This is a genomic window from Streptomyces sp. NPDC008092, from assembly GCF_042957285.1.
Lineage (GTDB): Bacteria > Actinomycetota > Actinomycetes > Streptomycetales > Streptomycetaceae > Streptomyces.
Window position 1 is genome coordinate 435,010 of sequence record NZ_JBIBHY010000005.1, and the last position, 56,623, is coordinate 491,632.

49 protein-coding genes and 1 pseudogene (1 of these 50 cut by a window edge) are annotated in these 56,623 nt (G+C 71.9%); 17 read left to right on the plus strand and 33 right to left on the minus strand.

Annotated features, from left to right (window positions below; all coding sequences use genetic code 11):
* On the plus strand, positions 1-449 hold the end of the coding sequence (locus ACFZB3_RS18385; RefSeq protein ID WP_391376670.1) for a helix-turn-helix domain-containing protein. Its footprint begins 556 nt before the window's first position; 449 of the gene's 1,005 nt are visible here — the last part of the coding sequence; its start codon lies off the left edge, out of view; the stop codon is at positions 447-449.
* Here the strand turns inward: ACFZB3_RS18385 and ACFZB3_RS18390 are convergent.
* The 3 genes from ACFZB3_RS18390 to ACFZB3_RS18400 all read right to left on the minus strand — a co-directional run bounded on the left by ACFZB3_RS18390 (position 439) and on the right by ACFZB3_RS18400 (position 3,807).
* Positions 439-1,488, minus strand: coding sequence for an alcohol dehydrogenase catalytic domain-containing protein (locus ACFZB3_RS18390; RefSeq protein ID WP_391376671.1), 1,050 nt, complete (start codon positions 1,486-1,488; stop codon positions 439-441). The genes ACFZB3_RS18385 and ACFZB3_RS18390 overlap by 11 nt on opposite strands.
* Entirely contained in the window at positions 1,488-2,642 is a 1,155-nt protein-coding gene (locus ACFZB3_RS18395) for an acyl-CoA dehydrogenase family protein (protein ID WP_391376672.1), read from the minus strand. The genes ACFZB3_RS18390 and ACFZB3_RS18395 overlap by 1 nt, the downstream gene beginning before the upstream one ends.
* A 250-nt stretch (positions 2,643-2,892) precedes the next feature.
* Positions 2,893-3,807: an SDR family NAD(P)-dependent oxidoreductase gene (locus ACFZB3_RS18400; protein WP_391376673.1), complete on the minus strand. Its 915-nt coding sequence runs from the start codon at positions 3,805-3,807 to the stop codon at positions 2,893-2,895.
* Positions 3,808-3,893: 86 nt separating this feature from the next.
* On the opposite strand from ACFZB3_RS18400, the gene ACFZB3_RS18405 reads away from it, so the two are divergent.
* Positions 3,894-4,829: a cyclase family protein gene (locus tag ACFZB3_RS18405; RefSeq protein ID WP_391376674.1), complete on the plus strand. Its 936-nt coding sequence runs from the start codon at positions 3,894-3,896 to the stop codon at positions 4,827-4,829.
* A 325-nt stretch (positions 4,830-5,154) separates the two neighbouring features.
* Here the strand turns inward: ACFZB3_RS18405 and ACFZB3_RS18410 are convergent, their stop codons facing one another.
* From ACFZB3_RS18410 to ACFZB3_RS18420, 3 genes are all read right to left on the minus strand, one after another.
* The gene (locus tag ACFZB3_RS18410) at positions 5,155-5,631 is read right to left on the minus strand and encodes an ATP-binding protein (protein ID WP_391376945.1); all 477 of its coding nucleotides are present in this window, start codon (positions 5,629-5,631) and stop codon (positions 5,155-5,157) included.
* Positions 5,632-6,183: 552 nt separating this feature from the next.
* Positions 6,184-7,056, minus strand: coding sequence for an acyl-CoA dehydrogenase family protein (locus tag ACFZB3_RS18415; RefSeq protein ID WP_391376675.1), 873 nt, complete (start codon positions 7,054-7,056; stop codon positions 6,184-6,186).
* A 6-nt stretch (positions 7,057-7,062) separates the two neighbouring features.
* On the minus strand, positions 7,063-8,193 hold the full coding sequence (locus tag ACFZB3_RS18420) for an acyl-CoA dehydrogenase family protein (protein ID WP_391376676.1): 1,131 nt from the start codon (positions 8,191-8,193) through the stop codon (positions 7,063-7,065).
* A 157-nt stretch (positions 8,194-8,350) separates the two neighbouring features.
* Here ACFZB3_RS18420 and ACFZB3_RS18425 point away from each other — a divergent pair, with 157 nt between their 5' ends.
* On the plus strand, positions 8,351-9,937 hold the full coding sequence (locus ACFZB3_RS18425) for an AMP-binding protein (protein WP_391376677.1): 1,587 nt from the start codon (positions 8,351-8,353) through the stop codon (positions 9,935-9,937).
* Here ACFZB3_RS18425 and ACFZB3_RS18430 read toward each other — a convergent pair.
* Both ACFZB3_RS18430 and ACFZB3_RS18435 read right to left on the minus strand, forming a co-directional pair.
* Positions 9,921-10,433: an EF-hand domain-containing protein gene (locus ACFZB3_RS18430; RefSeq protein WP_391376678.1), complete on the minus strand. Its 513-nt coding sequence runs from the start codon at positions 10,431-10,433 to the stop codon at positions 9,921-9,923. The genes ACFZB3_RS18425 and ACFZB3_RS18430 overlap by 17 nt on opposite strands.
* A 166-nt stretch (positions 10,434-10,599) precedes the next feature.
* On the minus strand, positions 10,600-10,974 hold the full coding sequence (locus ACFZB3_RS18435; RefSeq protein WP_089101928.1) for an STAS domain-containing protein: 375 nt from the start codon (positions 10,972-10,974) through the stop codon (positions 10,600-10,602).
* 383 nt (positions 10,975-11,357) lie between these two features.
* Here ACFZB3_RS18435 and ACFZB3_RS18440 point away from each other — a divergent pair, with 383 nt between their 5' ends.
* Positions 11,358-11,939, plus strand: coding sequence for a sigma-70 family RNA polymerase sigma factor (locus ACFZB3_RS18440; protein WP_391376679.1), 582 nt, complete (start codon positions 11,358-11,360; stop codon positions 11,937-11,939).
* On the plus strand, positions 11,936-13,219 hold the full coding sequence (locus tag ACFZB3_RS18445; protein WP_391376680.1) for a maleylpyruvate isomerase N-terminal domain-containing protein: 1,284 nt from the start codon (positions 11,936-11,938) through the stop codon (positions 13,217-13,219). Before ACFZB3_RS18440 ends, ACFZB3_RS18445 begins: the two co-directional genes overlap by 4 nt.
* A 228-nt stretch (positions 13,220-13,447) precedes the next feature.
* Here ACFZB3_RS18445 and purU read toward each other — a convergent pair whose 3' ends face one another.
* Complete coding sequence (gene purU / locus ACFZB3_RS18450; protein ID WP_391376681.1) at positions 13,448-14,332, minus strand: formyltetrahydrofolate deformylase; 885 nt, start codon at positions 14,330-14,332, stop codon at positions 13,448-13,450.
* A 56-nt stretch (positions 14,333-14,388) separates the two neighbouring features.
* Positions 14,389-14,835: a hypothetical protein gene (locus ACFZB3_RS18455; protein ID WP_391376682.1), complete on the minus strand. Its 447-nt coding sequence runs from the start codon at positions 14,833-14,835 to the stop codon at positions 14,389-14,391.
* A gap of 172 nt (positions 14,836-15,007) precedes the next feature.
* Between ACFZB3_RS18455 and ACFZB3_RS18460 the strand changes: the two genes are divergently transcribed.
* Positions 15,008-16,324, plus strand: coding sequence for an ABC transporter substrate-binding protein (locus tag ACFZB3_RS18460; RefSeq protein WP_391376683.1), 1,317 nt, complete (start codon positions 15,008-15,010; stop codon positions 16,322-16,324).
* A gap of 31 nt (positions 16,325-16,355) precedes the next feature.
* Here ACFZB3_RS18460 and ACFZB3_RS18465 read toward each other — a convergent pair whose 3' ends face one another.
* The gene (locus ACFZB3_RS18465; RefSeq protein ID WP_391376684.1) at positions 16,356-17,981 is read right to left on the minus strand and encodes a hypothetical protein; all 1,626 of its coding nucleotides are present in this window, start codon (positions 17,979-17,981) and stop codon (positions 16,356-16,358) included.
* 199 nt (positions 17,982-18,180) lie between these two features.
* Positions 18,181-19,566 (minus strand): transcriptional regulator, encoded by a 1,386-nt coding sequence (locus tag ACFZB3_RS18470; protein WP_391376685.1) that lies wholly within the window; start codon positions 19,564-19,566, stop codon positions 18,181-18,183.
* Positions 19,567-19,840: 274 nt separating this feature from the next.
* Here ACFZB3_RS18470 and ACFZB3_RS18475 point away from each other — a divergent pair, with 274 nt between their 5' ends.
* The 5 genes from ACFZB3_RS18475 to ACFZB3_RS18495 all read left to right on the plus strand — a co-directional run bounded on the left by ACFZB3_RS18475 (position 19,841) and on the right by ACFZB3_RS18495 (position 24,861).
* Entirely contained in the window at positions 19,841-20,503 is a 663-nt protein-coding gene (locus ACFZB3_RS18475; RefSeq protein WP_391376686.1) for a bifunctional DNA primase/polymerase, read from the plus strand.
* A 186-nt stretch (positions 20,504-20,689) separates the two neighbouring features.
* Positions 20,690-21,463, plus strand: a complete 774-nt coding sequence (locus ACFZB3_RS18480) for an ATP-binding cassette domain-containing protein (protein WP_391376687.1) — start codon at positions 20,690-20,692, stop codon at positions 21,461-21,463.
* Positions 21,460-23,052 (plus strand): transporter, encoded by a 1,593-nt coding sequence (locus ACFZB3_RS18485; RefSeq protein ID WP_391376688.1) that lies wholly within the window; start codon positions 21,460-21,462, stop codon positions 23,050-23,052. Before ACFZB3_RS18480 ends, ACFZB3_RS18485 begins: the two co-directional genes overlap by 4 nt.
* A gap of 289 nt (positions 23,053-23,341) precedes the next feature.
* Positions 23,342-24,268 carry an oxidoreductase gene (locus ACFZB3_RS18490; RefSeq protein WP_391376689.1) on the plus strand — a complete coding sequence of 309 codons (927 nt, stop codon included), beginning with the start codon at positions 23,342-23,344 and terminating at the stop codon, positions 24,266-24,268.
* Positions 24,269-24,282: 14 nt separating this feature from the next.
* On the plus strand, positions 24,283-24,861 hold the full coding sequence (locus ACFZB3_RS18495; protein ID WP_391376690.1) for an NAD(P)H-dependent oxidoreductase: 579 nt from the start codon (positions 24,283-24,285) through the stop codon (positions 24,859-24,861).
* 109 nt (positions 24,862-24,970) lie between these two features.
* Here the strand turns inward: ACFZB3_RS18495 and ACFZB3_RS18500 are convergent, their stop codons facing one another.
* Together ACFZB3_RS18500 and ACFZB3_RS18505 are read right to left on the minus strand one after the other, a co-directional pair.
* Positions 24,971-25,831, minus strand: a complete 861-nt coding sequence (locus tag ACFZB3_RS18500) for an alpha/beta fold hydrolase (protein WP_391376691.1) — start codon at positions 25,829-25,831, stop codon at positions 24,971-24,973.
* Between the two features lie 570 nt (positions 25,832-26,401).
* Positions 26,402-27,094: a metal-dependent transcriptional regulator gene (locus tag ACFZB3_RS18505; RefSeq protein WP_351702825.1), complete on the minus strand. Its 693-nt coding sequence runs from the start codon at positions 27,092-27,094 to the stop codon at positions 26,402-26,404.
* Between the two features lie 238 nt (positions 27,095-27,332).
* Here ACFZB3_RS18505 and ACFZB3_RS18510 point away from each other — a divergent pair, with 238 nt between their 5' ends.
* Complete coding sequence (locus ACFZB3_RS18510) at positions 27,333-28,088, plus strand: sugar isomerase domain-containing protein (RefSeq protein ID WP_391376692.1); 756 nt, start codon at positions 27,333-27,335, stop codon at positions 28,086-28,088.
* Positions 28,089-28,095: 7 nt separating this feature from the next.
* On the opposite strand, the gene ACFZB3_RS18515 is transcribed toward ACFZB3_RS18510, so the two are convergent.
* From ACFZB3_RS18515 to ACFZB3_RS18530, 4 genes and pseudogenes are all read right to left on the minus strand, one after another.
* A complete protein-coding gene (locus ACFZB3_RS18515) occupies positions 28,096-29,529 on the minus strand; it encodes a PAS domain-containing protein (RefSeq protein WP_391376946.1) in 1,434 nt (477 codons plus the stop codon).
* Positions 29,530-29,631: 102 nt separating this feature from the next.
* Complete coding sequence (locus ACFZB3_RS18520; RefSeq protein ID WP_391376947.1) at positions 29,632-30,087, minus strand: GNAT family N-acetyltransferase; 456 nt, start codon at positions 30,085-30,087, stop codon at positions 29,632-29,634.
* A 141-nt stretch (positions 30,088-30,228) separates the two neighbouring features.
* Positions 30,229-30,351 (minus strand): annotated as a pseudogene (locus ACFZB3_RS18525) (IS630 family transposase); the annotation flags it as partial.
* 36 nt (positions 30,352-30,387) lie between these two features.
* Positions 30,388-30,930: a nucleotidyltransferase domain-containing protein gene (locus ACFZB3_RS18530; protein ID WP_391376693.1), complete on the minus strand. Its 543-nt coding sequence runs from the start codon at positions 30,928-30,930 to the stop codon at positions 30,388-30,390.
* A 228-nt stretch (positions 30,931-31,158) separates the two neighbouring features.
* Between ACFZB3_RS18530 and iscB the strand changes: the two genes are divergently transcribed.
* Positions 31,159-32,817 carry an RNA-guided endonuclease IscB gene (iscB, locus tag ACFZB3_RS18535; RefSeq protein ID WP_391376694.1) on the plus strand — a complete coding sequence of 553 codons (1,659 nt, stop codon included), beginning with the start codon at positions 31,159-31,161 and terminating at the stop codon, positions 32,815-32,817.
* Between the two features lie 284 nt (positions 32,818-33,101).
* Here iscB and pdxH read toward each other — a convergent pair whose 3' ends face one another.
* Positions 33,102-33,794: a pyridoxamine 5'-phosphate oxidase gene (gene pdxH, locus ACFZB3_RS18540; protein ID WP_391376695.1), complete on the minus strand. Its 693-nt coding sequence runs from the start codon at positions 33,792-33,794 to the stop codon at positions 33,102-33,104.
* A gap of 140 nt (positions 33,795-33,934) precedes the next feature.
* Here pdxH and ACFZB3_RS18545 point away from each other — a divergent pair, with 140 nt between their 5' ends.
* Positions 33,935-35,035, plus strand: coding sequence for a citrate synthase (locus ACFZB3_RS18545; RefSeq protein WP_391376696.1), 1,101 nt, complete (start codon positions 33,935-33,937; stop codon positions 35,033-35,035).
* A 61-nt stretch (positions 35,036-35,096) separates the two neighbouring features.
* Here ACFZB3_RS18545 and ACFZB3_RS18550 read toward each other — a convergent pair whose 3' ends face one another.
* The 8 genes from ACFZB3_RS18550 to ACFZB3_RS18585 all read right to left on the minus strand — a co-directional run bounded on the left by ACFZB3_RS18550 (position 35,097) and on the right by ACFZB3_RS18585 (position 45,281).
* Complete coding sequence (locus ACFZB3_RS18550; RefSeq protein WP_391376697.1) at positions 35,097-35,714, minus strand: TetR family transcriptional regulator; 618 nt, start codon at positions 35,712-35,714, stop codon at positions 35,097-35,099.
* Positions 35,715-35,734: 20 nt separating this feature from the next.
* The gene (locus ACFZB3_RS18555) at positions 35,735-36,481 is read right to left on the minus strand and encodes an enoyl-CoA hydratase family protein (protein WP_391376698.1); all 747 of its coding nucleotides are present in this window, start codon (positions 36,479-36,481) and stop codon (positions 35,735-35,737) included.
* Complete coding sequence (locus ACFZB3_RS18560) at positions 36,478-38,073, minus strand: AMP-binding protein (protein ID WP_391376699.1); 1,596 nt, start codon at positions 38,071-38,073, stop codon at positions 36,478-36,480. Before ACFZB3_RS18560 ends, ACFZB3_RS18555 begins: the two co-directional genes overlap by 4 nt.
* A 25-nt stretch (positions 38,074-38,098) precedes the next feature.
* The gene (locus ACFZB3_RS18565) at positions 38,099-39,265 is read right to left on the minus strand and encodes an acyl-CoA dehydrogenase family protein (protein ID WP_391376700.1); all 1,167 of its coding nucleotides are present in this window, start codon (positions 39,263-39,265) and stop codon (positions 38,099-38,101) included.
* 82 nt (positions 39,266-39,347) lie between these two features.
* Positions 39,348-41,189: a biotin carboxylase N-terminal domain-containing protein gene (locus ACFZB3_RS18570; protein WP_391376701.1), complete on the minus strand. Its 1,842-nt coding sequence runs from the start codon at positions 41,187-41,189 to the stop codon at positions 39,348-39,350.
* A gap of 8 nt (positions 41,190-41,197) precedes the next feature.
* Complete coding sequence (locus ACFZB3_RS18575; RefSeq protein WP_391376702.1) at positions 41,198-42,796, minus strand: carboxyl transferase domain-containing protein; 1,599 nt, start codon at positions 42,794-42,796, stop codon at positions 41,198-41,200.
* A complete protein-coding gene (locus tag ACFZB3_RS18580) occupies positions 42,793-44,490 on the minus strand; it encodes an acyclic terpene utilization AtuA family protein (protein WP_391376703.1) in 1,698 nt (565 codons plus the stop codon). Before ACFZB3_RS18580 ends, ACFZB3_RS18575 begins: the two co-directional genes overlap by 4 nt.
* On the minus strand, positions 44,487-45,281 hold the full coding sequence (locus ACFZB3_RS18585) for a TIGR03084 family metal-binding protein (protein WP_391376704.1): 795 nt from the start codon (positions 45,279-45,281) through the stop codon (positions 44,487-44,489). Before ACFZB3_RS18585 ends, ACFZB3_RS18580 begins: the two co-directional genes overlap by 4 nt.
* 245 nt (positions 45,282-45,526) lie before the next feature.
* On the opposite strand from ACFZB3_RS18585, the gene ACFZB3_RS18590 reads away from it, so the two are divergent.
* On the plus strand, positions 45,527-46,537 hold the full coding sequence (locus tag ACFZB3_RS18590) for a permease (protein WP_391376948.1): 1,011 nt from the start codon (positions 45,527-45,529) through the stop codon (positions 46,535-46,537).
* Positions 46,534-47,397 carry a TIGR03943 family putative permease subunit gene (locus ACFZB3_RS18595; protein WP_391376705.1) on the plus strand — a complete coding sequence of 288 codons (864 nt, stop codon included), beginning with the start codon at positions 46,534-46,536 and terminating at the stop codon, positions 47,395-47,397. Before ACFZB3_RS18590 ends, ACFZB3_RS18595 begins: the two co-directional genes overlap by 4 nt.
* On the opposite strand, the gene ACFZB3_RS18600 is transcribed toward ACFZB3_RS18595, so the two are convergent.
* From ACFZB3_RS18600 to ACFZB3_RS18615, 4 genes are all read right to left on the minus strand, one after another.
* The gene (locus ACFZB3_RS18600) at positions 47,367-48,419 is read right to left on the minus strand and encodes an EamA family transporter (protein WP_391376706.1); all 1,053 of its coding nucleotides are present in this window, start codon (positions 48,417-48,419) and stop codon (positions 47,367-47,369) included. The two genes, ACFZB3_RS18595 and ACFZB3_RS18600, sit on opposite strands and share 31 nt — an antisense overlap.
* Positions 48,420-48,606: 187 nt before the next feature.
* Positions 48,607-49,458, minus strand: a complete 852-nt coding sequence (locus tag ACFZB3_RS18605; protein ID WP_391376707.1) for a hypothetical protein — start codon at positions 49,456-49,458, stop codon at positions 48,607-48,609.
* Between the two features lie 350 nt (positions 49,459-49,808).
* Entirely contained in the window at positions 49,809-49,967 is a 159-nt protein-coding gene (locus ACFZB3_RS18610) for a hypothetical protein (protein ID WP_391376708.1), read from the minus strand.
* A 41-nt stretch (positions 49,968-50,008) separates the two neighbouring features.
* Positions 50,009-50,245, minus strand: coding sequence for a hypothetical protein (locus ACFZB3_RS18615; protein WP_391376709.1), 237 nt, complete (start codon positions 50,243-50,245; stop codon positions 50,009-50,011).
* A 153-nt stretch (positions 50,246-50,398) separates the two neighbouring features.
* On the opposite strand from ACFZB3_RS18615, the gene ACFZB3_RS18620 reads away from it, so the two are divergent.
* Positions 50,399-51,568: a helix-turn-helix domain-containing protein gene (locus tag ACFZB3_RS18620; RefSeq protein ID WP_391376710.1), complete on the plus strand. Its 1,170-nt coding sequence runs from the start codon at positions 50,399-50,401 to the stop codon at positions 51,566-51,568.
* A 130-nt stretch (positions 51,569-51,698) separates the two neighbouring features.
* Here ACFZB3_RS18620 and ACFZB3_RS18625 read toward each other — a convergent pair whose 3' ends face one another.
* Together ACFZB3_RS18625 and ACFZB3_RS18630 are read right to left on the minus strand one after the other, a co-directional pair.
* The gene (locus ACFZB3_RS18625; protein WP_391376711.1) at positions 51,699-52,145 is read right to left on the minus strand and encodes a hypothetical protein; all 447 of its coding nucleotides are present in this window, start codon (positions 52,143-52,145) and stop codon (positions 51,699-51,701) included.
* A gap of 24 nt (positions 52,146-52,169) precedes the next feature.
* The gene (locus ACFZB3_RS18630) at positions 52,170-56,588 is read right to left on the minus strand and encodes a nucleic acid/nucleotide deaminase domain-containing protein (RefSeq protein WP_391376712.1); all 4,419 of its coding nucleotides are present in this window, start codon (positions 56,586-56,588) and stop codon (positions 52,170-52,172) included.
* Positions 56,589-56,623: the final 35 nt, after the last annotated feature.

Here is a 56,623-nt window from a genome sequence, read left to right on the forward strand (position 1 = left end):
ACCACGGCACGGCCGTCGCCAACGAGGTGGCCCGCCGTACGGTCATCCCGCCGCACCGGGACGGCGGCCAGGCCCAGTACATCCACCGCCCGGTCCCCGACCCCCAGGTCGCCACCACCACCGCGGCCCGTACCTGGGCCCTGGGCCGCCTGCACGAGCCCATCCAGCTGCGCGACATGGCCGAGCAGGAGGCCATGTCGGTACGGACCTTCACGCGCCGTTTCCGCGAGGAGACCGGTGTCAGCCCGGGCCAGTGGCTCACCCAGCAGCGCGTCGAACGCGCCCGCCACCTCCTGGAGTCCACCGGCCTCTCCGTCGACCAGGTGGCCCGCGACGCCGGCTTCGGCACCGCCCAGTCGATGCGCCAGCACCTGCAGGCGGCGCTCGGCGTCACCCCGACCGCCTACCGCCGTACCTTCCGCACCTCACCGGAGCACGTCAGAACGTGAGCACCCCCCGGGCCACCCGACCCGCCTCCGCGTCGGCCCGCGCCTTCTCGAAGTCCTCCACGGGGTACGTCTCGGTCACCAGCTCGTCCAGCAGCAGGCTCCCCCGGCGGTACAGCTCGGCGTAGAGCGCGATGTCGTGCTGCGGGCGCGAGGAGCCGTACCGGCACCCCAGGATGGACTTGTCGAGGAACATGGCGGCGACGACGAAGGACGCCTCGGCCGTGGCGGCGGGCATGCCGAGGAGGACGGCCTGGCCGTGCCGGTCGAGGAGGTCGACGGCCTGCCGGACCAGTTCGACCCGGCCGACGCACTCGAAGGCGTGGTCCACCCCGGTCGGCAGCAGGTCCTTCACGCCCTCCGCCGAGGTCAGGAAGTCCGTCGCGCCGAACTGCCGGGCGACCTCCTCCTTGGCCGGGTTGGCGTCCACGGCCACGATCCGCAGCGCGCCCGCGATCCGCGCGCCCTGGATGACGTTGAGGCCGATCCCGCCGGTGCCGATGACCAGCACGGTGTCACCGCGGTCGACACGGGCCCGGTTCAGCACGGCGCCCACACCCGTCAGCACCCCGCACCCGATCAGCGCGGCGGACGTCAGCGGGATGTCCTTCGGGATCCGCACCGCCTGCACGGCCCTGACCACCGTCCGTTCCGCGAAGGCCGAGTTGCACGCGAACTGGTACACGGCCTGCCCGCCGCGCGTGAACGGCTTCTGCGGGCGCCCTATGGCCTTGCGGCACATGGTGGGCCGCCCCCGGTCGCAGTCCGCGCAGGCACCGCAGTTGGCGAGTGTGGAGAGCGCGACATGGTCTCCCGGCGCCACATGGCTGACGCCCACACCGACCGCTTCCACCACCCCCGCCCCCTCATGCCCGAGCACCACGGGAACGGGGAAGGGTATGGTCCCGTCCACCACCGACAGATCGCTGTGACACAGCCCCGCCGCCGACACCGCGACCAGCACCTCCCCCGGCCCCGGCTCCCGCACATCGAGATCATCGACGACCTGCACCTGTTTCCCGTCGAACACGACTCCGCGCATCACGACTCGACCCCCTTCGGTTCCCTCGGCAGACCGAGCACCCGCTCGGCGATGATGGTGCGCTGGACCTGGTCCGAGCCGCCGTAGACGGTGTCGGCCCGGGAGAAGAGGAACAGGTGCTGGGCGGCGTCCAGTTCGTACGGCGCGGCCGCCGACCAGCCGGCCGGGCCGACGCTCGCGGCCGCGCCCCGCACCAGCACGGCGAGTTCACCGAGCCGCTGGTGCCAGCCGCCCCACAGCAGCTTGGCCACACTGGGCGCACCGGGCTCCGCGGCCGAGTTCCCCAGCGTCCGCAGCGCGTTCCACCGCATCACCCGCAACTCGGCCCACAGCCGCTCCAGCCGCTCCCGTACGACGGGATCGTCGACCGCGCCGCTCTCCACGGCGTCCCGCACCACCCGCCCCAGCTCCTCCGCGAACCCGATCTGCTGGGCGAGCGTGGACACCCCGCGCTCGAAGCCGAGCAGGCTCATGGCCACCCGCCAGCCGTTGCCCTCGCCGCCGACGACGTGGTCCACGCGCGCGTGCGCCCCGTCGAAGAAGACCTCGTTGAAGTCGCTGGTGCCGGTCATCTGCCGGATGGGCCGGACCTCGATGCGGCCCGGCTGGTCCATGGGCACGAGCAGGAAGCTCAGCCCGTGATGCCGCCGCGAGCCCGCCTCGGTCCGCGCCAGCACGAAACACCAGTCGGCCTCGTGGGCGAGCGAGGTCCAGATCTTCTGCCCGGAGACGCGGTAGCCGTCCGCCTCCCGCACGGCCGCGGTCCGCACCCCGGCCAGATCGGACCCGGCGCCGGGCTCGCTGTACCCCTGGCACCAGAGCTCCTCCCCGGCGGCGACGGCCGGCAGGAAGCGCGCCTTCTGCTCGCTGCTGCCGTGCGCGATGAGCGTCGGGGCGAACAGGTTCTCCCCGATGTGCCCGGAGCGGGGCGGCGCGGCCGACCGCGCGTACTCCTCGGCCCAGGCGACCTGCTGGGTGAGCGTGGCGGTCCGGTTCCCGTACCCGCCCTCCGCCCACCCCAGCCCGATCCACCCGTCGGCCCCGAGCACGCGTTCCCAACTGCGCCGGTCCACATCGCCCTTGGCATGCGCACCGAGCCAGCCCCGCACCTCCCGACGAAACTCCTCGTCCTCCGGCGCTACGCCGAAGTCCACGGTGACCTCCAGAGATGCGTCGGGGTTGGGGTCGTACGAAAACCGCCGGTCACCGCCGTCGTGGCCGAGCGCCGTCGCGGCGGAGAGAAGTCAGGGGCCCGGACAGCCGACCCAGGGGCGCGGGGAACTGCGCGAACAACCACGACGGCGCCGCACCCGCGCATGGACCGCACCTCCTCAGGGGCGCGGGGAACTGCGCGAACAACCACGACGGCGCCGCACCCGCGCATGGACCGCACCCCCCTGCCCACTAGGCGTTCGGCCGGCTTCCGTCCCGCGCCGCCGCCTCCATCGCCGCCAGCCGCGCCAGCATCGGCATGGGATCCGTCCCCACACTCCCGGGCAGCGCCTCCGCGATCCGCTCCGGCGTCCACGCACCCCCTTCGGCGTACGCGGCCCGCAGCTCCCTCGGCTGGGCCCAGACCGCGATCTTCGGCCCGGCCACCGTGTAGACCTGCCCGGTGACCCCGGCGTCCCGCGCCGCGTCCGACAGCAGGTAGGCCACGAACGCGGCCACGTCCTCCGGTTCGCCGATCTCCGTCAGCTCCGTCGGCACGCCCGCCGACATCCGGGTCCGGGCCACCGGCGCCACCGCGTTCGCGGTCACCCCGTACTTGTGGAGGCCGAGCGCGGCGCTCCGCACCAGCGAGATGATCCCGCCCTTGGCCGCGCTGTAGTTGGCCTGCGAGACCGAGCCCTGGTGGTTGCCGCTGGTGAAGCCGATCAGCGTGCCGGCGCGCTGCTTGCGCATCACCGCCGACGCCGCCCGGAACACCGTGAACGTGCCCTTGAGGTGGGTGGCGACCACCGGGTCCCACTCCTCCTCGGCCATGTTGAACAGCATCCGCTCACGCAGGATCCCCGCCACGCACACGACCCCGTCGAGCCGGCCGTACGACGACAGCGCGACGTCCACGACCCGCTGCCCGCCCGCCATCGTGGAGATGTCGTCGGCGACCGCGACCGCGTCCCCGCCCGCCGCCTCGATCTCCTTGACGACGGACTCGGCGACCTCGCTGGTGGGCGAGGCGCCGTCGACGGCGACGCCGTAGTCGTTGACGACGACCTTCGCCCCCTCGGCCGCCGCCGCCAGTGCCACCGCCCGTCCGATGCCGCGCCCGGCACCCGTCACGGCGACGACCTTGCCTGCCAAGAAGTTCCCCACGCCCGGCCCCTTCCCGCGGTTTCTGACGGACCGTTAGATTTTATGGCGCGTCTGATGTGCGGACACAAGCCCCGGGGAGGACCGAGATGTCACTGCCGACGCTTCATCCCGCGTTCCACGACATCGCCAAGCGCGTCAACAACTGGGGGCGCTGGGGGGCCGACGACGAGATCGGCACGCTGAACCTGATCACCGACGAAGTGGTGCGGGAGGCGGCGGCGACGGTGCGGAGCGGGCGGCGCGTGCCGCTCGCCCTGCCGCTGCGGGAGGACGGCGTGCAGACCGGGATGATCCCCGGGCGGGTCAACCCGCTGCACGCCATGGTGCAGATCAACCAGGAGCTCTTCGGCCCCGGGACGGTCGCGTGCAGCGACGACGCCGTGACCATGGGCCTGCAGGCCGGCACCCACTGGGACGCGCTCACCCATGTCTCGCACTCGGGCAGGCTCTACAACGGCCGCCCGGCGGGCACGGTGACCGCGCACGGGGGTGCCGAGTTCGCCGGGATCGACAAGGCGCGGCACATCGTCTCGCGCGGGGTGCTGCTGGACGTGGCACGCGCGCGTGGCGTGGACCGGCTGCCGGGCGGCCACGCGGTCACCCCGGAAGACCTGGAGGCCGCCGAGGAGTTCGCCGGGACGGCCGTCCGCGGCGGCGACATCGTCCTCGTGCGGACCGGGCAGGTGCAGGTGTACCTGGCCGGGGACAAGCACGGGTACGGCTACCCGTCGCCGGGCCTGTCGGTGCACACCCCGGAGTGGTTCCACGCGCGCGACGTGGCCGCCGTCGCGAACGACACCCTCACGTTCGAGATCTTCCCGCCCGAGATCGAGGACCTGTGGCTGCCCGTGCACGCCCTGGACCTGGTCGAGATGGGGATGCTGCAGGGGCAGAACTGGAATCTCGAAGAGTTGTCCACAGCCTGTGGAGAAACCGGCCGGTACGCGTTCCTGCTGTCGGCGATGCCCGAGCCGTTCGTCGGGGCGACGGGCACCCCGGTCGCCCCCGTGGCCGTCCTCTGAGCGCCACGGCCGTCCCGCCGGAAGCCGGTGTCACACCCGAGGGGGCATGACACCGGCCCTCCCCCATTCCCCCCTCGCACCCGCACGGCCGCGCGCACCGGCCCGCCCCGAGCCCGGTCCCGCGCGCCGCCGTCCGGCTCGACCCACACTCGACGAGGACGTCCGTCACCCAGACCCTCGCCGTCCCCTCGCGGCGAATCGCAGACCTCAAGCGTGAGCAAACGGTCACAAGGCGTCAACACCCGCACGGAGTTTTACGACTTATGCCCCGGTTCACCATGGGCGCGCACGGATGCAAACCCCGGCGCATGGCCGCACACCGGGATCACACCGCCTCGAAGGCCAGCCCCTCGTACGAGGCCAGCCCGCCTCCGTACGCCACCGCCGCGCCCTGACCGGGCTGCGAACACCGGTCCAGTTCGCACCAGATGCGCTTGCCCCCGCCCTCGGGGCTCCAGCCCCAGCGGTCGGCGAGCCCGTCGACGAGGGCGAGGCCCCGGCCGCCGGTCGCGTCACCGTCGGCGCACCGCGGCACCGGCGCGCGGTCGCTGGCGTCGGCGACCTCCAGCCGTACGGTGACCGAGCCGTCGGCGCCGCCCCGGTCCGTGCCCGGCAGCGAGAGCCGCAGCACGGCCGGACAGCCGGTGTGCACCACCGCGTTGGTGACCAGCTCGGAGACGAGCAGGATGAGCGTCTCGGCCAGCGGCTCGTCCGCCGCTATACCGGACCCGGCGAGGCGCGAGCGGGCCCACCTTCTGGCCCGCCCCACCTCCGCGGGGTCGGGCCGGATCTCCAGCTGCACTTGAAGCACCTGCACCGCTCACACCATCCGAACCGGCGGACACATGAACCCGCGCCGACCGGGCGCCACGGCGAGGGCCGCGACGACAAGGACGACGAGGGCCACGATCGTAGCCATTTTCTGCATGGCCAGAACAACGGCCAGAGCAAGGGTCACGGAACGTGATTCCCTTACGAGACAGCATGGTTGACGTACAGTCACCCCAACAAGCGCTTCGGGCATATTCCAGCGCGAAGGAGTACGCCTACGGCATACTGTGCGACGCTCGCGGCGGGGAGTCGAACAAGCGGGGGCACAAGCCCTTGCCGCCCTGCGAGCGGCGGTGCGCACCATGAGCGGCGGGGCCGCTTCGACGGCTCCGCCGGCATGGCTCGTCCTCGGAACCACTCGCATCCCACAGAAGGTACCCGAGGGACAGCCGACTCCAGGCCGTGACGAGTCACGCGTTGGACACAACCCGGTATCAACGCTCCGTGATTCCGGTATGCCACAATCCGCGACATCCCGACCGCTCGAACCCATGATTCCGCAGGCCAGGGCCGCTTCGAACGCTCAGCCGAGCAGCTCCGCGGCGAGCACTTCCTCACTCTCCGTATTCGCTCCAGCACGCTGCGCCCGCACCCATGTCCGTTTCAGATGCAGATGCACCTCCGACTCCCAGGTGAAGCCCATCCCGCCGTGCACCTGGAGACAGTCCCGGGCGCCGCGCAGAGCGGCCTCGTCGGCGAGCAGCCGGGCCGCCGCGATGTCCACGGGGTCGGCGGTCACGGCGGCGGCGTAGACGGCCACCCGCGCGGTCTCGGCGCGCACCAGCATGTCGGCGCACAGGTGCTTGACCGCCTGGAAGGCCCCGACGGGCCGGCCGAACTGCACGCGCGTGCGGGCGTGTTCCACGGCCAGCTCGCACACGCGCGTGGCCGTGCCGAGCTGCTCGGCGGCGGTGAGGAGCACGGCGACCGGGTCGGGCGCCGCGGAAGCGGGTCCCGGGACCCGGTGCAGGGGTGTCAGCGGGTCCGCGGAACGCACCGGTACGGCCCCCGACGCGTCCCCCGACACCGCGTCCGCCCCGGCCAGCCACTCCACCAGGCCGCCGTCCACGCGGGCCACCACGGCCTCCCCGGTGGCCGCGCCGGGCACGTCGGCCGCCGCGAGGTGGGTGGCCACCAGCGGGCCGGGCAGCAGCGCCCGCCCCGCCTCCTCGAACACCAACACGGCCTCCGGCAGCCCGAGTCCGACCCCGCCGTCGGCCTCCGGCAGCCGCAGCGCGAAGAACCCGGCGGCCCCCAGCTCCCGCCACAGGCCCCGGTCCAGACGCGCCGGCCCACCGGCGGCCGCCCGCAGCGCCGCGCCGTCGAACCGGCGCCCGAGCAGCTCCCGCATGCCCTCCCGCACCGCCTCCTGGTCACGGGTCAGTCGAAAGCGCACGTCCGCTCACCGTCCCTTCGGCAGCCCGAGGATCCGCTCGGCCACGATGTTCCGCTGGATCTGCGAGGTCCCGGCCGCGATCGTGTACGAGAGCGAGGAGAGCCGGTCGAGGACCCAGGGCCGGTCCAGGTCGAGCGCGTCGGGCCCGAGCACGTCGGCCGCCGCGTCGTACAGCTCCTGGCGCGCGTGCGAGTACCGCAGCTTGAAGACCGAGCCCCCGACGCCGGGCACGCCCCGGCCCTCCGCCTCGCTGACGTTCCACTGGGTGAGCCGCCACAGCGCCCGGAACTCGGCGTTCAGGCGGCCGAGGCGGCGGCGCAGCGCCGGGTCGTCCCAGGTGCCGTTCCCGTGCGCCACGCGCGCGAGGTCGCCGAGCACCCGGCGGCAGGCGACGACCTCGCCGACGAAGGCGGTGCCGCGTTCGAAGGAGAGGGTCACCATGGTGACGCGCCAGCCGTCGTTCTCGGCGCCGACCCGGTTGGCCGCCGGCACCCGCACCTCGTCGAGGAACACCTCGGCGAACTCGGCCGACCCGGCGAGCGTGCGCAGCGGCCGTACGGTGATGCCCGGCGCGTCCATCGGCATGGCCAGCCAGGTGATGCCCCGGTGCTTCGGTGCCTCCGGGTCCGTCCGCACCAGCAGCTCGCACCAGTCGGCGACCTCCGCGTGCGAGGTCCAGATCTTGGACCCGGTCACCACGTAGTCGTCGCCGTCACGCCACGCGCGCGTGCGCAGCGCGGCCAGGTCGGAGCCGGCGTCCGGCTCGCTGAAGCCCTGGCACCACACCTCGTCGCCGCGCAGGATCGGCGCCAGCCAGCGGGCCCGCTGCGCCTCGGTGCCCTCGGCCGCGATGGTGGGGCCCGCGTGCAGCAGACCGACGAAGTTGGCGCCCACGTACGGCGCGCCCGCCTTCTCGGTCTCCTCGAGGAAGATCAGCCGCATGGTGGGAGACGCGTCCCAGTGGACGTCGGCGTACCCGGCCTCGTACAGCGTGCGCTGCCAGCCGAGGTCGTAGGCGCGGCGGCCCGGCCAGTCCTCGGGCGCCGGCTTCGGCGGGAGGCCGGGCAGCGCCTTGGCGAGCCACTCCCGCAGCCGCGCCCGGAAGTCCTCCTCCGCGGGCGTGTACGACAGGTCCACCGGCAGACACCCCCACGGAACTGATGGTTCGTCAGACGTCGTCAGCCATCGCAGGCTAGCCCCGCGCCTCTGGACCGACAAGGCGGCAGGACCTACGATCTGACGACTCGTCAGTTCTGTTGCCGATTCCGTGGTTCCGCTGGGCAGGGGGAACGCCATGAACGCCACCGCACACGAGCTGAGTACCTCCCGCACCCTCTGGGACCTGGTCGCCCGGCGCGCCGGACTCACCCCGGACCGGCCGGTGTTCCTCCAGGGCGACCGCGCCCTCACCTTCGGCGGGCTGCGCGCGCGTGCCGAACGCGTCGCGGCCGGGCTGTACGGCATGGGCGTGCGCCCCGGCACGGTGGTCGCCTGGCAGCTCCCCACCCGGATCGAGACGGCCGTGCTGTCCTTCGCGCTGGCCAGGCTCGGCGCCGTCCAGTCCCCGGTCATCCCCTTCTACCGGGACCGCGAGGTCGGCTTCGCGCTGCGCGAGTCCAGGGCCGAGTTCTTCGCCGTGCCGGGCGTGTGGCGCGGCTTCGACCACACGGAGATGGCGCGGCGGCTGGGCGCGAAGGGGATCTTCGAGGCGTACGACGGTGCCGGGCTGCCCGACGGCGATCCGGCCGTGCTGCCCGCCCCGCCCGCCGAGGGCACCTCCGTGCGGTGGATCTACTGGACCTCGGGAACCACCTCCGACCCCAAGGGCGTTCTCCACACGGACCGTTCGCTCATCGCCGGCGGTTCGTGCCTCGCGCACGCGCTGCGGCTCACGGCGGCCGACGTGGGCTCGATGGCGTTCCCGTACGCGCACATCGCCGGCCCCGACTACACGGTGATGCTGCTGCTGTACGGCTTCCCGGCGGTCATGTTCGAGCAGTTCGCGCTGCCGGACGCGCTGCCGGAGTACCGCAGGCACGGGGTGACGGTGGCGGGCGGGTCGACGGCGTTCTACTCGATGTTCCTGGCCGAGCAGCGCAAGCAGCCGGGCGTGCCGGTCATCCCCTCGCTGCGGCTGCTGGCCGGCGGCGGGGCGCCCAAGCCGCCGGAGGTGTACCACGCGGTGGTGCGCGAGATGGGGGTGCAGCTGACGCACGGGTACGGCATGACCGAGGTGCCGATGATCACGATGGGGGCGCCGGACGACACCGCGGAGAACCTGGCGACGACCGAGGGGAAGCCGCCGGCGGGGATGGAGATCCGGATCGCGGAGGGCGGCGAGGTGCGGCTGCGCGGGGAGGCGGTGTGCCAGGGGTACCTGGACCCGGCGCAGTCCGCCGCGGCCTTCGACGAGGAGGGCTTCCTGCGCACCGGCGACCTGGGCCGGGTGACCGGGACCGGCCATCTCGTCCTCACCGGGCGGCTCAAGGACGTGATCATCCGCAAGGGCGAGAACATCTCGGCGAAGGAGATCGAGGACCTGCTCGCCGCGCACCCCGCGGTGGCCGAGGCGGCGGTGGTCGGGCTGCCGGACGCGGAGCGCGGGGAGATGGTCTGCGCGGTGGTCGAACAGCCGCCGGGAGCTGTCGCGTTGACGCTCCCGGAGGTGGTGTCGTACCTGCGCGCGGAAGGGCTGTCGGTGCACAAGCTGCCGGAGCGGCTGGAGGTGGTGGCCGCGCTTCCGCGCAACGAGACGCTGCGCAAGGTGCTCAAGTACAAGCTGCGCGAGCGGTTCTCGGGGGTTCCCGCGTCCGAGAGCCCCGCGCCGGGGACTCCCATGCCGGGGACTCCCGCTTCGGAGAGCCCTACTCGGGGATCGTGAAGTAGCGGGCGAACGCCGGGACGATCTCGGCCTCCGCGACGCTGCCGTCGCCGTCGGTGTCGAGGCCCGACGCGATCGCCCGCGCGAGCTCCGGGGCGACCCCGAGGACGCCCAGCACGCGCGCGGTGTCGGCGACGGTCGCCGTGCCGGTGTCCGCGGTGTCCGCGAGGGCGAGGGCCGCGTGCAGGAAGGGGCGGGCGATCTCGCCGAACCGCTCGGGGTTGTCGTGCAGCCGCTTGACCGCGCCGCTCACGAACTCCTGGCGGGTGATGCGCTGGTCGCCGTCCCGGTCCGCCATGCCGGCCATGCCCTGCCAGAAGGCCTCCGCGCCGGCGTACAGGGCCTGGCCCTTGTCGGAGCGGGCGGGGACCTCGAACTCGGCGAGCAGTGCCTTGGCCGCCGAGTTGAAGTCCTCGCGGTCGATCCAGCCGTTGCCGTCCTGGTCGAAGGTTGCGAACCGGGCGGCGATCCGTCGCTCGTACTCGGTGCTGACCATGTCTGTTCGGGCCGCCTTACGTGACGTGGGGGTTCATCTCGCAGGGAGCGTACGACGCGGCGGCGGCCGGAGAGCGGGAAAACGACGGTTGTGCCAAGACCGGGGGAATTCCGCGACAACAACGTGGCACTGCCGTAATCGTCGGCTATGGGCACGCGCGCCGTGGCTATGCCGAGAGCGGGTCCTCCTCGTCGGCGGTCGCGCTGTCGATGTCGGCGTAGACGTCGAAGAGCCGCCGCACGCCGAGGGCGCCGAGGACCCGGTTGACGTGAGAACCGTCACTGGCGCCCTGGGCGGGCAGTATCAGCCGCAGCCGGCCCCGGCAGGAACGGATCAGGCGGCGGGCGGCGATGAGGACGCCGACCCCGCTGGAGTCGCAGAAGAAGACGTCGGAGAGGTCGAGGACCAGGCTGTGGTGGCCCTCGGCGACCACGTCGTGCACCCGCTGGCGCAGCACCGGCGAGGTCACCAGGTCCAGTTCGCCCGACACCCCGAGTACGGCCCACTCGCCCTGTTCGACGCCGGTCACCTTGAAAGCCACGGCTCAGCCCTCCGCTCGCCGGATCTCCGGAACCGCCCGGAAACGGAGCGTGTTCCTACGCTTCTTGTCGCGCGGCTGCCCAGCGGCCGTTCCCCGAAACCCCGGATGACAAACGAACACCGATCGGGAAGGGTCTTGTTTCGGTCACGGTCAGTCCTGTTCGATCAGAAACAGAAGGTTTGACCGGAGACGAATGTGAGAGCCGACGACTGGTCGAGGAGCAGCCGAGAAGTACCGGAAACACGTACCGGAAGCGCCTACTACCACCTGCGGTCCGTCAAGGGGCGCGCATTGCCATAAAGGGGCGTGCGCTGTCGGGCGTGCCGACTACATTCGAGGTGACGGTGGAGACACGCTGGACACAGGCACGGGGAGGGGGCCGCATGGCGAAGAAGGACGTACCGCCCCGCTGGGACCGCAAGATGCAGCAGCGGCTCGCACGCGGCGAGGCGGCCGCCCTCGGTGAGCTCTACGACCGCTTCGCCTCGCTCGTGCACGGACTCGCGCACCGCGTCCTCGGGGACGAGCGGGCCGCCGACGGCATAACCCGCGAGGTCTTCGCCCAGGTCTGGGAGCACCCCGACGCCTACGACCCCCGGCAGGGGCCGTTGCGCTCCTGGCTCGCCGCGCTGGCCCACCGGCTCGCCGTGCAGCGCCTGCGGGCCACCGAGACCGCCGCGCTCGCGCCGGGCGACGGCGGCTCCCCGGAGGCCGCCGAGGAGCTGGAGCACAAGGTGCGGCGGGCCTCCGTCGCGGCCCGCGCGGACTACATCGTGCACTCCATGCCGGCCCCGCTGCGCGCCGCCCTGGAGCTCGCCTACTTCCAGCGCCGCGACTACCGGCAGACCGCGGTGGACCTCGGCGTCACCGAGGACGAGGCCCGCCGCCGGCTGCGTCTGGGCCTGCAACTGCTGTCCACCGCGCACGACGCCGGGACCCCGCCCGGATACGGGGGTGGGCGGTGACCGGCGCCGAGTTCTCCGGGGCGCACGACGGCACCGGCTCCGGGGACGGTGACGTGCCCCGGGACGGCGGCGGCGACCTCGGCCGGCCGCCGCGCATACCGCTGCCCCGCAGCTCCGTCGAGGACGGCGGGCAGCCGCTGCCCGACTCGGTCGGCGGCCTGCCGCCCGTACCGCTGGAGCTGTCGCACGACGTCCTGAAGTCGCTGCTCGGGGCGTGGGCGCTGGCCGCGTGCTCGACGGCGGAGTCCCTCGCCGTCGAGGTCCACCTCGGCGACTGCGGGGCCTGTGCGGACGAGGCCCGGCGGCTGCGCGAGGCGGTCGGCCTGCTGCACCAGCCCGAGAGCCTGGACCTCGACCCCGGCCTGCGCACCCGGGTCCTGGAAGCCTGCCTGGACCGCCGGCCGGCCAGGATCCCGATCCCCGCCTGGGCGGCGCCGTACGACGCGGAGACCGCGCGCCTGGACGCCCTGCTCCAGGACATCGGCGACGCGGAGTGGCACGCGCCGGTCCGGCTGCGCTGGTTCGACGGCGAGGCGGCGGCGACCCGCCGTACGACGGTGGCCGGCGTGATCGCGCATCTGCTGACCGTCGACGGGCTGGTGGCGACCGCGCTGGGCCTGGAGGACCCGCTCGGAGAGTCCCGCGCCCAGGGCCCGGCCGCCCGCACCGAGGCGTTCTGGCAGGCCTCGCACTTCCCGCCGACGCGCGCGGTGCGGGTGCCCTGGCGGGAGCAGAGCCACCGGCTGGTGCAGACCGTCTCCTTCACCGGCGGCGGCGCCGGGCGCCTCGGGGTGTCCTACGGCGACTTCGAACTGCCGTTGCACGACGCGATGCTGGACCGCGCCTTCGAGTGCTGGGTGCACGCGGAGGACATCGCGGAGGCCGTGGACTATCCCTACGGGCCGCCGGCCCCCAGGCACCTGCACCGGATGATCGACCTCGCGGCCCGGATGCTGCCCGTCGCGCTGGCCGAGCGGCGGCGGGCGGGGCTGGCGTCGCCCGGCCAGACGCCCCACCTGGTCCCCGCGGGACGGCCCGGCCGCAGCCTGCGGCTGGAGATCGAGGGCAACGGGGGCGGCGAGTGGCTGATCCCGCTGGACTCGCCGGGGGCGGTGGGCTCACCGGAGTTCGAGGTGGCGCACGTGGCGCTGGACGACGTGGAGTTCTGCAGGCTGGCCGCGGGCCACGTCCCTCCGGAGGAGGCGGCCGCGGGGCAACTCGGGGACCGGGCGGCGATCAGGGACGTACTCTTCGCCGCCGCGAGCCTGAGCCGGATGTAGGCGGGGTCGCCCACGGGGCGGGGGGTCCTGTCGCACGGCGGCTGCGGGCGGTTCGTGGCTGGCCGCGCAGTTCCCCGCGATCCTGAAAAAGACGGGGCCGCGCCCCGCGTTCAGCTTTCAGGGGCGCGGGGAACTGCGCGAACGGCCCCCCACTCGGCCGCAGTCGCCGTACGACGGAACCACCCGTCCCCTCGGGCGCAGGCTCCACCCCCGCACGGAAAAGTGCCGTCAGGCGAAAACAACCGTCCGTCGGCCGTTGAGCAGGATGCGGCGCTCCGCATGCCACTTCACCGCCCGCGCCAGCGCCTGGCACTCCACGTCGCGGCCGATCGCGACCAGCTGGTCGGGGGTGACGTCGTGGCCGACCCGCTCGACCTCCTGCTCGATGATCGGGCCCTCGTCCAGGTCCGCCGTGACGTAGTGCGCCGTCGCACCGATCAGCTTCACGCCCCGCGCATGCGCCTGGTGGTACGGCTTCGCGCCCTTGAAGCTCGGCAGGAACGAGTGGTGGATGTTGATGATCCGGCCGCTCAACTGCTTGCACAGGTCGTCCGAGAGGACCTGCATGTAGCGGGCGAGGACGACCAGCTCGACGTCCTGCTCGCGGACGAGGTCGAGCAGCCGGGCCTCGGCGTCGGCCTTCGTCTCCTTCGTCACCGGGATGTGGTGGAAGGGGACGTGGTACGAGTCCACCAGTTCCGCGAAGTCGGTGTGGTTGGAGACCACGGCCGCGATGTCCACCGGCAGCGCGCCGATGCGGGCGCGGAAGAGCAGGTCGTTCAGGCAGTGGCCGAACTTGCTGACCATGAGGACGATGCGCATCCGCTCGTCGGCCCGGTTGATCTGCCAGTCCATGTGGAAGGAGTCACCGATCGCCGCGAAGCTCGCCCGCAGCTTGTCGACCGTCACCGGCGCGTCGGCCGAGAAGTGCACGCGCATGAAGAACAGGCCCGTGTCGTGGTCCCCGAACTGCTGGCTGTCCTCGATGTTGCAGCCGGTCATGAACAGGTAGCTCGACACGGCGTGCACGATGCCCTTTTTGTCCGGGCAGGAGAGCGTGAGGACGTACTGGTCGGCCGGGGCGGCCTGGGCTCGGGTGGGCTGATCGGTCATGCACCACAGAATCTCATGCCCCGCCCGCCCCGCCGGTCAGCGTCCGCTGGACGGACTCACGCCGCCCGCGTCATGATCCGCAGCACGTCGAGGCTGCGCGGCGGGATGTCCGGGTCGTCGCCGTCGCTCGCCGCCAGGCGTATGTGCGCGTCCCGGGCGGCCCGGACCGCGTCCGGCCACCCCTGGTGCTCAAGGTAGACGGAGACGTGCGCGTCCGGACCCACCTGGTGCATGATCCGCAGCACCCGCAGCACGGCGGTGTCGACGAGCGCCGCCTCCTGCGAGTCGCGGAATATCGTCCCGACGTATTTCTCCGCCGACCAGTTGTCCAGCCAGGTGTCCTCGACCAGCCGGTAGACCGCGTCGGTCACGTCGCCGTACCCGTCCTGCCCGGCCAGCCAGACGTTCCGCTGGAAGTCCGGGTCGGAGAGCATGTGCAGCGCGGAGCGCACATTGCTGCGCCAGCGCCACCACGGCATGTCGTTGAGTGGCATGCCGCCCATGGTGGAGGAGCGACGGCCGCGACGGGAAGAGTTCTCCGAACCTTGCACGGTGGTCGATCGTACGTTCCTCGTCACACCCCCTTAACGGGGCCCCCGCAATTCACCTGCAAGTCACCTCTCGTTGACCATGGGTCACTTCCGGGTTAGTGATGTGGCGGAATCGTGCGTGTCCATGACCGGCAGGCGCCCCACCCCCAGCACCACCGCGAGCAGCATCCTTCCCGCGGCCCACCGGCGCGTCAGAGCCACCGCTCTGTCCGCGGTGGCCATGACGGCCTGTGCCGCACTCGCGGCGGGCTGCGGCGTCATCCCAGGAATGTCGACCTCGACGGACGACTCGATCAAGGTCATGACCTGGGCGCCGCAGGGAACCAGCGCCACCAACAAGCCCGGTATGCCCGCCATGGCCTCGGCCTACATCAAGTGGGTCAACTCCCAGGGCGGCATCCACGGCCACAAGCTCAAGCTCCTCACCTGCAACGACCACAACTCCAGCGTGGGCGCCGCGACCTGCGCCCAGCGCGCGGTCGACGAGAACGTCGTCGCCGTGGTCGGCTCCTACAGCCAGTTCGGCGACTCCTACTTCGCCCCGCTGGAGGGCGCGGCCATCCCCTACATAGGCGGCTACGGGGCGTCGAACAACGAGTTCACCAGCCCCGTCTCCTACCCGGTCAACGGCGGCTCGCTCACCCTGCTGGCCGGACTCGGGGAGGCGCTGGCCGACTCCTGCGGCCCGGTCACCCTGGTCCGCCCGGACAGCATCGCCGGCGACCAGCTGCCCCAGCTGCTCGACTCCGGCCTGCAGGCGGGCGGCCACGCCAAGGCGGTCGACCAGCTCGCGGCCGAGGACCTCACCGAGTACGACCAGCAGTCGCAGAAGGCGCTGGAGAGCGCCACCTCGGACGCGGCGAAGACCGGCTGCGTGGTGCCCGAGCTGGGCGACCGCACGGCCACCTTCATGGACAACTTCCAGCGGGCGCGCCAGGACTACCCGAAGGTGAAGACGGCCGCCGAGGTCGGCAGCGTCGACCAGACGGTGATCAACTCCACCGGCGGTGCGGCCGGCCCCTACGAGGGGTCGTACATCACCGGCTGGTACCCGGTGGCCTCGGACAAGCGCTGGGACGAGATGAAGAAGGTCATCAGCAAGGAGGCCTTCGGCGACAACCGGATCGACCCGGCCGACGCCGGCGTGCAGACCACCTGGATCGCCTACCAGGTCCTCACCGCCGTGCTGGAGAAGATCGGCGACGGCGAGGTCAGCTCCGACAGTGTGCGGCGCACCCTCAACGACGGCCTGAAGGTCTCCACCGGCGGCCTCACCCCGTCCCTGACCTGGCCCTACCAGGGCAAGCTCGCCGCGGCCGGCTTCGCCCGGCTGGTCAACGCCGACGTGAACGTCCAGACGGTCCGGAGCGGCCTGCTGCAGTCGTCGAACAAGCAGGCCCTGGACATGACCAAGATCCTGGAGAACGCCGACCTCAGCTGACCGGCACGCGCACCCGCGCGCGCCGGCCGGGTCACAGCTGGGTCGGCTGCCGCTGGGTCAGGCCGTACTTGCTCGCGATCGTGTTCCACAGCGCGGCCGCCTTCACCTTCTGGCTGCTGGCGGTGCCGCTCTCCCGGTTGCCGGCGGCGGTCTGGCCGGTGGTGCGGGCCTGGTCCTTGCGGCAGCCGTGCTTGCCCTTGGCCTGGTCGGCCCAGGCCGCGTAGTGGTTGTCGGCGTTCGCGGAGGCCTGCCAGGCCTTGGTGAGCGAGGTGCTCAGCTCGGCGTTGCCCGGCAGCTTGTCGACGGACAGCTTCGCCAGCCGGGTGACCAGGTCGGTGCGCTGCTGGGCGGCGTTGCGCAGGTCGGAGGCGGAGCTGTCGAGGTTCCTGCACTGCTTCACCTGGGCGACGGCGTTGATCACCGAGGCCCGGCTGCTGCCGCTGTCGGCGAGCAGCTTGTCCAGGGCGACGGCCTGCGCCTTCGCGGGGTCGGCCGCGGCCGACGAGGAACCGTCGGAGGCCGGGGCGGACGCGGCCACCGTCTTGCCGGAGTTGTCCGAGTCCCCGCCGCCGCTGAACAGGGCCCCGGCGCCGATGCCGAGCACGGCGATGCCGATCCCGACGGCCGCGATCAGCGGCACCTTCGATCTGCCACCGCGGCCCCGGCCGCCGTCGTCGTCGTGGTGGTCGTGGTGGTCGTACGAGACCGGGGGCGGGGTGTACGCCGGCGGCTGCTGGTAGCCGCCCTGGGGCTGCTGCTGGAAGCGCGGCAGCTGGGCCGTGGACGCGGCCGGGGGCTCGCCGCCGGGCCCGCTGCGGAAGAGGTTGTCGAACTCGGCGGGCGGCTGCCGGTCGCCGCCGTCCTGCGGGCCGCCGGCCGGGTACGGCGCGATGTACTGCGTGGCGTCGGCGTCGGAGTGCGCCGCGGGGGCGGGGCGGCCGCCGAGGTAGGCGGTCTGCTCGTGGGACATCTCGGGCGGCAGCATCCCGGGGCCCACCGGCGGGATGAGCTGGGTGGCCCCCTCGGAGCCCGCGGGTATGGGCGGTATGAACTGCGTGGCGCCCTCGTCCACCGGCGCGGCGGGCACCGGCGGTATGAACTGGGTCGCGCCCTCGTCGGCGGGCGGCAGCGCGGCACCGTAGCCGCCGTGGCCCCCCTGCGGGACGGCGGGCGGCAGCGCGGCGCCCGGAACGCCGTAGGGGTCCTGGCCGGCGGCCGGGGGCAGCGGGGCGCCGTAGGGCTGCTGGGGCTGGGGAGCGCCGTAGCCGTACGACTGCTCGTAGCCGCCGCCGTACGACGGAGCGGGCGCGCTCTCCGGCGGGAGCGGACCGGCGCCGGGGGCCTGGGCCTGGTCGGTGTGGAGCTGGGCGGCGTGCGACTGGGCGTTCCAGGCGGCCGGCAGCTGCTCCGGAGCGGCCCACTCCTGGCCGGCCGCCTGCGGCCAGCCCTGGCCGGGCGGCTCGGGCTGCGAGCCCTGCTGGTGGCCGGGGCCCCACGGCTGGCCCCAGGACCGGCCCTCGGACGGCGCGGCGGCCGGGGCGGGCGGCTGCGCGACGGGGACCGGGCTGCCCGTCATACCCGGCAGCAGCGGCTCGCCACCGTCGGAGGGCAGCACGATGCCTTCGCGCGCGGGCTCGCCCTGTCCACTCTGCGTCACCGGGACTCCTACTAATGGGGGACCTTGTGAATCGGGCTCACGCTACCGGGTCCCCTCAGCAAGGTGCCACGCAGCCGAGGGCGCGATCTTGTTCCCTGTGACGGCAGTAACAGAACCGCCCCGCGGTGCGCTGTATATGCCGCTTCTTCCACGGCAAGGTGTGGTTTCCCACATGTTCACGCAGCCGCGGGGCAGGAATTCATGCGGCCGCCTGCAGGTCCAGGCGTGCCCCGAACTCCCTGACCACCGGTTCGTCCCGGAACGGCTCCAGTCGCTGCTGGAAGTCCTCCAGGTACTCGGCGCCCCGGTTGGAGCGGACCGTCTCCAGCAGCTCGACCGCCTTCGTCCCGGTGGCGCAGGCCTGTTCGATCTCGCGCTGCTGCACCTGCGCTGTGGCGAGGAGCACATAGCCGATCGCCCGGCGCCGGGCCCGGGTCTCCGGGTGTCCGTCCAGCGACTGCTGCGCACACCTGGCGGCCGCCTCGGCCTGGCCCAGGTCGCGGTGGCAGTGCGCCAACTCGTCGGCCAGGTAGGCCTCGTCGAAGTGCCTGATCCACGCCGGGTCGTCCCCGGACGCCGGATCGGCCGCCTCCATCGCCGACGCCGCCCGCCCGGACGCCAGCTGCGCCGACCGCACGTCGCCCAGCAGGGCGTGGCCCCGGGCCTCGGCCGCGAAGAACATCGCCTCCGCGCGCGGGGTCACGCGACCACGCGCCCCCTCCTGCGCCGCCCTCGCCAACTGGGCGATCTCACGCGGGTTTCCGAGCTGGGCGGCGAGGTGGCTCATGGAGGAGGCGAGCACGTAGCCGCCGTAGCCGCGGTCGCCCGCCGCCTGCGCGAGGCGCAGCGACTGGATGTAGTACCGCTGGGCGAGCCCGGGTTGACCGGTGTCCACCGCCATGTACCCGGCCAGCTCGGTGAGCCGGGCGACCGCGGCGAACAACTCCCGCCCCACGGACTCCCGGTAGGAGCCGGCCAGCAGCCCGGAGACGACGCTGTTGAGGTAGTGCACGACGACCGGGCGCACATGCCCGCTGCCGAACTGGTGGTCCAGATCCGTCAGCGCCTGTGTCATCGCCTTCACGGCGGCCACGTCGGACTGGCCCACCCGCGGCCCCGCCTGCCGTGCCACCTGCGCGTCCGGCGCCGAGATCAGCCAGTCCCGGCTGGGCTCGACGAGCGCGGACGCGGCCACGGACGACCCGGACAGGAAGTCCCGGCGCCCCACGTCGCTGCGCCACAGCTCGCAGACCTGCTCGATGGCCCCCAGTACCGTCGGCGAGAACTGGAGACCGACCCCCGACGCGAGGTTCTTGCCGTTGGCCATGCCGATCTCGTCGATCGTGACCGTCCGGCCCAGCTTGCGGCCCAGCGCCTCGGCGATGATCGCGGGCGCCCGGCCCCGCGGCTGCTGGCCGCGCAGCCAGCGCGCCACGGACGTCTTGTCGTACCGGAGGTCGAGACCGTGCTCGGCGCCGCACATGTTGACCCGGCGGGCCAGCCCGGCGTTCGAGCACCCCGCCTCCTGGATGAGCGCCTGCAACCGTTCGTTCGGCTGCCGCGCGACAAGCGGCCTTGCGGCCATGGCGTACCCCCTGCGAACTCCCTGTAGGGAAAAGATCCGGCCTTTGCGATCACTGCCCAGCGGACATACCGAAAATGCGGGACATGCGAGGATTGCCGGGTAAAGGCAGCGGAATTGCGGGGACGACCGCCACCGACCCCCCACGTGTGACTACCCGCTCACGCCCCGGTTCCTCCTGCGCGCCCCCGCACATGCATCCATGCGCCCCAGTTACGGAGAAGATGCTCCTCCCCCGCGCGCGTTACGCCCGTAACTCCAGGTGGGTGCGGGAGTTGTGTTGAGCGTGGAAGAGACGATCGTCGGCGCCGAAGCCGCTCAGATTCCGAAGCAGCGCGGGGAATCGCTGCTGGACACCGCCGTACGCTACGCCGAGGAGCGCCACTGGGACGTCTTCCCCGGCACCTGGCTGGAAGCGGTCGAGGGGGTGCAACGCTGTTCCTGTGGTGAGGTCGCGTGCGTCGCGCCCGGCGCGCACGCAGCGCGCCCGGACTGGGCGACGCAGGCCACCGGTAGTGCGACGGTGGCGCGCCGGATGTGGCAGAAGCAGCCGACGGCGTCGATCCTGCTGCCGACGGGACGTACCTTCGACGCGCTGTCCGTCCCGGAGACGGCGGGGTTTCTCGCGCTGGCGCGCATGGAGCGGATGGAGCTGACGCTGGGGCCGGTGACGCTCACCCCCGACCGCCGGATGCAGTTCTTCGTGCTGCCGGGTGCGGCGGTGAAGGTGCCGGATCTGGTACGGAAGATCGGCTGGTCACCGGCGTCACTGGACCTCACGGCGCTGGGCGAGGGGGCGTACGTTCCCGCGCCGCCGACGCGGTACGGCTCGCGGGGGGCGGTGCAGTGGGCGTGCCGGCCGACGGCCGCGAACCGGTGGCTGCCGGATGCGGAGGAGTTGATCTCGCCGTTGGCTTATGCGTGCGGGAGGGATCGGTAGGGCGCCTGTTGGGCTGTGCCGGGTGCGGTGTCGTGGGCGGCTGCGGGTGCATCGTGGCTGATCGCGCAGTTCCCCGCGCCCCTGACGGGGCGCTGTCCAGCCGTGTCTCACATGCGTCCCCACTCCCCCACCTCAGCCCCCACCCGCCGCACCCTCGGAACCTCGCCGCCCCCTTAGGGTTCACCCATGACCGATGCCGTACGTGTTCGTGGGCTCTGGAAACGGTTTGGGCAACAGGTGGCCGTCGGCGGGATCGACCTGTCGCTGCCCGCGGGGAAGTTCGTCGGGCTCGTGGGGCCGAACGGCGCCGGCAAGACCACCACCCTGTCCATGGTGACCGGGCTGCTCCGCCCGGACCAGGGATCCGTCGAGGTCGTCGGCCACGACGTGTGGCGGGACCCGGTGGCCGTGAAGGCCCGCATCGGCGTCCTCCCCGAAGGTCTCCGCCTCTTCGAGCGGCTCTCCGGCCGCGAACTGCTCGGCTACAGCGGCCGGCTGCGCGGCCTCCCCGGCGCCGAGGTCGACAAGCGGGCCACCCAGCTCCTGGACGTGCTCGACCTCGCCGGCGCCCAGCACAAACTCGTCGTCGACTACTCGACCGGCATGCGCAAGAAGATCGGGCTCGCCGCCGCTCTCCTCCACAACCCCGAAGTCCTCTTCCTGGACGAGCCGTTCGAGGGCGTCGACCCGGTGTCCGCGCAGACCATCCGGGGCGTGCTGGAGCGCTACACCGCCTCCGGCGCGACCGTCGTCTTCTCCTCCCACGTGATGGAACTCGTCGAGTCGCTGTGCGACTGGGTCGCCGTGCTGGCCGCCGGGCGGATCCGCGCGACGGGCACGCTGGAGGAGGTGCGCGGGGCGCATCCCACCCTGCAGGCCGCGTTCCTGGAGCTGGTCGGGGCGAGCGGCCGGGACGCGGCCTCCGACCTGGACTGGCTGGGCGGCGGGGCGGCCCGATGACGGACGTGACCGCCACCGTCGTACGGCTGAAGCTGTCGCTGCTGCGCAACGGGCTGCGGCAGTCCGGCGGCCGACGGGCCGCGTTCGTCGCGTCGGCGGTCCTCGCGCTGCTGTTCGCGGCACTGCAACTGCTGGGCCTGGTCCTGCTGCGCGGGCACGCGCACGCGGACGCGGTGGCCGTACCGGCGGCCGCGGTGCTCGCCCTGGGGTGGGCGTTCATGCCGCTGTTCTTCCCGGGCGGCGACGAGACCCTGGACCCGACCCGGCTGGTGATGCTCCCGCTGCGGCCCCGGCCGCTGGTGCGGGCCCTGCTGGCCGCCTCGCTGATCGGCATCGGCCCCGTGTTCAGCCTGTTGCTGCTGGTGGGCTGCGCGGCGGCGGTGGCGCACGGTCCGGCCGGCTACGGCGTCGCGGTCGTCGCCGTCCCCCTCGCGCTGCTGGTCTGCGTGGCCCTCGCGCGCGCCGTGGCCACCGCGAACGTACGGCTGCTCAGCAGCCGCAAGGGACGGGACCTGGCCGTCCTGAGCGGCCTGGTCATCGCCGTCGGGGCGCAGCTCGTCAACTTCGGTGCCCAGAGCCTCGGTTCGGCCGGACTCGGCAGGCTCGCGCCGGTGGCCGACGTGGTGCGGTGGCTGCCGCCCGCGTCGGCGATCGGCGCGGTGCACGCGGCGAGCGAGGGGTCGTACGGCCCCGCGGTCCTCCAACTCGGCCTGTCCCTGGCCGCGTTGGCGCTGCTGGTCGGCGCCTGGGCGCGGACCCTGACCCGGCTGATGACCGCACCCGACGGTTCCACGCTGCAGGCGCCCGAATCGGCCGCCCGGGGTCGTTCACCGGAAGGCGGGGGGCTGGGGCGGCTGCTGCCCGGCGGGCGCACGGGCACGGTCATGGCGCGCAGCCTGCGCTACGTGTGGCGCGACCCCAAGACCAAGGCCGCCTGGGTGACCTCGCTGGCCATCGGCCTGATCGTGCCCGTCTTCAACGCCCTGCAGGGCACCGGGTCGATCTACTTCGCGTGCTTCGCCGCCGGAATGCTCGGCATCCAGATGTACAACCAGTTCGGGCAGGACACCTCCGCCTTCTGGATGGTGGCGACGACCATCTCGTCCCCGCGGGACGCCTACGCGGAGCTGCGCGGGCGGGCGCTGGCCCTGCTGGTGATCACCCTGCCGTACGCCACGCTGGTGACCGTCCTGACCACCGCCCTGCTGGGCGACTGGCCCCGGCTGCCCGAGGTGCTCGGCCTCTCCTTCGCCCTGCTCGGCGCGATGCTGGCGACCGGCGCGTGGACCTCGGCCCGCTTCCCGTACTCCATCCCGCAGGAGGGCCACAAGAACGTCGCCCCCGGCCAGGCCGGCCTCGCCTGGATCGCGGTCTTCGGCGGCATGGTCTCGGCGGCCCTGCTCTGCTCGCCCGTCATCGCCCTGACGATCGCGCTGAACGTGCGCGCGGGGGGCGAGGAGTGGACCTGGCTGCTGCTGCCGGTGGGGGCGGCATACGGAGCGGCCACCACGTGGGCGGGGCTGCGCCTGGCGGCACCGCGTACGGCGGCCGGCCTGCCGGAGATCCTGACGGCTGTCAGCAAGGGGTGACGGGCCGGGGGCGCGGGGTGCCGGGACGGCGTCTCTCGTCCGTGGCGTGCGGGTGTCCTGGTGCGGGGTCATACACGATGCGCCTGTAGCTCTGGTCCATGGTGGAGATACGGGCAGGCATATCGACGGTCCGTGGAAGTTCGCCCCGGACATCGCCGGTCCGGTTGGTTTCTCTCCGGGTGGATCGGCACTGTGGGGGAGCGGGCGGCGCCTCTCCCGGACGCCCCGGACGCCCCGCCCGCACATCGAACACCGCCCTGCATCACCGCTCTCCCAGGAGCCCCCTTCCGTGAACGCGAAACTTCCCGGCGGCACCCTGCGCCTGTCGGACACCCTCACCGTCACCCGCGTCGGCTTCGGCGCGCTCCAGCTCGCCGGGCCGATGGCCTACGGCCCGCCGCGCGACCGCGACGAGGCACTCGCCGTGCTGCGCGACGTGGCCGACGCCGGGATCACCCATCTGGACACCAGCGACTACTACGGCCCGCACCTCGTCAACGGACTCATCCGTGAAGCCCTGCACCCCTACCGCGACGGACTCCACATCGCCACCAAGGTCGGTGCCCGCCGGACCCCCGACCGCGGCTGGCCCGCCGCGCTCTCCCGTCCGGAACTGGTCCAGGCCGTCCACGACAACCTCGGACACCTCGGCCTGGACGCGATCGACCTGGTCAACCTGCGGATGACCGACACCCTTGAACCGGCGGACATCGTCGAGCCGTTCACCGTGCTGGCCGAACTGCGCGAACAGGGGCTGATCCGCAACCTGGGCGTCAGCAACGTCAGCCAGGGCCAGGTGGAGGCCGCCCAGGAGATCGCGCCCGTGGTCGCCGTCCAGAACCACTACAACATCGCCCACCGGCTTGACGACAGCCTGGTGGACTGGTGCGCCCGGCAGGGCATCGCCTTCGTGCCCTTCTGGCCGCTGGGCGGGTTCCGTCCCCTTCAGCTCCAGGTCCTCGAAGACGTCGCCTCGGCCCTGGGCGCCTCCGCCCGGCAGGTCGCCCTCGCCTGGCTGCTGCACCGTTCCCCCACCATCTGCCTCATCCCCGGCACGTCGACCCGCGAGCACCTCGCCCAGAACATCGCCGCGGCCGCCGTCGAGCTGCCGGCCGCGGCGCTGGAGGCCCTGGAGGACGTCCCGCACCCGGGCCACGCTCACCCCGGCCCCGCGCGCCCCGGCGACGCCCGCCCCGGCCACGGCAGCGCGGGCTGATGGAGGCAGACACCGTGTCCATCCGCCGCCCCGTCCACCGCACGCTGGTCATCTCCGGCAGTCTGCGCGCCGCGTCCGTGACCACCCTGATCGCCCGGACCGCTCTCGCCCAGGCCGGTCCCGGGCACGAGCTGGTCCTCGCCGCCGGCCTGGACGGACTGCCCCTGTTCAACGAGGACCTGGACACCGACCGGCCGCCACCGCAGGTCGCCGCCCTGCGCGCACAGGTCGGCAGCGCCGACAGCCTCTTCGTCCTCACCCCCGTCTACAACGCCGGCATCTCGGCGGCGCTGAAGAACGCCATCGACTGGCTCTCCCGCCCCCGCGACCACTGCGCACTGGCAGGCAAGCCCGTCGCGGGCCTGGTCGTCGGCTACCACTCGCAGGGGGCGGAGCACCAGCTCACCACCGTCCTGCGGGCCGCCGGCGCCACAGCCCTCAACGTCCCCCTCCCGATGCTCGGGCTGCGCACCATCGACCAGCGCGACGTCACGGGGGACCCGCGGGTGCGCCGGACCGTCCAGGAAACCCTCGCCGTCCTGCGCCAGGCACCCGACCCCGTACCCGGACCGCCGCGGAGCCGCTCGTCCTGACCGACCCGACCGAGCCGATCGAGCCCACCGGCCTCACCTGACCTGGCCGGCGTGGCGGGCCTGGCCGGCCGGCGCCGGTCCGCGGACGGGCGTCACGGGGAGCTGGCTCTCACTCCCCCACCCGATCGAGAAACGGCTCGACAGCCGCCCGCCAGGCATCCGGCCGGTCGTACGGCAGCAGATGCCCCGCGTCGGCCACCTCGGCGTACTCCCCCTTGGGCAGCACCCGGACCATCTCCTGTGCCTCCGCCCGGCCCAGCTCGCCGTCCACCCCGCGCACGACCAGCGTGGGGCACGGCACCTGGGCCAGCTCCTCCCAGTGCGCGTCGTACACCCAGGTCTCCCGGGACCTCAGCATCCGGTCGGGGTCGAACACCGGCCGCCAGCCGTCGGCGCACTCGTGCATCACCTCGGCGTAGAACTCGCCGCGCGCGGGGTTCGGCCGCTCCACCCAGGGGTCGTCCTCGCCGAACCACTTGCGTACGTCGGCGAGCGTGGCGAAGGGCACGGGCCAGGCCTTGAACCAGTCGGCCCACTCGCGCTGCGAGGCCGCGCCGAGTGCGGAGGCCCGCATGTCGCAGATGATCAGGCCCCGCACCAGTTCGGGGCGCTTGGCGGCGAGCTGCCAGGCGGTCAGCGCGCCCATGGCGTGGCCGATGAGCACGGCCGGGGCGAGGCCCAGCTGCTCGACGGCGGCCGCGGCGTCCTCGACGTACGCCTCGCGGGTGTAGACGGCCTGCGGGGGCTTGTCGCTCTGGCCGTGGCCGCGCTGGTCGAGGGCGACGGCACGGTGCCGGCCGGCGAGCCAGCGGGCGGTGGACGCCCAGTGCGAGGCACGGCCCATCAGGCCGTGCAGTAACAGCACGCCGGGAAACGAGTGGCCCGGATCCTCCGACTTGGGCGGGTCCGCGAACTCCCAGGCGGCGAGGTGTACGCCGCCGGCTCCTGTCACGTCGATGCGCCGTGCCATGGGCCTGGCACCCCCCTAGCTCCGCGTGCCTAGTGTCGCCTCGTATCGCTTCGTGGTGCTTCGGTACCACTGCAGACTATCGAACCCCTATTCGAAAATCGGGTTCCTGCGGGCAACACCCCTCATTCGAGTGACCCCTCCCCAGGCATGATCGGCGCCGCCGGGGGGATTTGTTCTGCGGGGGGCGGACCGCTCGGGGAAAACGGTCCGAGGGGATGACCCTGGGAGCTCGGGGCTCCGGGTCAGCACCGGGGAGGACAGGCCCCGGTACCGAAAGGTGCCGGGGCCAATCCCACGCCCGTGCGCACGTCGCACACGTCCGTGTTCACGTCTCCGGCACATCCTCCCCGCCCCCTCAGGTCATATGCCTCTCGCGACAGCCTCGCACGCGAAACGTTCCAGCGCTGCGATTCGGCGCACTGAATCTTGGAATCGACGCGTTCGACACACCGGGGAGGGACGTCGACGACGGGCGTCAACTTCCCTGCGAGCAACGGAAGTTGAACGATGATCCGATTACGGCGCCGCTCCGGTTCCGGCGCTCAGCGCTTGGTGCTTGGCGCTCAGCGCTCAGCGCTTGGCGACGAACACGTGGGAGGCGACGTCCGCCTCCAGCTCGGCCGCCTCGCCGCCGCTGCCCACCAGCACCCCGCCGGCCGACTCCGTCACGCTCACCACCGAACCGGGCTGCACACCCGCCCGCCGCAGCGTGTACATCAGCTGGGCGTCGGTCTGGATGGGCTCGCCGATCCGGCGCACGACCACCGTCTTGCCGTCCGCGCCCGGGTCCAGGTCGGCCAGCGAGACCATGCTCTCGTCCAGGAACGGGTCCGCGCCGTCCTTCTCGCCCAGCTCCTCCAGGCCCGGGATCGGGTTGCCGTACGGCGACTCGGTCGGGTGCCGCAGCAGTTCGAGCACCCGCCGCTCCACGGCCTCGCTCATCACGTGCTCCCAGCGACACGCCTCGGCGTGCACCTGCTCCCACTCCAGGCCGATCACGTCGACCAGCAGGCACTCGGCGAGCCGGTGCTTGCGCATCACACGCGTCGCCAGCCTGCGCCCCTCGTCGGTCAGCTCCAGGTGACGGTCGGTCGCGACGGACACCAGGCCGTCCCGCTCCATCCGTGCCACCGTCTGGCTCACCGTCGGCCCGCTCTGGTCGAGCCGCTCCGCGATGCGGGCGCGCATGGGGACGACGCCTTCCTCTTCGAGTTCGAGGATGGTGCGGAGATACATCTCCGTGGTGTCGATCAGTCCGGACATTCGTGCCCCTCGATTACCTCTGCCGGAAGCCCCGGCGGCGTGCGCTGGCCCTGGAACCAATTCTGCCGGATCCCACTGACAAGCGGGGGACACCGGAAAAACGGGGCACTCCCCAGCCGTGTCCCGCGACGGCCCCCGGCCGCGCGAACCACCGGCCGTATTGACACCGCACTGGTCCAGACCTGAGGGTGATCCGCGACACACACACGCTGACGCTGACGCTGCGAAGGGGCACCGCATGAGCGACGGCACGCCCGCCGACCTGTTCTTCGACGCCGCCATCGGCCTCCTGCAACGGGTCCGCGACGAGGAGGCCGAGGCCATCGCCGCCGCCGGCACCCTCCTCGCCGACACCGTCGCCGCCGGCGGCCGCCTCTTCGCCTTCGGCGCCGGGCACTCCTCCCTCGCCGCCCAGGACGTCGTCTACCGCGCCGGCGGCCTCGCCCTCATGAACCTCCTCGCCGCCCCCGGCCTCGTCGGCGTCGACGTGATGCCCGCCACCCTCGGCTCCCGCCTCGAACGCGTCGACGGACTCGCCACCGCCGTCCTCGACACCTCGCCCCTCCGCGCCGGCGACGCCCTCGTGATCATCTCCCTGTCCGGCCGCAACGCCCTGCCCGTCGAGATGGCCGTCAGCGCCCGCGACCGCGGCGCCAAGGTCATCGGCGTGACATCGGTCGCGTACGCCGCCGAGACCACCTCCCGGCACGCCTCGGGCACCTACCTCAAGGACCACTGCGACATCGTCCTCGACTCGAAGATCGCCGTCGGGGACGCCGAACTCACCCTCGACACCATCCCCGCGCCCTTCGCGCCCGCCTCCACCGTCGTCACCAGCGCCCTGCTCCAGGCGGTCCTGGCCACCACCGCCGCCACCCTCGCCGACCGCGGCACCGAACCCCCGCTGCTGCGCTCCGGCAACGTCGACGGCGGCCACGAGTGGAACGCCCGCGTGTTCGAGGAGTACCGCGACCGGATCTTCTACCAGCACTGACCGGCCGTCACTGCTGCCGGTCCTTCTCCAGGTGGGCGAGGTCCAGCGCGGTCGCGATACGCACGGCCACGTCCTCGGCGTACGTCGCGTCCGCGCGCTCGAAACGGCTGCGGCCCGACCCGCGCAGGAACGTCACGACGCCCAGCGTCCGCCCCCGGCTGCGCAGCACCGCGCACAACGCGTGCACCGCGTCGCCGGGCCACTGCCGGTCCAGCGCCCAGGCCCGCGCCCGGTCCAGCGGCACCGAACCGGCGTCCGCCCGCACACTCCCGGCCCGCACCACGCACTGCAACGCGGGATGCCCCTCCTCGTACCGCACCGGCAGCCCCGCGGCGCCCGTCAGCATGCTCGGCCCCGGCGTCCCGGACGGCGTGGCCGCGATCCGCACCAGCCGCACCGGCCCCACCTCCCCGTCGGCCCGGGAACCGCCCACCACCCGGTCGATCACCGCATGGTCGGCGAACCCGGCCAGCGCGAAGTCCAGATGGACGGTCGCCGCCTCCGCCGGGTCCTCGCACTCCGCGGCCGCACGGGCCGCACGATGCAGCTGGTTGGCCCGGAAGCGCAGCATCGCCGCCTCCTGCTCCGCCTGCTTGGCCTCCGTGACGTCCAGGAACAGCCAGCCCACCCCGAGCGGCACCGGCTCCTCCGCCAGCGGCGACGCCATCCGCAGGAACCCCGACCGCCAGCAGCGCCGCTGCTCGCCCTCCGGTGTCCGCACGCTCACCCACATCTCGGCCGGCGCGGGCGGCGCACCCTCGGCCAGCACATGCGTCAGCGCGCTCTCCAGGTCCTCCACACCCAGCGCCAGCAACTCCCCCAGCGGCCGCCCGAGCGCCGACGTACGCCCGATACCGAGTGCCCGCGCGGCATACGCGTTGACCACGGCGGGCCGCAGATCCGCGTCCACGACCACGACCCCCCAGGCCGCGTCGTCGAACAGCGCCTCGCTCAGCGCGATCGACCGCTCCAGGTCGATCTGCGCGTGCACCTCGCTGAACGCGCAGTACACGCCCGCCGGTTTCCCGTCCGGCCCGCGCACGGCCGCCGACTGCGTCCGTACGAGCACCCGCCCGCCGTCCTTGGTCAGCAGCGCGAACTCGTGCACCTGGCGCCCGGGAGCGTGCATGGCGGACAGCAGCCGCCCCTCGACCTCGTCCGCGTCCGCCTCACGCACCGCCCATCCGGCGAACCCCTGCCGGCCCACCGCCTCGGCCGCCGTCCAGCCCAGGATCCGCTCGGCCTCGCGGTTCCAGTGGGTGACGAACCCGTCCGCGTCGAAGGCACACAGTGCCGCGTCCATGCCGTCGAGCAGCGCCGCGAGCAGGTCGGAACCGCCCGAGTCCTCCGGAACATCCCGCTCCGGCTCCGGCTCGGGCTCGTCGGGCCCCAACTCGTCCGTGGCCCCACTACGCCGGGAAGCACTCACCTGGACCCCCATCAGGCTCACTCGCTGCCCTTCATTCAACTCGAACGTGACGCAGCCCACACTGTGTTCCCGCAAGATTGAAGGAATCGTTGCAACCCGCCGCCCACCAGCGCTTCACAGCGGTAGCCGCAGATCCACCCACTCGTCGCTCTCCCCGTCGAGCACGTACCGCTCGACCTCGACGAACCCGCGCCGCAGGGCGAACCGCACCCCGTCCTCGTTGACGCCCAGCACACACGTCTCGACGGCCTCGGCCCCCTGCACGCGCGCGTACGCCAGCGCATGCTCGTACAGGGCCGCCCCGAACCCCCGGCGCCGGAACTCCGGCAACACCCGCGCGATCACCGTCACCACCCCGTCGACGACAGGCCGCACGGTCGAACACCCCACGAGTACGTCCCCGTCGTACGCGTTCTCCAGCCGGTACCCACGCGCGAGCCGCTCCCGCACCTCCCCCACCGACATCGCGGCCGGCGGCACGACCACGTTGTGCACGTACCGCCACTCCTCCAGCGCGTCGGCCCCGTCCACCAGCCGGACCCGAAACCCACCCACGTGTTGTTCTGTCATGCACAGAACGCTAGTGGGGCTCGCTCGGCCATCCAGTGCCGCAGCAGGCAACGTTCGCCCTGTTGACGATCTCGCGGAGTCGTTCGCCTGCGGCGTGCTTGTTCCGCCAGGTCCGGGGAGAAGTTGTCGAGCAGCATCGCAAGACGGCAGCACCGTCTGCGCGCGCCGCCAGGTCACCGCCGAGCCGGAACCGCGGCGAATGATCCTCAGCAACCGCCGGCCCTCGTCGTCATCGATCCCACATAAGCGCACCCGTCCTGCCACGTGCAGGCGCCGGTGGCTGCACACGTGTTCACGCCCTCATGCCGGGCAGGTCCCCTGTTCCCGCAGTGCCGCTTCCAGCGTGGCGATGTCCTCGGTGTCCTTCCTGCGACGGGGCCGCCCCGGAACCCAGACCGGCATCATCTGCTTGATCTTGATCTGGGCGCACGGACTGATGATCCGGCACCAGAGCGCCCCGATATGGCCAACTGGAGCATCGAGCATGCCCTCCGGCCACACCGCCCCGGCCCAGGGACCGCCAGCGACCACAACCCGCCCTGACCGGTCCTTGCTCAAGAGAGCGAAGCTGCTCTCCACGCCTTGCTTGCAGAAATCACGCTGCTGGTCGGCAGGCGACCCGGACAGCAGCTCATGGCCAGAACGCAGCAGTTCGCCGGTCAGCGCAGGAGCATCCTCCGCCCAGGCGAACCAGTCGATGTCCACATGGTCACGCGTAACCTCGCCGATGAAGAAGTCCATGGCCCAACCCCCGCGCAGCCACACCTCCACACCCAGGGCCTTCGCGATCTCCACCGTCTCGCCGATCAGCCGAAGCTGCCGAGCACCACCCTCTCTGTCCACAGCCGAGCAGGCTACGCGGCAGTTAGCAGGAAAATCACGTGCACGTTCGGGAAAGCGGCGAGATCCGCATAAACGAGCGACTTCGGTTCGATCAAGGCAACATCTGCGACCCGGATCAGTAGCTTCATTTGCACACCGAAGAAGGGAGGTCACTCGCTCCCCAGCCACAAAGGCCGCGGAGTGACCAGCCCCAGTCATCGAGATCACAGGATCAGGGAGGTGCCCCCGATGACTACGTTTCCCACAGGCGAGCAGACCCACCAGGCTGTGCTTCCTCAGCAGCCTGCTCTGGAACCCGTGAGAGCAGACACCCCCGGGAGCAGGGACGAAACGGCTCACGGACACCCCGCCACCGCGCGGGACACCGGCAGGGAACATGGGCGAGGGGAGACCGACGGGACCGGCACCAAGGCCCGTCGGCGACACGCCAAGCACGCCGCCACGGTGGCGCAGGCGGCAGAGAACGGGAGCGGTGACGCTCCCGCGCACACACCGCAGTACGCGGGCGGAAGCGGCGACGGCAGAGTCTTCGTTCTCTCCAGGGACGGGCGTCCGCTCATGCCCTGCCACCCGGCCCGCGCCCGTGAACTCCTCCGCAAAGGGCGAGCCGTCGTCGTACGACAGACGCCCTTCGCCATCCGGCTGAAGGACCGCACACTCGCCGAATCGGCCGTCGACGGCTTGCAGCTACGCATCGACCCCGGTTCCAAAGGCACCGGACTCGCCCTCACCGACGAGAAGAAGGAGCCAGGCACAGACGACCGTGTCGTCACTGTCCGACGCGGACTCTTCACGATGGAACTCCAGCACCGGGGCGACCAGATCCACCACGCCATGGGGCAACGAGGCGGATACCGACATCGACGGCGCTCGGCAAACTGCCGCTACCGAGCACCGCGATCAAGCAACCGCGGCGTGGCACAGGGCTGGCTCCCGCCGTCCCTCCGCCACCGCGTCGACACCACGTTCTCCCTTGCGAACCGCCTCTGCCGCTATGCACCCGTCACCGAGATCCACCTCGAACGCACGGCCTTCGACACCCACTCCATGAGCGCGGGGCGCCGTCTCCGTGGCACGGAACACGCCCAGGGCCCACTGGCCGGAAGCACCACACGCACGTACCTCCACGCCAAGTGGAACAGCACCTGCGCCTACTGCGGCGCCACCGGCGTCCCCCTGAACATCGACCACGTACGGCCCCGCAGCCAAGGCGGCTCGAACCGCATCACCAACCTCGTCCTCGCCTGCGTCCCCTGCAACAAGGCCAAGGACAACCGCTCCGTCGAGTCCTTCCTCGCCCACCGCCCCGACCGCCTCGCCAAGATCCTTGACCAGCTCAGGGCACCCCTGCGGGACGCCGCCGCGATGAACTCGACGCAAGCGCGACTCGCGGAAACGTTGGAAACGCTGGGCAGACCCGTACATGCCTGGTCCGGCCACCTCACCATGGCCAACCGTGTGGCAACCGGCCTCAGCAAGACGCACACCCTCGACGCACTGGCCGTCGGCCACCTGGACCACGAGGCGGGAGACCTGATCGTACGGTTCCCTGAGCTGGTCTTGGTCGCCAAGGCCACCGGACGCGGCTCGTACGCCCGCACCACACCCGACCGGTACGGCTTCCCACGCCTACGGCGCTCCCGCACCAAGCAGCACTTCGGGTACGTCACCGGGGACCTGGTGCGTGCCGTCGTCCCCTCGGGCAAGTGGGCTGGTGCCTGGACTGGGCGTATTTCCGTCCGGGCCAGGGGGCAGCACAGCCTCACCACACCGCAAGGCCGCCTCAACGTCTGCCACTGGAACTTGCGGCTTCTACAGCGGGGCGACGGGTACAGCTACAGAACCCAGTGTGAAGCATCTCCGCAAACACCTCCGAAAAACAGTTGAGTCCTTCCCGGCAGCTTCTTAGGGTGGGCCCTACGTGGAAGGGAGGTGATCGGGTAAATGAGTGAAACCCGGACGCGCGAGGTGGCTGCGGGCTAGCGGCTCGCCACCACACGATGTGCGGTGCCGGACCCGCGTGCACGACGTGCACGCAGCCGGCCTAATCCAACGCAGTCACCCGACCCGCGAGCTCGCCGGTACGTCCGGCCGGCTTCTCCGCCACATGGCGGAAGGACCTGAGCTCGCGGGTCGTCTGCGTTTGCGGGGCCCGCAGGTCCCTGGGGGTGTCAGGGGCTGAGGCGTTCCACGTGCCAGGTGCCGGCGGGGTCGGCGACGTAGCGGAGGCGGTCGTGGAGGCGGTTCTGGCGGCCCTGCCAGAACTCGACGGTCCGGGGGGCGATGCGGAAGCCGCCCCAGTGCGGGGGGACCGGGACCTGTTCGCCCTCGGGGTAGCGGGCGCTGAGCTCCGCGTAGGAGGCGTCGAGTTCGGCGCGGGAGTAGATGACCGTGGACTGGGTGCTGGCCCAGGCGCCCAGCTGGGAGCCGTGCGGGCGGGTGCGGAAGTAGGCGGCGGTCTCGTCGCGGCCGGTGCGGCGGGCGGTGCCGGTGACGACGATCTGGCGGGCGATGGCGTGCCAGGGGAAGACCAGCGAGACGTACGGGTTCACGGCGAGGTCCTGGGCCTTGCGGGAGTCGTAGTTGGTGTAGAAGACGAAGCCGCGGGTGTCGTACTGCTTCATCAGGACCGTGCGTGAGCTGGGGCGGCCCTCGGCGTCGGCGGTGGCGAGGACCATCGCGTTGGGTTCGTAGATCATCTCGTCGGCGGCGGCCCGTGCGGCCTGTTCGAACCAGCGGGTGAACTGGTCCATGGGGTGGGCGGCCAGGTCGTGCTCTTCGAGCCCCTCGGCCCGGTAGTGCTTGCGCATCGCGGCGGGGTCGAGGACGGGGTCGTCGGAGGCGGCGGCGTCGCGATCGGTCACGTCGTCATCTTGCCGTATCGCGCTGTGCGGCACCCTGGGAGCGGCAGAGAGTGTGGCACTGAGTGCCGCTGGGGTCCCCAAGTCTGGCACTCGGAGTTATGGTGCAGTTGCCTCCGCCTACACCCATGAGGAGCCGCCCCATGTCCGACTTCGTGCCTGGGCTCGAAGGAGTCGTCGCGTTCGAGACGGAGATCGCCGAACCGGACAAGGAGGGAGGCGCCCTGCGGTACCGGGGCGTCGACATCGAGGATCTGGTCGGGCACGTCTCGTTCGGGAACGTGTGGGGGCTGCTCGTCGACGGGGCGTTCAATCCGGGGCTGCCGCCGGCCGAGCCGTTCCCGATCCCGGTCCATTCGGGTGACATCCGGGTGGACGTGCAGTCGGCGCTCGCGATGCTGGCGCCGGTGTGGGGGCTGAAGCCGCTTCTGGACATCGATGCGGAGCAGGCCCGGGAGGATCTCGCGCGGGCCGCGGTCATGGCGCTGTCGTACGTCGCCCAGTCGGCGCGCGGGCAGGGGCTGGCGATGGTGCCGCAGCGGGAGATCGACAAGGCGCATTCGGTGGTCGAGCGGTTCATGATCCGGTGGCGTGGGGAGCCGGATCCGAAGCATGTGGCGGCTGTGGACGCCTACTGGACCTCGGCCGCCGAGCACGGGATGAACGCGTCCACGTTCACGGCGCGGGTGATCGCCTCGACCGGTGCGGATGTCGCCGCGGCGCTGTCGGGTGCGGTGGGGGCCATGTCGGGGCCGCTGCACGGGGGTGCGCCGTCGCGGGTGCTCGGGATGATCGAGGAGATCGAGCGGACCGGGGACGCGGTGGGGTACGTCAAGCGGGCGCTGGACCGTGGCGAGCGGCTGATGGGGTTCGGGCACCGGGTGTACCGGGCGGAGGATCCGCGGGCGCGGGTGCTGCGGCGGACGGCGCGGGAGCTGGGCGCGCCGCGGTTCGAGATCGCGGAGGCGCTGGAGAAGGCGGCGCTGGAGGAGCTCCACAATCGGCGGCCGGATCGTGTGCTGGCCACCAATGTGGAGTTCTGGGCGGCGATCATGCTGGACTTCGCGGAGGTGCCGGCGCACATGTTCACGTCGATGTTCACGTGTGCGCGGACGGCGGGGTGGTCGGCGCACATTCTCGAGCAGAAGCGGACGGGGCGGTTGGTGCGGCCGTCGGCGGAGTATGTGGGGCCGGGGGTGCGGAAGCCGCAGGATGTGGAGGGGTTCGCGGACATCGCCCACTAGGTGGGGGGTGGGTCGGCGGGTGCGGGTGTGTGGGGGCTGGTCGCGCAGTTCCCCGCGCCCCTTACGGGGCGCTGTCCAGCACCTCGTCCAGCAGTGCCGCCCACTGCGTCACCACGCGCTCGCGCCGCGCCCGGTCGTCCGTGAGGAGGTTGGCCAGGCCCAGGCCCCGCGCCATGTCCAACAGCCCCTGGACCGTCTCCCTCGCGCCCGGGCGGGTCTCGTCGGCGGCCAGGAGGTCGACGGCGATGCGGTGGGTCTCGCGGCCCACCCGGGCCTCCAGCTCCGTCACCCGGTGGCGGAGCTGGTCCTCGTTGGAGGCGGCGACCCAGAGGTGGAGGGCGGCGCGGAAGAGGGGGCCGGTGTAGAGGTCGACGAGGGCGGAGACGACTGCTCTGCGGTCGTCGGCCGCGCCCTGCGGGAACAGGGCGCGCAGGGCCGTGGAGCGTTCCTCGGCGACGTATTCGACGGCGGCGGTGAAGAGGTCCTCGCGGGTCGGGAAGTGGTGCTGGGCCGCGCCTCTGGAGACGCCGGCGCGTTCGGCGACGACGGCGACCGTGGAGCCGGTCCAGCCGTGTTCGGCGAGGCAGGCCACGGCGGCCTCCAGGAGCCGCTGCCGGGTGGCCCGGCTGCGGTCCTGTTTCGGGGCGCGGTCAGCCGTACCCGTCGCCCCCGTACTCACACCCGTACCCACACCCGTGTTCACACCACCCACGCCGCGTCCCGTCGTTCGAGGAAGGCTGTCATCCCCTCGCGGGCCTGGTCGGAGGAGAACAGCCGGGCCGAGAGTGCGGTGAGGGTGGCCGCGTCCCGGTCGAATGTCTCCAGCACCCTAGCCGTGAGCAGCTGTTTCGTCTCGGCCAGGGCCTCGGGGGCGGAGCGGCGGAGGCCGTCGAGGACGGGGGCGAGGGCGGTGTCGACGTCGTCGGCGGTGGTGGTGAGGAGACCGAGGCGGACGGCCTCGGCGGGGTCGAAGCGTTCGCCGGTGAGGTAGTAGCGGGCGAGGGTGCGGGGGTCGGTGCGCGGGAGGAGGGGCAGGGAGATCACCGCGGGGGCGACTCCGATGCGTACCTCGGTGAAGGCGAAGGTGGAGTCGGTGGACGCGGCGGCGATGTCGCAGGCGGCGAGGAGGCCGAGGCCGCCGGCGCGGACGTGGCCGGTGATGCGGGCGACGACCGGTTTGGGCAGCTCGACGATCTGCCGGAGGAGGCCGACGAGCGCGTCGGGGTCGGGCGGGTCGCGCAGGTCGGCGCCGGCGCTGAAGGTGTTCCCGGTGTGGGTGAGGACGACGGCGCGGACGTCGGGGTCCTTGGCGCAGTCGGTGAGTGCCTCGGCGAGTCCGGCGACGAGGGCGGCGGACAGGGCGTTGCGGGTGGCGGTGGCGTCGAGGCTGAGTGTGGTGACGGCACGCGCGTGTGTCCGTCCGATGGACGTTCCGGTCGTCGTCATGGGCGCTCCTCGGGTTCCGCGGTCTTCGCGAGGGCGCGCAGTTCGCGGCGGAGTATCTTCCCGGAGGCCGCGCGGGGCACTCCGGCGATGAAGGTGACCTTGCGGACGCGTTTGTAGGGCGCGACGTGTTCGGCGACGTACAGCATGGTCTCGTTCTCGGTGAGGTCGCCGGCGGTGGGCTGGCGGACGACGAAGGCGTGCGGGATCTCGTTGCCGTCGTCGTTGTAGGCGCCGACGACGGCGGCGTCGGCGATGCCCGGGTGGGTGAGCAGGAGGGCCTCCAGTTCGGCGGGGGCCACCTGGAAGCCCTTGTACTTGATGAGTTCCTTGACGCGGTCGACGACGAACAGCCAGCCGTCGGCGTCGACGTGGCCGACGTCGCCGGTGTGCAGCCAGCCGTCGGTGTCGATCATGTCGGCGGTGGCGTCGGGGCGGCCGAGGTAGCCCTTCATGACCTGGGGGCCGCGGATGAGGATCTCGCCGGGTTCGCCGGTGCCGATGTCCTTGTGCGGGTCGTCGAGGGAGACGATCCGCATCTCGGTGCCGGCGATGAGCTTGCCGACGGTGCCGGGCGGTGCCTGGTCCAGGGCGTCGAGCGGGGTGACGTGGGTGCCGGGCGAGAGTTCCGTCATGCCGTAGGCCTGGGCGACCGGCGGCAGGCCGAGGCGCTGCGAGCAGGCGGTGGCGAGGCGGGCGTCCAGGGGGGCGGCGGCGCTCATGACGTACTTCAGGGAGGACAGGTCGTACTCGGCGACCAAGGGGTGCTTGGCGAGGGCGAGGACGATCGGCGGCGCGACGTACAGGCCGGTGATGCGGTGGTTCTGGATGGCGGCGAGGAAGGTCTCCAGGTCGAAGCGGGGCAGGACGACGACGGTGGCGCCCTTGCGCAGCGGCGCGTTCATGAGGGCGGTGAGGCCGTAGATGTGGAAGAGCGGGAGGACGGCGAGGATGCGGTCGCCGGGGCCGGCCGGGACGGCGGGTTCGAGCTGGGCGAGGTTGGTGGCGATCTGCCGGTGGGTGAGCATCACGCCCTTGGGGACACCGGTGGTGCCGGAGGAGTACGGCAGTGCGGCGACGTCCTCGACGGGGTCGATGTCGACCTGTGGTTCGGGGGCGTCACCGGCCGGCATGTCGAGCAGGGAGCGGTGCCCCGGGGCGCGGTCGCAGACGAATATCTCCGCTATGCCGCCCGCGAGTTCGGCGGCCCGGCGGGCGGCCGCCAGGAGCGGTGAGACGGTGACGATCCAGCGGGCCGCGGAGTCCGTGAGCTGTTTGGCGAACTCCTCGGGCGTGGCGAGCGGGTGCACGGTGGTGACCGCGGCACCCGCGCGCGTGGCCGCGTAGAACGCGGTCGGGAAGGCGACGGTGTTGGGGCTGTGCAGGGCGAGGACGTCGCCCTTGCGGACGCCGGCGTCGGCGAACGCGGCCGCGATCCGCCGGTGGAACCGGTCCAGTTGTGCGTACGTGAGCGTGGTGCCGTCGGTGCCGTCGATCAGGGCGGGCGCATCGCCGAACTCGGCGGCCCGGCCGAGCACGGCCTCGTGGATGGGGAGTTCTACGGGTGGAACGTCTGCGTACTCACTGCGGAACACGGTTCCTCCAAGGCGGCCTTGGGCCTCAGTAGGACTTGGGCAGGCCGAGGGTCTGGTGGGAGACGTAGTTGAGAATCATCTCCCTGCTCACCGGAGCAATACGAGCCACGCGCGCGGCCGTTATCAACGAGGCGAGCCCGAATTCCCGCGTGAGTCCGTTGCCGCCGAGGGTGTGCACGGCCTGGTCGACCGCCTTCACGCACGCCTCGCCCGCCGCGTACTTCGCCATGTTGGCGGCCTCACCGGCGCCGATGTCGTCGCCCGCGTCGTACAGGTGCGCGGCCTTCTGCATCATCAGGCGGGCGAGTTCGAGGTCGATGTGGGCCTGGGCGAGGGGGTGCGCGATGGCCTGGTGGGCGCCGATGGGGGCCTTCCAGACGGTGCGCTCGCGCGCGTACTCGATCGCCTTGGAGAGCGCGTAGCGGCCCATGCCGATCGCGAACGCGGCCGTCATGATCCGCTCGGGGTTGAGTCCGGCGAACAGTTGCAGCAGGCCCGCGTCCTCGTCGCCGACGAGCGCGTCGGCGGGCAGCCGTATGTCGTCGAGGGTCAGCTCGAACTGCTTCTCGGCGGCGTTCAGTTCCATGTCGATGGGGCGCTTGTGGAAGCCCTCGGCGTCCGTCGGGACGATGAACAGGCAGGGCTTGAGGCGGCCGGTGCGGGCGTCCTCGGTGCGGCCGACGATCAGGACGGCGTCGGCCATGTCGACGCCGGAGATGAAGACCTTGCGGCCGGTGAGCAGCCAGTCGCCGCTCGCCGGGTCGCGGCGGGCGGTGGTGGTGATGCGGTGGGAGTTGGAGCCGGCGTCGGGTTCGGTGATGCCGAAGGCCATCAGGCGGGAGCCGTCGGAGAGGCCGGGGAGCCAGCTCCGCTTCTGCTCCTCGGTGCCGAAGCGGGCGATCACGGTGCCGCAGATCGCGGGTGAGACCACGAGCATGAGGAGCGGGGAGCCTGTGGCGCCCAGTTCCTCCAGGACGATGGAGAGTTCGGCGATGCCGCTGCCTCCGCCGCCGTACTCCTCCGGGAGGTTGACGCCGAGGTAGCCGAGTTTGCCGGCCTCGTTCCAGAGTTCGGTGGGGTGGCCTCCGGCGGCGATCACCGAGGTCATGTAGGTGCGGCCGTACTTCGCGCCGAGGGCGGCTACCGCTGCGCGGAGTGCCTTGTGTTCGTCGGTTTCGATCTGGGGGGGCATGGTGGCTCCTTCGGGTGCGGGTTGTGTGTGGTTGCTCGCGCTCACGCGGCGGTAGCCGCAAATCGAATACAGCCCCGCGCCCCTAAGTTGCTTGCACTACTGCCAGTAGAGAGCCCGGCTCTACCTGTTGGCCGACTACGGCTCGCAACTCGCTCAGCGTGCCTGTGACCGGTGCGGTGATCTGGTGCTGCATCTTCATCGCCTCCAGCCAGAGGAGTGGCTGGCCGGCCTCGACCGGTGCCCCCGCCGCCAGCCCCTCCGCCATCCGTACGACCGTCCCCGGCATCGGTGCCAGCAGCGACCCCGGCGCCAACTGAGCCTTGGCATCGGGGAAGCGGGGCAGGGCGGTGAGGGTCGTGTTGTTGACGTGGACCTGGTCGCCGTAGCGCGACACCTCGAACTTGCGGTGTACGCCGTCGATGTCGAGTACGACGAGACGCGCGTCGGCGTGCACGACCCGTACGCCGTCTGCCGCGAGGCCCTCGCGGGTGTGCCGGTACCGGGCTTCGTGCTCCTCGCCGGCCATCAGGTAGCGCTTGGTCTGGGGCTGGGAGAGCAGGTTGCGCCAGCCGCCGAAGCGGGAGCGGCCGTGGGCGTCGGCCAGGGCGGCGGCGAGGGGGGCGTGCGGGTCGGGGGCCGACACCGTCAGTTCGGTGAGGTGACGGTCGTAGAAGCCCGTGTCCATGCGGGCCGTCGCGAACTCCTCGTGGCGCAGGGAGCGGACGAGGAGGTCGCGGTTGGTGGTGGGCCCGTGCAGGGTGGTGTTCTCGAGCGCGTGGGCGAGTTTGCGGAGGGCCTCGGCGCGGGTGGGGGCGTGGGCGACCACTTTCGCGAGCATGGCGTCGTAGTGGACGCCGATCTCGTCGCCGTCGGTGTAGCCGGTGTCCAGGCGGACGCTGTCGGGTACGGCGAGGCGGTGCAGGGTGCCGGTCTGCGGGGTCCAGTCGCGGGCGGGGTCCTCGGCGTAGAGGCGGGCCTCGATCGCGTGGCCACGCGCGCGTGGCGCGTCGAGGGGGAGGGCGTGGCCCTCGGCGACGCGGATCTGTTCCGCGACCAGGTCGAGGCCGGAGACGGCTTCGGTGACGGGGTGTTCCACCTGGAGGCGGGTGTTCATCTCCAGGAAGTGCGCCCGGCCGTCGGCGACCAGGAACTCGACGGTGCCCGCGCCGACGTAGGCGACGGAGCGGGCGGCGCGCACGGCCAGCGCGTGGAGTTCCTTCACCAGCCCCTCGGGGAGGCCGGGTGCCGGCGCTTCCTCGATGACCTTCTGGTGCCTGCGCTGGAGCGAGCAGTCGCGGGTGCCCAGGGGCCAGACCGTGCCGTGGGTGTCGGCGAGGATCTGCACCTCCACGTGGCGGCCGCGTTCGAGGTAGGGCTCGACGAAGACCTCGCCGTCGCCGAAGGCGCTGGCGGCCTCGGCGCGTGCGCTCTCCAGTGCGGCGCCCAGTTCGTCGAGGCGGCGCACGATGCGCATGCCGCGCCCGCCGCCGCCGGCGGCCGCCTTGACCAGCACCGGCAGGTCGGACGCGGTCACCTCGGCCAGGGGGGCGATGCCCATCAGTTCCTTGGCGCGGGTCTTGGACGCCATCGCCTCGATCGCCTCGGGGGGCGGTCCGATCCAGACCAGGCCGGCGTCGAGGACGGCGCGGGCGAAGTCGGCGTTCTCGGAGAGGAAGCCGTACCCGGGGTGCACGGCGTCCGCGCCGGCGCTCACGGCGGCCTTCACCACCAGGTCGCCGCGCAGGTAGGTGTCGGCGGGCGTGGCGCCCGGCAGCCGTACGGCGGTGTCGGCCACGCGCGCGTGGAGCGCGTTCCCGTCGGCGTCGGAGTGCACCGCGACGGTCCTGATGCCGAGTTCGGCGCAGGTGCGGAAGATCCGGCAGGCGATCTCGCCGCGGTTGGCGACGAGCAGGGTCGAGATCACGTGGTCCCTCACATCCGGAAGACGCCGAAGCCGCCGCGTGCGCCTTCGTAGGGGGCGGTGTGGATGGCGGACAGGCACAGGCCGAGGACGGTGCGGGTGTCGCGCGGGTCGATGACGCCGTCGTCGTACAGCCGCCCGGACAGGAACTTGGGCAGCGACTCGGACTCGATCTGCTGCTCGACCATGGCGCGCAGGGCCGCGTCGCCTTCGTCGTCGTACGGCTGGCCCTTCGCGGCGGCCGACTGGCGGGCGACGATCGACAGGACGCCGGCGAGCTGCTGCGGGCCCATGACGGCCGACTTGGCGCTGGGCCAGGCGAACAGGAAGCGGGGGTCGTAGGCGCGGCCGCACATGCCGTAGTGCCCGGCGCCGTAGGAGGCGCCCATGAGGACGGAGAGGTGCGGGACGCGGCTGTTGCTGACCGCGTTGATCATCATCGCGCCGTGCTTGATGATGCCGCCCTGCTCGTACTCCTTGCCGACCATGTAGCCGGTGGTGTTGTGGAGGAAGAGGAGGGGGATGTCGCGCTGGTTGGCGAGCTGGATGAACTGGGCGGCCTTCTGGGACTCCTGGCTGAACAGCACGCCCTGGGCGTTCGCGAGGATGCCGACCGGGTAGCCGTGCAGGCTCGCCCAGCCGGTGGCGAGGCTGGTGCCGTACAGGGGCTTGAACTCGTCGAAGTCGGAGGCGTCGACCAGGCGGGCGATCACCTCGCGCGGGTCGAAGGGGATCTTCAGGTCGCCGGGGACGATGCCGAGGAGTTCCTCGGCCGCGTACTTGGGCGGTTCGGCGAGGCCGGGGTCCGGGTGGGCCTTGCGGTGGTTGAGGCGGGCGACCACGCGGCGGGCCTGGCGGAGCGCGTCCGGTTCGTCGACGGCGAAGTAGTCGGCGAGGCCCGACACGCGCGCGTGCATCTCCGCGCCGCCCAGCGACTCGTCGTCGCTCTCCTCGCCGGTGGCCATCTTCACCAGCGGCGGTCCGCCGAGGAAGACCTTGGCGCGCTCCTTGACCATGATCACGTGGTCGGACATGCCGGGGATGTAGGCGCCGCCGGCGGTGGAGTTGCCGAAGACGACGGCGATGGTGGGGATGCCGGCGGCCGAGAGCCGGGTGAGGTCGCGGAAGATGGCGCCGCCCGGGATGAAGATCTCCTTCTGGGAGGGCAGGTCGGCGCCGCCGGACTCGACGAGGCTGATGCAGGGCAGCCGGTTGGCGAGGGCGATGTCGTTGGCGCGCAGGGCCTTCTTCAGCGACCAGGGGTTGCTGGCGCCGCCGCGCACGGTCGGGTCGTTGGCGGTGATCAGGCACTCCACGCCCTCGACGGTCCCGATGCCGGTGACCAGCGAGGCGCCGACGGCGTAGTCGCTGCCCCAGGCGGCCAGCGGGGACAGCTCCAGGAAGGGGGTGTCGGGGTCGAGGAGGAGTTCGATGCGCTCGCGGGCGAGGAGCTTGCCCCGCTTGCGGTGCCGTTCGACGTACTTCGCGCCGCCACCCGCGAGGGCCTTGGCGTGCTCGGCCTCCAGGTCGGCGAGCTTGGCGAGCATGGCGTCGCGGTTCGCCCGGTGGTCGGGGGAGTTCGTGTCGAGGGTGGTCTCGATGACCGTCACAGCAGGGCCTCCGGGATGTCCAGGTGGCGGGAGCGGAGCCATTCGCCGAGGGCCTTGGCCTGGGGGTCGAAACGGTGCTGGGCGGCCACCCCCTCGCCGAGCACGCCCTCGACGGTGAAGTTGAGGGCGCGGAGGTTCGGGAGCGGGTGCCGGGTGACCGCCAGCTCGGCCGTCTCGGGCAGGAGGCGGCGGAAGACGTCGACGGTCAGGGTGTGCGCGAGCCAGCGCCAGGCCTCGTCCGAGCGCACCCAGACGCCGACGTTGGCGTTGCCGCCCTTGTCCCCGCTGCGGGCCCCGGCGACGAGCCCGAGGGGCGCCCGCCGGGTGGGGCCGCCGGCCGGGTACGGCTCGGGCAGCGGTGGTTCGGGCGGGTCCTGGAGTACGAGGGTGTCCTGGGCCGGCGGCACGGGGATCCGTCGCCCGTCGTGGAGGACGGCCACATGGGGCACCTCGCCCTGCGGGACGTACACATCCTCGAAGACCCCATAGGGGGCGCCCTTCCCGGGTGGGGCGAGCACATGGAAGCCGGGGTAGCTGGCGAGGGCGAGTTCGACGGCGGCCGCGCTCAGCGCCCGGCCGACGGTGTCCTGGTCCCGGTCCCGTACGACGAGCCTCAGCAGCGCGCTGGCGGTCTCCTCGGTGTCCGCGTCGGGGCGGTCGGTGCGGACCAGCTCCCAGCGGATCCCGGCGGGCGGTGACTTGGCGAGCGCGAACGCGTCGGTCATCTGGTCGCGCACCAGTGCGGCCTTCGCCTCGATGTCGAGCCCGGTGAGCACGAAGACGACCTCGTTGCGGAAGCCGCCCAGCCGGTTGCGGCCGACCTTGAGGGTGGGGGGCGGGGCCTCGCCCCGGACGCCCTCGATCCGTACCCGGTCCGGGCCGTCCTGGCTCAGCCGTACGGTGTCGAGGCGGGCGGTGACGTCGGGCCCCGCGTACCGGGCGCCGCCCGTCTCGTACAGCAGCTGGGCGGTGACGGTGCCGACGTCGACGAAGCCGCCGGTGCCGGGGTGCTTGGTGATGACGCAGCTGCCGTCCTCGTGGAGTTCGGCGAGCGGGAAGCCGGGGCGGCGCAGGTCCCCGCCCGCGGTGGCCGCCTCGGCGAAGAACGCGTAGTTGCCGCCGGTGGCCTGGGTCCCGCACTCCAGGACGTGTCCGGCGACGACGGCGCCCGCGAGCCGGTCGTACTCCCCCGGCCGCCAGCCGAAGTGGGCGGCGGCGGGGCCGGTGACCAGGGCCGCGTCGGTGACCCGGCCGGTGACCACGATGTCCGCGCCGGCCCGCAGGCACTCGGCGATCCCGAAGCCGCCGAGGTAGGCGTGGGCGGCAAGGCTGCCGGGGTGGACGGCGGTCAGGTCGTCGCCTTCCACATGTGCGACGCGCACAGGTATGCCGAGCCGGTCGGCCAGCTGCCGTACGGCGTCGGCGAGTCCGGCCGGGTTGAGGCCGCCGGCGTTGGTGACGATCCGCACGCCCCGCTCGTGGGCCAGGCCCAGGCAGTCCTCCAGCTGGCGCAGGAAGGTGCGGGCGTATCCGGCGCCGGGGTCCTTCAGGCGGTCGCGGCCGAGGATGAGCATGGTCAGCTCGGCGAGGTAGTCGCCGGTGAGGACGTCGAGTTCGCCGCCGGTGAGCATCTCGCGCAGCGCGTCGAAGCGGTCGCCGTAGAAGCCGGAGGCGTTGCCTATGCGCAGGGTCACGGGGTGCCGCCCTTCGGGGTGCGGCCGGGTCCCGGCGGGCCCGCGAAGGCCTGGGCGACGTCCAGCCAGCGGTCGGCGTCCGGGCCGGTGGCTTCCAGGGCGAGGTCGGCGCGGTGGGCGCGCTGGGTGACCAGGAGGCAGAAGTCGAGGGCGGGGCCGGTGACCCGGTCGTCGGCGTCCTCGGGTCCGTAGGTCCACAGGCCGCCGGACGGGGCGGTCAGTTCGACGCGGAACTCCTCGAAGGGCACGGGCAGTCCGTGCACGCCGAAGGCGAAGTCGCGGGTGCGGACGCCGAGCCGGACGATGTGCCGGAGCCGGTCGGTGGGGGTACGGGTCACGCCCAGCGCGTCGGCGATGTCCAGGCCGTGCGCCCAGGTCTCCATCAGCCGGGCGGTGGCCATGGAGGCGACCGACATAGGGGGGCCGTACCAGGGGAAACGCGCCCGCTCGGGCGCCGCGCCGAGCGCCGCCGCCAGGGCCTCGCGACCGGCCCGCCAGTCCGCCAGCAACTGGGCCGGGGGCTTGGCGGCGCCTTCCTCCGCCCCGTTGTCCACGAAGTCCCCGGGCTGGGTCAGCGCCTTCTCGACCTCACGGGAGAAGGCGTCCTGATCGGTCACGGCCAGCAGCGAGGAGTGGTCGGTCCAGGCGAGGTGGGCGATCTGGTGGGCGACGGTCCAGCGGGGCGCGGGCGTGGCGAGAGCCCACTGCTCGGGCGTCAACTCGGCTACCAGCCGGTCGAGTTCCGCGCTCTCCTCACGCAGGTCGTCGATGACGGGCGTCGGATCGGACATGGGGGGAGCATGGCAGCGCCCTCAGAAACAATCAAGCACGCTTGCATGAATTTGGAAGAGCCGTGGCCGGGTGCGGGCAAACCTTGGCACAACCCGGCGCGGCAGGGGGACCGTCATGCCCTATGTTCGATGCGAACATCCGGCGATGGAGTGATGTGTGAGGCGTGCGGGGCGTGCGGAGGACAGATGAACTCGCCGTAGCGGCGGAGACGACAGTCGCCTTGACGCTTCCGGCGAGCGGTCACCTGGCGGACGGGGGGAACCCGAACGCGGGGACCGAGGACGACCCGCCCCCGCGCGAACCGCCCCGGTTCTGGCCCCTCCTCCTCGTGGCCGCCGCCGTCCTGCCCGGCACCGCCCTCTTCCTCGTGGGCCAGGGCGTCAGCAAGGCCGCGCTGCAGGCCTGGCAGACGGTGTGCCTCGCCGTGATCGTGCAGGCGACACCGTTTCTGCTGCTCGGTACGGCGCTGTCGGGGGCGATCAACGCGTTCGTGCCGGAGCGGGTGTTCACCCGGCTGCTGCCCAAGCGGCCCGCGCTCGCCGTGCCGGTCGCCGGGGTCGCCGGGGTCGTGCTGCCAGGGTGCGAGTGCGCGTCGGTGCCGGTGGCGAACAGCCTGATCGGGCGCGGGGTCACCCCGGCCGCCGCCTTCGCGTTCCTGCTCTCCGCGCCCGCGATCAACCCGGTCGTGCTGACCGCCACCGCCATCGCGTTCCCCGGCACCCCCCTCATGGTGCTGGCCCGGCTGGTCGCCTCGCTGGTCACCGCGGCCGTGATGGGCTGGCTCTGGCTCTGGCTGGGGCGGGAGGAGTGGCTGCGGCCCGCCGTACGGCACACCGGGCACCAGTCGGGGCACAGCCGCTGGACGGAGTTCCGGCGCGGATTCCAGCACGACTTCCTCCAGGCCGGCGGTTTCCTGGTGGTCGGCGCCATGGCCGCGGCCACCTTCAACGTGGCCGTACCGCGCTCGGTGCTCGACACCTTCTCCGGTTCGCCCTGGCTGTCGGTGCTGTTCCTGGCGGCGCTGGCGATCATCCTCGCGGTGTGCTCGGAGGCGGACGCGTTCGTGGCGTCGTCGCTCACGGGTTTCTCGCCCACCGCCCGGCTGGCGTTCATGGTGGTCGGGCCCATGGTGGACCTCAAGCTGATCGCGTTGCAGGCGGGCACGTTCGGCCGGGCCTTCGCGGCCCGCTTCTCGGCCGCCACGACGGTCGTCGCGGTCCTGTGCAGTGTGCTGGTCGGAGGGGTACTTCTGTGAGACGTCCGCTCCAGGTGACCCTGCTGGTCCTCAGCGGCCTCGGCCTGCTGCACGCCTCCCTCTTCACCGACCTGTGCCTGCGCTACGTCAAGCCCGGGATGCGGCCGCTGCTGATCGCGTCCGGGTTCGTGCTGCTGGTGCTGGGCATCGTGGAGGCGGCGGCGCGGGAGGGACGGGAGGCGCGGGCAGCGCGGAAGGGGCACGGCAGGCATGGGGGTCACGCACATGTGGCCCCCGCACATGGTGGTCACGCACATGTGGCCGGACCACACGACGAGCCGGAAGAGCTCCACGGTGAAGACAACCATGGGGACAGGAACCACGGCCACGGCCACGGCCACGACCACTCGGCCGTTCCCCGGGTCGCCTGGCTGCTCCTGCTGCCCGCGCTGAGTCTGCTCTTCTACGCCCCGCCGGCACTCGGCGCGTACACCGCGGCCCGGCAGCCCGCCAAGGTCGTCGCGGAGCAGGACGACTTCGATCCGCTGCCGAAGACCTCGCCGCTGCCCATCACGCTCACGGACTTCACCACGCGGGTGCAGCAGGACCGCTCGCTGGCCATCAAGGCGCGGACCGTGGAGATGAGCGGGCTGGTCACGCCCGTCCCGGGGGGTGGGAGCTGGGACCTGACCCGGATCATCATCTCCTGCTGCGCGGCGGACGCGCAGTCCGTGAAGGTACGGATCTACAGCGACAGCATCCCGCCCGCCAACACCTGGGTGTCCGTCACGGGGAACTGGCACCCCGGCGGGAAGCTGGGCACGAAGTCCGCGCCGGTCGCGCTGGACGCCCAGACCGTGAAGAAGATCCAGCGGCCCTCGAACGGCTATCAGGACGCGCTGCCGTTCCCCTCCGGCTGAGCGGCGACGACCGGCTCGGCCTGAGCGGCGACGACCGGCTCCGGCTCCGGCCGTGCAGCGACCACCGGCTCCGGCTGGGCGCCGCCCGTCGGTTTCCGGCCGCGTCCCACCTGGGAGCGGACCGCGCCGACGCTCGCCGCGATGACGAGGGCGACGGCCGCCGCCTGGGAGGCCGACAGGGCCTGGCCGAGGACGAGGAAACCGGCGGTGGCGGCGATGGCCGGTTCCAGGCTCATGAGGACGGCGAAAGTGTGGGCCGGAAGGCGGCGCAGGGCGAGGAGTTCGAGGGTGTAGGGCAGGACCGAGGAGAGGACCGCGACCGACGAGCCCAGGGCGACGGTGGTCGGGTCCAGGAGCCTGCCCCCGGCACCGACGATGCCCAGCGGGAGGAACAGCAGGGCCGCGACCGCCATGGCCAGGGCCAGACCGTCGGCCTGCGGGAAACGGCGGCCGGTGCGGGCGCTGAAGATGATGTAGGTAGCCCACATGGCGCCGGCGCCCAGGGCCAGGCCGACACCCACGGGGTCGAGGCCACTGAAGTCCCCGCCGCCGAGCAGGAAGACGCCGCCCAGCGCGAGTCCCGCCCAGAGGGTGTTGATCAGGCGTCGGGAGGCCAGCACGGACAGGGCGAGCGGGCCGAGCACTTCGAGGGTGACGGCGAGGCCCAGCGGGATGCGGTCGACGGCCTCGTAGAAGAGGCCGTTCATCGCGCCCATGGTGATGCCGAAGACGATCACCGTGCCCCAGTCGGTGCGGGAGTGGCCGCGCAGCCGCGGCCGGCAGACCACGAGCAGGATCACCGCGGCGGCGAGGAGCCGCAGGGTCACCACACCGAGCGCGCCCGCCCGCGGCATCAGGGTCACCGCGAGGGCACCGCCGAACTGCACGGAGATCCCACCGGCCAGGACCAGCCCGACGGGCCCGAGCGAGCCGAGCCGGCCCGGGATACCGGTGGCGGCAGGCGCGGACACCGCGCCAGCCGTGGGTGTCGACGTCGGCTGCGAGGAGCTGGGGCTGGTCACGGGCGGTCCAGGAGAGTCGCTGTTCATTACGATGCACTTCTCAGTCCAGGGTAATGGACTTCGACAGGCGCGTGAACCCCTTATGGGGCTGTCCTGGATGGCGAGATGCCGGGCCGTCGAGAACACACGTTCGCCCTCGTCCCGGGTGCGGGGCGAGGGCGAACGGCGGTGGAGCGGTTCTCCGGAGTTACTTCACGTCGACATAGTCGCCGGTGGCCGTCGCGGCGCCGGTGGTGGCGTTGGTGACGAACGAGTAGCGGTAGTAGCCGTCGACGGTGGCCTTGGTGGTGGTCTTGAGGGCACCACCGGTGCCGGCGGTGATGGTCTTGAGGGTGGTGTAGGTGGTGCTGCCCTTCTTGCGGAACTGCAGCTGCACCCTCTGCGACGCGTAGCCGGTGTACTTGCCGGTGTTCCAGTCGGCGCGCGTCAGCTTGCCGGTGACGGTGACGGTCTTGCCCTTCTTCACCGGCTCGGGGGTGGCATTGACGGTCAGCTTGGAAGCCTTCTTGATCTTTCCGGTGCCGACATTGTCGTCGACGCTGGCGTTCGCGGAGAGGTCGAAGCCGCCGAGGAACAGCTTCCAGGTGCCGGCGGCACCGTTGCTCTTCAGGTCGGTGGCCGCGTCGATGTTGAAGACGGCCTCGCAGCTGTAGACGCCGGTCTGGGTGGTCGACTCGACGCAGTTGGGGTCGTCGTCGGTGTCCAGTTCGCCGGTGATGCCGGCCGCGCTGGAGCTGTCGGTGCCCTGCCAGAGGGCGGCCACCGTCAGCGCGACGCCGTTGTCGCTGGTGGCGGTGTAGGTGGCGGTGACGGACTTCTTGGTGGTGGTACCGAGGACGATGTCCTTGCCGCCGTTGACGACGCCCTTCGAGAACTTGATGTTCCCCTGCGCGTCCTCCGGGTGAACGGCCTTGGCGGAGAAGGAGGCGAGTCCATCCTGCGCGCCGGAACGTTCCGTCGCCTGAGCGGCCACCGGAACAGCGAGTGCGGACAGGACGACCGCGCCGGAGAGAGCAGTGGCCGCGACGCGTATGCGCATGTGAATCTCCTGGGTCGCGAAAGGCCCGCCGGGGTCTCGCCCCGCCGGACCATGGACCCACGCAGCGTACAAATCGGATGGAGAACCCTTGAAGATCCTTTGTGCAATAAGTGTGTAACGGGGTGTTTTTGACAGGCACTCATCCCTCGCAAGCTCAGCTGCCGGGTCAGGGCTCCTCGTCACGGAACAGGGGGCGGCCGCCGGGGTGTGTGGGCGAGACGGGCGAGTCGTAGTCGGGCTCCAGATGTATCCCCGCCTCCATATGCGTCCGGCCCCCATAGCAGCTACTGCCCAACGCCTCTACGGCCGGCGACGTACCCATCTGCACCGCTCACCCGCGAAAGGCCGGGTCAGTCGGCGCCCTGCTCGCCGAGGAGGAGTTCGTCCCCGCTGGGGAAGCGGGCGGTGCCACCCTCCTCCCAGGTGAACACGATCGCCAGGCCGCCCATCGGTCCCCGGGCGGCCTTCACCGTCTTCACCCTGCGCCACTGACCCTCGTAACCGATCACGTCACCGGGGACGACGAGGGCCGCGCGCTTCGTCGGGACGCTTAATCGGTCCCGGCGCGCCGGACGTGGTCCAAAGGGGTGTCCCACTCGATGCCACCCCCTTGCGGGCGGAGGTACGCGGTGCGGCTGATGACCCGCCCGGTCTGCTTCAGGCGTTCCTCGATCACGCCCTGGAGCTCACCGGTGCGTCCCGAGACGCCGTCCTCGACGAGCGTGCCCTGCGGGTACGGCAGGGTGCCGTGATTGACCATCGTTGCTGCCTTCTCAATCTGTGTCATGCGTCCTCGTCCCACCTGGGCGTACGTGTGTCACCCAAGAGAACTGCCTACGTGCGAAGCCAACTTGCACAGCTCTTGCACAACGGCCGGGTGCGGGAGGGCCGGAGTGGGACGATGGGACGCAACGGACGTCGAGCGGGGAAGACGTACAGGATGAGCGTGATCAGGATTCCCGGACCCGGTACGAACGTGGCCGTCTGCCGCAAGGCACGCGGCCTCAGCCAGTTCGCCCTTGCCCGGCGGGCAGGCGTGTCGGTTTCCCTGCTCAGCAAGATCGAGATCGGCGACCGCGCCCTCACCCAGGGCATCGCAGCCTCCCTCGCACAGGCTATGGGGCTCACCCTCGATGAGCTGTTGGGCACGGAACCCGTCGCCAAGACGGACGAGGCGAGCCTGGCCGCGCTCAACTACGCCATCCGGCGTTTCGCCATCCCGGACGCCCCGCCACCGCACCCCGAGGACCTCCCGCGCGAATTGGACCGGCTGAACGAGTACCGCTACCGCACCGAGCTGGGGGCAGTCCTTCAGAGGCTGCCCGGGGTGCTGGCGAAGTCGACCAACTACGCGCACGCCACGCAGTCGCCCGACGCGTGGACCCGGGTCGCCGACACGTACTCGGTGGTGTACTGGCTTGCCGCCCGCTTCCGATGGATGCACCTGGCCGAACTGGCCGTCATGAAGCAGAGGCTGGCCTCGGAGCGTGCTCACCCGATCGCCGTCACGGTGGCCGCCCGGGACGAGGCCGGGACGTTTCTCAACTCGGGGGACTTCGCGGGCGGGATGGCGATCGTCGACCGCGCGATCGTCGAGGCCGAGTCCACGCTGGAGGGGCGTGACCGCGCATTCGGTCTGGGCATCCTGCACCTGCGCGGGCTCACCCTGGCCGGTCGGCTCAAAGACGAGGCCGCCGCCGGGAAACACATCCGGGCGGCATGGCGGACAGCCGAGGAATACGGCACGGACGCCGACGAACACGGCATCCACTTCGGGCCGGACCAGACCGCCACCCACGTCATCTCGACGTACTCCGACATGGACCAGCACCGCCGAGCACTGGACACGGCCGACGACCTCATCCGGGAGGGCACCTCACTGCCCGCCACCCGCATCGGTCCGCTCCACATGAACCTGGGACGGTCGCACCTGGCCCTGGGCGACCGGCACTCCGCCCTCGAAGCCCTCGAAGAAGCCTGGAACATCGCTCCCGAGATGGCCCGCGTCCACCCGACGAGCCAGGAACTCATGCGCGTGCTGACCTCACTGCACCGCCGCAGCAACCCAAGGCTGACACGGCTGGCCAAGCGGGCTGGTGTGCCTTTCTGACTCCAGGAAGGCACACCGGCGCAGACACCATCACGCAACAGCCCGGTTCCGCCGAACACGGTCGCGAGCCAGGCTGCCGAAACCGTGGAGACTCGGCTTCGGCAGCCTGCCGTCGGAAATCAGGGGCGCGTCATGAGTGCATACCCTTGACCAGGACCGCTCGCCCGTGTGTGTGCGGATCGGTCTCTTGGACCTCGAATCCCGCCGAGGCCAGAATTCCCGCGAGAGCACCGGCCATGCACTGGACGACGGTTTCGTGATGCCGGAGCGCCGGAGGGATGCCTGAGAAATCGCCCCTTTCGAGAATCTCCAGGGCGGCGGCTCTCAAATCCTCCCCGGTGCGCCATCTGACGATGACACCGCCATCGGTGGACGGATCGACGTGCACGCGCGTGCCGGACGTCTCGGGTGACGACTCGCGTTCGGCGTCGCCCCGGTGGGCGGGCAGGCCACTCCGCTCCAGTTCCCGGCACACCTTGTCAGCCAGTGCGTTTCGCGCAGCGATGACGTCCGGTGATGCTTTCGGTGGTGTGCCGAATCCACGCTCGGTCACGCGTTTCTCACTCTCTTTCGCCATGCTCTTCGCCGGACAGCACACACCTCATGTGCGTCCACCGGCCTGTCGGACGTACTTGGCCAGCAGTTCCATCGCGGCGTCGTTCCAGGCGAGGTCGTACGGGACTGAATAAGTGATCGGCGTGCCGGGCTTGAGAGCGTCGGCCAGCGCCGAGGCGCACCCGCCGCAAGGCGATCGCTCAGTGTACAGAGCGGTGATGTCCTTGGGGTCGAACCCCTTCGCGGCCAGCTGGTCGAGAATGTCGGTCTCCGAATGGCCGCTCCAGCCGCTGCTGGCAACGACGAGGTCACCCGTTTTGGGATCGTTCCATCCCGGCACCCGCGCGACGGCGACATTGTGGTCGGCATCGAAGAATCCGGACTCGACCCTGAACTTGTAGGCCATGCGGCTCAGTTCATCGCTGTTGTACCTGACGATGTCCGTGGGGCAACCGTCGACCGTGGCCACCAGGGGGGCGACAAGCGCTCGTGCCCCGGTTCTGGTGCAGAACTCGACGAGATCTTCGAGTCCGCGGGCCCCGACGTCGGCGACGACGGCATCAGGCAGGCCCAGTGCGCGCAGGGCGTTGTAGGCGTCGGCGAAGCCGATCCCGGTGCGCGCGGCGGCGTCCACGGCGCGGACGGCGTCCGCGATGGGGCGGAGTATCTTGCCCGCGAAGAGGCTCACCACGTCCAGGGCAGCCCAGGCGCATCCCGTCAGGCTTCCACTCGCACCGCCCGGATTGATCTTCTGGGCGCACCTGATCCAGCTACCGAAGAGGATGTCGATCGGGTCGACGTTCTCCTGGTATTCCGCGATCGTGATGGTGTGGGTGACCTTGGTGGTCATCTTCTCGGTCGGGTACTCACCGAGGTAGACCGTGTCATCGGCGGGACACGTGTACTGCGACGCGCCCAAGTCCTCGTCGGTGCAGAGGTAGAGGTCGAGGATGGCCTTGTAGGCGATCTCCGCGGTGATGGTGCAGTCGCCGCGGTAGACGAGATGGTTGAGCCATCCGTTGCAGCCGTCGGTCTTGTCCAGGACCTTCGGGTCGCCGATGTTCTCGTAGTGATCGACGACGTAGAACATGCCGCCGATCAGCGAACCGGTCTCGTCGGGAACTGTGCCCGTCTCGATCTGGTGAGCGTTCGCCGCCTTTTCGGCCTCGTCGGCCGCCTGCTGGGCGGATTCGGCGTACTTCTGGGCGTCCTTGGCGGCTTCTTCCGCCGCGGTGGCCTGGGCGTCGGCGTCCTTGGCGGCGGCCCGGGCGTCCTCGGCCGCCTGTTCCGCCCGGCTGGCGGCATCGCGGGCGGCCTGGGCGTCGAGGGCGGCGGCGTCCGCGGAGTCGCGGGCCTGCGAGGCGTAGCCGTCGGCGCGGCCGGCGGCATCGTCGGCGGCCTTGGCGTCGTCGGTGGCCTGCTTGTCGTAGGCGATGGTGCGGGCGAGGGACTGGGCGGCCTGGGAGGCGTATCCGGCGGCTTCGGCGGAGTAGTCCAGGGCCTGCTTCGCGGAGGCGCGGGCGTCGGCTGCGTATCCGGCGGCTTCGGCGGCGAGGGTGTACGCGGCCTTTGCGTCGCCGGTGGCCGCGTTGGCGGTGCTCGTCGCCTGGGCGGCGGCCTCCTGGGCGTTCTGGGCGTGGGCCTCCGCGACGGCCTGCTGCTGCTCGGCGATCGTCTTGCTGGACTGCCCGGTCAGGAGGGCGAGGCCGGCGGCGGAGTCGGTGGTGACATAGGGGGCACCGAGCTGGACGGCATCGTTGGCGGGAGCGGCCACCTGGCGGGCGGCGTTGCCTGCGTCGACGGCGGCCTGGGAGGCGGCGTAGGCGTGTCCGGAGGCGACGTTGGCGCCGGCGATAGCGGTCTGGGCGGCCGTGTTGGCCGCGTCGGCCTGTGACTTGGCGTCGGCGGCGTGCGCCTCCGCCTCGTCGGCGAGTTTCACCGCGGCGCTCGCGGCGGTGGCCGCGGTCTTGGACGCGGCGATGGCGTCGGCGGCGGCGCTGGTCGCGGTGGCGACGGCGGCGTCCGCGTCCTCCTTGGCGGACCGGGCGGCGTCGGCGTCGGCGTGGGCCCGCTTGGCCGCGGCCTCCGCGCGGGTGGCGGCCGCGTCGGCGTCGGCCGCGGCCTGGGTGGCCGCGTCCGCCTCCGAGCGGGCCGAGGCCGCGGCGCTCTCCGCGTCGTCGGCCGCGGCGTCCGCCTGGTCTGCCGCCTGGCGGGCCGCCTGGGCGTCGGAGTCGGATGTGTGCGCCTGGGCATAGGCGTCCTTGGCGTCGGCCTTGGCGCGCGCCGCGTCCGCCTTCTGCTTGGCGTCCCAGGCGTCGTCGCGCAGGTCCTTCGCCTTGTCCGAGGCGGTCTCGGCCGCCTGCCGCTTGTCGGTGGCGGTGGCGTCGGCCGCCTCGGCCTTGTCCTTGGCGTCCTCCGCCTGGCTCGCGTAGCCCTGCGCCTTGGTCTTGTGCTCGGCGGCCTCCGACTGCTTCTGGGCGGCGGTCTCCTTCTCCGCCTTGGCGGTGGCCTCCTCGGCCTCCGCGTCCAGCCGGCGGGCGTGCGCGGTGGCCGCGGCGGCCTTCGCGTCCGTCTCCGCCTGTACGGCCACGGCCAGCTTGGCCTTGGCGGTGTCGCGGGCGGCCTTGGCGTTGCCGGCCTGGACCGCGGCGGCGTCGGCGGCGGCCTTCGCCTGCTCCTTCGCCGCCTCGGCGGCCGCGTTGCGGAACGCCGCCGTCGAGGCCGCGCCCTGGGTCACGGCGCGGGCGGCGATGGTCGCGCTGTCCGCCGCGGACGCCTTGGTCGCCGAGAGCGCGGTCTGGGCGGCGGCCTGCATCGCGTTGACCGCGGCCGACGACGCCTTGGTCACCTGCGCCTTCTGCAGACCGACCAGCAGGCCCCGGCCCCGTGGCGCGCCCGCCTGGTCGGCGATCGCGTAGGCGGCGTTGAGCGAGGTGTCGGTGCTGGTGACGGCGGAGGTGGCGGTCTGTGCCTGCTTCTGGATCAGCGTCAGCTGGGTCTGCGCGGCGGACTGGGCGGCGGCGATGCCCTTGGTGGCCTGGAAGAACTGGGCCGTGGTCGGATAGTCGAGGTCGTCGGTGCCGTTGTGCCCGACAGGAACGATGTCCAGCTTCTGGAAGGCGCTGCCGGAACAGGTCGCCAGGGTGGCGTCCTGACTGTTGGTGTAGGACGCGAGGTTCAGGCACTTGCCGTTGGCGATGTTCGTGAGCGGTGTGGTGGCGTGCGGGTTGTACTGCCACCGGTTGGCACTGGTGCCGCTGACGGTGCAGGAGCCCTGCACCATCGCCGTGCCGTCCGCGCTCGCGGAGGCCTTCGGCACCAGGCACTTGCCGGAGTTGACGTTGACCAGTGTGTCGCCGGAGATCCGCCACTGCTGGTTCGCGTTGCCGTTGCAGGTGTAGATCTGCACGATGGCGGCGTTGGCGGTCGAATTCCCGCCGACCTCAAGGCACTTGTCGGACGATCCGTGGACGTGGATGGCCATCGGGCTGTCCCCGATCCAGCCGGCGCCCCCGGCGGACCAGTAGTCCTGCCAGCGGGCCAGGTGGTCGGCGATCCAGGACTGGCCGAGCATCTCACCGAGCGCCTGCGCGGTCGTGGTGAGCGCCTTGGTCGCGGAGGTGTTCGCGTCGAGGATCTGGTTGCGCTGGGTGGCCTGGGCGGCCAGTTCCTGCTGCCACTCCGCCGACGCGGTGGCGACCTCCTGCCCCAGGACCTTGTTCGGGTCGATCGGGTTGCGCCAGGCGCAGGCGGCGAACCGGGACTTCAGGTCCTCGACGGCGATCCGGAACTCCAGGCTGCCCGGGTCGGCTGCGGTACGCGGGAAACCGCCGGAGGACAGGAACAACCGGGCGTCGTCGGCACCGGTTCCGTAGTAGTCGCCGACCAGCTTTTCGAACGCTTCGTGCTCGGCATAGGCCTGTTGCCACTGCTGCGTGGGCAGCGACGGGTCGACGGTCCCGTACAGCGGCGTGCCCAGGTCCTTCACGGCCTGGACGGTGGCGTCGTCGGCCTGCGCGGTGGGGTCCTTGTAGAGGTCGCCCTCGGTCTTCCACCACTGCTCGCCGAGCCACTTCGCGTAGCCCACCTGCTCGAAGAAGTCGTCGCCCGTGGCGGAAACGCCCGGCGGCCAGTAGAACTCGGCGTCGGTGGCGAAGTTGCCGGGGAAGGACAGGCCGCTGAGCTGTGCCTGCCAGGACGCGAGCCGAGTGGGCAGCGCATCGCTCGCCGCGCGGATGGCGTCCCGGTCCTGCGTGAACGCGTTCGACAGCGGCGTGTCGTCCCAGTAGTCCCGGTCGGCGGCGGTGTGCAGTTGATCGGCGTTCTGGTTCAGCGCGTTCTGTGCCAGCGGCACCGTGGAGGTGCCGCCGATACGCAGCGCGTCGGCCATCAGGCACTGGTCCTGGCGCAGTTGCTCGGCCGCCGCGGCGTCAAAGCCGTCGTAGCTGTCCGCCACGTTCGTCATGGCGGATCCCGTCGGTGCGGGGCTGCCACCCAGCA

What these genes read in the sequence shown, in the direction of transcription:
- ACFZB3_RS18390 (WP_391376671.1), bottom strand. Translation starts at nt 1,488, where the DNA reads ATGCGCGGAGTCGTGTTCGACGGGAAACAGGTGCAGGTCGTCGATGAT.
- ACFZB3_RS18405 (WP_391376674.1), top strand. Translation starts at nt 3,894, where the DNA reads ATGTCACTGCCGACGCTTCATCCCGCGTTCCACGACATCGCCAAGCGC.
- ACFZB3_RS18425 (WP_391376677.1), top strand. Translation starts at nt 8,351, where the DNA reads ATGAACGCCACCGCACACGAGCTGAGTACCTCCCGCACCCTCTGGGAC.
- ACFZB3_RS18430 (WP_391376678.1), bottom strand. Translation starts at nt 10,433, where the DNA reads ATGGTCAGCACCGAGTACGAGCGACGGATCGCCGCCCGGTTCGCAACC.
- ACFZB3_RS18440 (WP_391376679.1), top strand. Translation starts at nt 11,358, where the DNA reads ATGGCGAAGAAGGACGTACCGCCCCGCTGGGACCGCAAGATGCAGCAG.
- purU (WP_391376681.1), bottom strand. Translation starts at nt 14,332, where the DNA reads ATGACCGATCAGCCCACCCGAGCCCAGGCCGCCCCGGCCGACCAGTAC.
- ACFZB3_RS18455 (WP_391376682.1), bottom strand. Translation starts at nt 14,835, where the DNA reads ATGGGCGGCATGCCACTCAACGACATGCCGTGGTGGCGCTGGCGCAGC.
- ACFZB3_RS18460 (WP_391376683.1), top strand. Translation starts at nt 15,008, where the DNA reads ATGACCGGCAGGCGCCCCACCCCCAGCACCACCGCGAGCAGCATCCTT.
- ACFZB3_RS18470 (WP_391376685.1), bottom strand. Translation starts at nt 19,566, where the DNA reads ATGGCCGCAAGGCCGCTTGTCGCGCGGCAGCCGAACGAACGGTTGCAG.
- ACFZB3_RS18480 (WP_391376687.1), top strand. Translation starts at nt 20,690, where the DNA reads ATGACCGATGCCGTACGTGTTCGTGGGCTCTGGAAACGGTTTGGGCAA.
- ACFZB3_RS18485 (WP_391376688.1), top strand. Translation starts at nt 21,460, where the DNA reads ATGACGGACGTGACCGCCACCGTCGTACGGCTGAAGCTGTCGCTGCTG.
- ACFZB3_RS18500 (WP_391376691.1), bottom strand. Translation starts at nt 25,831, where the DNA reads ATGGCACGGCGCATCGACGTGACAGGAGCCGGCGGCGTACACCTCGCC.
- ACFZB3_RS18505 (WP_351702825.1), bottom strand. Translation starts at nt 27,094, where the DNA reads ATGTCCGGACTGATCGACACCACGGAGATGTATCTCCGCACCATCCTC.
- ACFZB3_RS18510 (WP_391376692.1), top strand. Translation starts at nt 27,333, where the DNA reads ATGAGCGACGGCACGCCCGCCGACCTGTTCTTCGACGCCGCCATCGGC.
- ACFZB3_RS18515 (WP_391376946.1), bottom strand. Translation starts at nt 29,529, where the DNA reads ATGGGGGTCCAGGTGAGTGCTTCCCGGCGTAGTGGGGCCACGGACGAG.
- ACFZB3_RS18520 (WP_391376947.1), bottom strand. Translation starts at nt 30,087, where the DNA reads ATGACAGAACAACACGTGGGTGGGTTTCGGGTCCGGCTGGTGGACGGG.
- iscB (WP_391376694.1), top strand. Translation starts at nt 31,159, where the DNA reads ATGACTACGTTTCCCACAGGCGAGCAGACCCACCAGGCTGTGCTTCCT.
- ACFZB3_RS18545 (WP_391376696.1), top strand. Translation starts at nt 33,935, where the DNA reads ATGTCCGACTTCGTGCCTGGGCTCGAAGGAGTCGTCGCGTTCGAGACG.
- ACFZB3_RS18555 (WP_391376698.1), bottom strand. Translation starts at nt 36,481, where the DNA reads ATGACGACGACCGGAACGTCCATCGGACGGACACACGCGCGTGCCGTC.
- ACFZB3_RS18565 (WP_391376700.1), bottom strand. Translation starts at nt 39,265, where the DNA reads ATGCCCCCCCAGATCGAAACCGACGAACACAAGGCACTCCGCGCAGCG.
- ACFZB3_RS18585 (WP_391376704.1), bottom strand. Translation starts at nt 45,281, where the DNA reads ATGTCCGATCCGACGCCCGTCATCGACGACCTGCGTGAGGAGAGCGCG.
- ACFZB3_RS18605 (WP_391376707.1), bottom strand. Translation starts at nt 49,458, where the DNA reads ATGCGCATACGCGTCGCGGCCACTGCTCTCTCCGGCGCGGTCGTCCTG.
- ACFZB3_RS18615 (WP_391376709.1), bottom strand. Translation starts at nt 50,245, where the DNA reads ATGACACAGATTGAGAAGGCAGCAACGATGGTCAATCACGGCACCCTG.
- ACFZB3_RS18620 (WP_391376710.1), top strand. Translation starts at nt 50,399, where the DNA reads ATGAGCGTGATCAGGATTCCCGGACCCGGTACGAACGTGGCCGTCTGC.
- ACFZB3_RS18625 (WP_391376711.1), bottom strand. Translation starts at nt 52,145, where the DNA reads ATGGCGAAAGAGAGTGAGAAACGCGTGACCGAGCGTGGATTCGGCACA.
- ACFZB3_RS18630 (WP_391376712.1), bottom strand. Translation starts at nt 56,588, where the DNA reads ATGACGAACGTGGCGGACAGCTACGACGGCTTTGACGCCGCGGCGGCC.